A 57020-nucleotide genomic window follows, 5' to 3' on the forward strand; every position below is an offset into this window, starting at 1 on the left:
GTCTTAAGACGCGGGAGAGTAGGTCGCTGCCAGGTCTGCAAAACGCAAGATAAAAAAACCGCCGCTCCCCTTCGAGGCATAGCCGAGAAGGACAAGGCAGCGGCGAAAACAAACCGAAAATCTTCTCGACACACACCTCGGCCAAGCCGAAACGCAAGGGCCGCCTACAAGCGGCCTTTTTGCTTAGGTAAAATCAGAACGTCCCTTACGCGAGACAAATCCGTCGGATTTGCTCGGCACAGACCGTAAATCCCAAAGGGATTTACCTTATCGCGATAAACCGCACAGCGGTTTACGCACCGGATAAACCGCATAGCGGTTTACCGAGATGGCGCGGGGTGGAGCAGCCCGGTAGCTCGTCAGGCTCATAACCTGAAGGCCGCAGGTTCAAATCCTGCCCCCGCAACCAAATCAAAAAAAAAGCCCGCCAGGTAAATCCGGCGGGCTTTTTGGCGTTCTGGGGCAAAGAAACAAAACCGGCTAACCGCCAAACTCGCCCAAAACAAAGTCCAGGAAAACACGGACCTTCAAGGGCAAATGAATGCGAGACGCGTAAACCGCATACACGTGCGTCAACGGCAAAGGCTCGAACCAGCATCGTCTTGGAAGAGGGCGTCGGTTCTGACGGTTTTGACGGTCGCATCAGGCGCCGTAACATGGCGAGGATCCGGCATAGAGCATTTCTAGGAAAAGTGCGAAGCGGTTTCCGTGAGGAAATGCGTAAAAACAAAGAGATAGAGCGTTTGTGCGGTTCCGTCTAAATCGGAAGCCCCCTGGGATGTCGCTCTGATGAGCCAGGATGCGACCCGGCCTTGAAGGCGTCGGCGGCCACGCACCGGCGGCCGCACAAATCAACTCACTGTAAAATCTTGCACCGCTCAGCCTGTTGGACAGAGAAAACGCGTCAGCAGCAGGTGCAGCATCGGCGCCTCTTCCAGCGGCTTAAAACCCGGATCGACGGCGATGCGCCCGAAGATGCCGCCGATGATCGCTGCAATCCAGCGTGCGCCGCCCTCGGGATCGATGGCGGCATCGATCTGTCCGCGTTCATGCGCCGCTTTGATCACAGTGGCAAGGGCGGTGCGCAGGTCAGCGTCATTCGCCGCCACCAGTTCGCCGATGCGTTCGTCGCGCGTGGCCTCGGCGGCGATCTCCAGCGCCAGGCTGGAAAAGACCGGATCGGCCGCCAGCCGCAGGACAACGTCCATAAAACCCAGAAGGGCGGCAAAAAGATCCGACGCTTCATGGAGTTCACGGAAAAACTCCGCCGTTTCTTGACGTTCGACCTCCACGATCGCGGCGATGATGGCGTGTTTGGTCGGAAAGTAATGGAAGAGATTGCCCGGGCTCATGCCTGCCTCGGCGCAGATTTCCGCAGTCGAAGTGCCGTGGAATCCCTTACGGGCAAAACAGACGATTGCGGCGTCGAGGATGACTTGCCGCCTTGCGGCATGTTTTTCCGGGTCGATCTTGCGCATCGTGCCTGCTCCCAGTGGCCATCATTCTTTAATAGACTGATCGATCTCATATGCGATGCGGGTCTTGCAGAGTCAATAGAAGCGGTCTGGTGCCAAGAGCGCCATGTTCCCGCAATGCTTGCATGCGATCGCCTTACTATTGACGTGTTCAGCTGATGGAATTAGTAGATTGACTAATCGAAGAAATAATTCCTTCTGAACGCGATAATCAGGGACCTGTCGACGCGATGCGATCCTCAAGAGGATTGGTCGACATCCATTCCCGTCAGCGAAAGCCAACCAGAATGAGACGTTCCCCAGTTCTGAGCGCAGCAATTGCCACGTTCCTGCTTGCTGCCACTGCAGGCGAGCTGCTTGCCAACGAGGCTGCCGCATCGGTGGGCGCCGATGTCGCAGCCGCAACCCGCACCGTCTCGACGCTTGTGGCCGACAGGCAGCCACAGAAATGGATGCGGTCCTTTGCCGGCATCTTCGTCGCACGCGAAGAAATCGCCGTCGGCACGACGTTGACCGAGCAGCGGATCGCCAAGGTCGAGGTCGAGGTCGGCGATCGAGTGGTCGCCGGCCAGGTTCTTGCCCGACTGGAAACCGAGATGCTGGAAAACCTCCTGCGGGAAGCCGAAGGGCGCGTCGCCCGCACCAGTGCGGCGGTTGCTCAACAGGAAGAGACCGTTCGACAGGAAGAAAAGAAGCTCGACCGTGCACGCCAACTGCGGCACCTGAAAGCCGAGACTTTCCTTGAAGAGCGTGTTTCGGCAGTGGCCATCGCGCACGAGGCGGTCAAAGTCGCCCGCGCCGAGGACGCACAGGCTCAGGCGCTCCAGGCGGAGGCGCGGCGCAAGCTCGAACGCGCCGTGATCGTCGCCCCTTCCACCGGCATCGTTTCCGAGCGCCTTGCCCGCGCCGGTGCATTGGCCGGAACGGAACCGCTGATGCGGCTGATCCGTGACGGCGAGATCGAGCTTGCCGCTGAAATACCGGAAAGCGAGCTACCCCTGCTTGCTGTCGGTCAGCAGGTGAAGGTCAAGCTTTCCGGACGCACGGACACGATCGAGGGTCATGTCCGGGTGATCAATCCGAAGATCGATAGCGAGACACGACTTGGCACGGCCAAGATTGCGCTCATGACCGACAAGCCGCCCTATGCCGGAACGTTCGGCCGCGCGGAAATCGTTGTTGCGGAACGTCCGGCCATCATGGTCGACGATTCCGCGCTGCTTTACGGCACGCCGGACGGAATGCCCTCAGTGTTCATTGTCGAGGACGGCAAGGTCAAGCGCAAGACCGTCCAGGCCGGGATGCGCCAGAACGGCAAGGTGGAGATCGTGTCGGGGCTAAATACCGGCGAACGCGTTGTTGCCAAGGCCGGCGTCTCTCTTCGTGAGGGTGAGGCCGTTGCCACCAAAGACATTGAACCCGCTCAGGCAGGCGCGCAGAAATGACCAGCAATATATCCGCCTGGGCGATCCGAAAGCCCGTACCGACGCTCGTCCTGTTCGTTGTTCTGACCCTTGTCGGCATCGCCTCGTTCCTGCGTCTGCCCGTCAACGCCAATCCGAGCGTGTCGTTTCCCGTCGTCACCGTGACAATCACCCAGCCGAGCGCCCAGCCGGCGGAAATGGAGACGCAGGTCACGCGGCGCGTCGAGGGGGTGGCCGCCGGCTTGGTCGGCGTCAACCACATTCGCTCGACGGTTACCAACGGTGTCTCGACAACGACGGTCGAGTTCAAGATCGGCACGGACCCTGACCGTGCCGCCAACGACGTGCGCGAAGCGGTCGCCCAGATCCGCTCCGATCTGCCGCAGTCGATCCAGGAACCGGTGGTCTCGCGCCTCGACGTTGATGGCAGCGCCATCATCTACTACACCGTGCGCGCACCCAACATGTCCGCGGTCGAGCTGTCGTGGTTCGTGGACGATACCTTGAACAGCGAGCTTCTGACGCTTCCGGGCGTCCAGAAGGTTCAGCGTCTCGGTGGCGTCAGCCGCGAAGTTCGCGTTTCCTTGGATCCGGAGCGCCTGCTGGCGCTTGGCGTGACGGCCGACCAGGTCAACACCGCGATGCGCGAGCTCAATACCAATGTCCCGAGCGGGCGTGGCGAGATCGGCGGGCGCGAGCAGTCGATCCGAACGATTGGCAGCGCCACCTCCGTCGAGGAGCTTTCGCGCCTGTCGATACCGATTTCGGGCGGCCGTTGGGTCCAGCTTTCGGATGTGGCGAAAATCGAGGACACCTCGTCCGAACCACGCAATTTTGCCCGGCTCGACGGCGAGCCGGTCGTCAGCTTCTCGGTGTCGCGCAGCAAGGGCGCGAGCGACACGGTGGTTGCCGATCGCGTTGCCACGCGGCTTGTGGAAATCCAGGCGCGTACACCCGGCGTCGAGATCAAGGAGTTGATCTCGCTGGTCGAGTACACCAAGGACAGCTACGACGCGGCGGTGACGGCGCTGCTCGAAGGGGCGGCGCTGACCGTCGTGGTCGTGTTCGCGTTCCTGCGCAATTGGCGGGCAACACTGATCTCGGCGCTGGCCATGCCGCTATCGATCCTGCCGACCTTCATGGTCATGGATCTGCTCGGCTTCACCTTGAACAGCATCAGTCTGCTGGCGCTGACGCTCGTCATCGGCATTCTGGTCGATGACGCCATCGTCGAGATCGAGAATATCGAGCGGCATGTGGACATGGGCAAACGGCCGTTCCTTGCCGCGATCGATGCCGCTGATGCGATCGGGCTGGCGATCGTGGCGACGACGCTGACGATCGTGGCGGTGTTTGCGCCCGTCAGCTTCATCGGCGGCGCCGTCGGACAATATTTCAAGCAGTTCGGCCTGACGGTCGCCATCGCTGTCCTGTTCTCGCTGGCGGCCGCCCGCCTGCTGACGCCGCTGATGGCGGCCTATCTGCTTCGTCCGAAGGCGGGGCATGGCCATGAGGTCAAGCGCTCGCGCATCGCCGATACCTATGTCCGGATGCTCGGCTGGACGCTCGATCATCGCAAGACGGCGCTTTCCATCGTTGCCCTGATCTTCGTCGGTTCGATCGCGCTCCTGACCATGTTGCCGACCGGCTTCATACCGGGGAGCGACAGCAACCTCTCGACCTTGAAGGTCACTCTGCCGCCGGGCACGCGGCTCGAGGAAACGGCGCGTGTTTCGGATGAGCTGACGCGCAAGATCAAAGCGCGGCCGGAGGTCGACAGCGCGCTTGCGACTGCCGACAGCCTCAACCGGGTCGACCTGCTGATCAAGCTTCGTCCGCGCAAGGAGCGTGCGCTCGGCCGCAAGGCGTTCGAGCTTTCTTTGCGGCCGCTGCTTGCGGAGACGCCGGATATCCAGGCGACCTTTGCGTCCGACCAGGGCGCCAAGGATCTGTCGATCTATCTGACCAGTGATGACGCGGAGGCATTGACCCAGGCCGTGCGCCAGCTCGAAAACGAGATGCGGGCGATGCCGGGCCTTGTCAACGTCCAGTCGACCGAGCCCTTGCTGTCGCCTGAGCTGTTGGTGAAGCCTCGCCTCGACGAGGCTGCCCGGCTTGGCGTCTCGGTAACGTCGATCGGCACGGTCGCGCGCATTGCCACGATGGGCGATAGCGAAAGCAATTCGGCACGGTTCAATCTCGGCAACCGGCAGGTGCCAATCCGGGTGATGCTCGACGAAACCGCGCGGGCGGATTTCGACACGTTGCGAAATTTGCGCGTCGGCACCAACTCCGGCAAGCTGGTGCCGCTGACATCGGTGGCTGACATTTCCTTTGGCGCGGAGGAGGGCAGCGTCGAACGCCTCAACCGCAAACGCCTGATGGCGGTGGAGGCCAATCTGAACGGCATCACGCTTGGCACGGCATTCGAGGCAGTTTCAGCCCTGCCGGCCATGACCAAGATGCCGGCGGGGGTTTCGCAGGCCAGTTACGGCGAAGCCGAATACATGTCGGAAATGTTTCGCAATTTCGCGCTTGCTCTGCTTGCCGGCATCCTGATGGTCACCGCGGTGCTCGTGCTCCTATTCAAGGACTTCCTGCAGCCGATCACCATCCTGATTGCCCTGCCGTTGTCGATCGGCGGCGCTGCGCTGGCACTCATCCTGTTTGGGGCGGCGCTCGATCTGTCCTCGACCATCGGTATCCTGATGCTGATGGGCATCGTCTGCAAGAACTCGATCCTGCTGGTCGACCATGCGATCGTCTGCCGCAAGGAAGGGGCGGACCGGCGAACGGCCTTGCTGACGGCGGGCACGACCCGTGCACGGCCGATCATCATGACGACGATCGCCATGGTCGCCGGCATGGTGCCGGCGGCGATCGGCGTTGGTGCGGATGCAGCCTTCCGCGCGCCGATGGCGATCGCCGTGATCGGCGGCTTGATCACATCGACGATGCTGAGCCTCGTCTTCGTGCCGGTGATGTTCACGGTGATGGATGATGTCAGCGTTCGCCTGGGGCGCCGGCTGAAGCGGCTGTCATCGGTAACAGATGAGGACAAGATCGCTGATGCCGCGCGCAAAGGCCGCCCGCTCGCATCTGGCTCTTCCCATTGAGCCGACCGGCCTATTCGAAATAGTTGACGAGCCGCGTTTCGCCGACGGCGTGAACGCGGCAGTCGACGTCGAAGATCGCCTGCAGGCGCGACGGCTCGATCATCTCCTTCGGTGCGCCCTCGAAGGCGAGCTTGCCGTCGCGCATGGCGACGATGCGATCCGAATAGGCGGAGGCGAAGTTGATGTCGTGCAGCACGACGACAACGGTCTTGGCGAAATCGTCGGCCAGGCGCCGCAGCAGCTTCATCGTCTCGACGGCATGTTTCATGTCGAGATTGTTGAGCGGCTCGTCGAACAGCATGTAATCGGTATCCTGGCAGAGCACCATGGCGATGAAGGCGCGCTGGCGCTGGCCGCCCGATAGCTCGTCGAGGAACCGGTGTTCCAGGAAGTGCAGGCCAACATAGGCGATCGAGCGCTCGATATGCTCGACGTCAACCGCCGTCAGGCGACCCTTCGAATAGGGATAGCGGCCGAAGGCGACGAGATCGCGCACACTGAGGCGCGCGGTGATGTGGTTGTCCTGGCGCATGATCGACAGGCGCCGGGCGAGCACGTCGCCGGCGGTCCTGCTGACATCGAGCCCGTCGACCAGAACCTGTCCCTCATCCATTGGTATCAGCCGGCTGACGATCGACAGCAGCGTCGATTTGCCGGCGCCGTTCGGGCCGATGATCGAAGTGAGGCCGCCGGCCGGCAAGGTCATCGAGACCCGGTCGACGACCGCATTGCTGCCATAGGATTTGGTCACGTCGCGGATTTCGATCATCGGGCGGAGCCTCGAACAAGCAGGAAGATGAAGACAAGACCACCGACAAATTCGATGACGATGCTGAGCGCGGTGTTGAAAGCGAACAGCCGCTCCAGGATCACCTGGCCGCCGACGAGCGTGACGATGGCCAGGCACACGGCAATCGGCAGCACGAAGCGATGGCTGGCCGTCGGGGTGATCTGCCAGGCGAGGCTGGCGACCAGAAGACCGAAGAACGTCACCGGGCCGACAAGCGCGGTGGAGACGGAAACGAGAACGGCGATGAGCACGAGCAGGATGGTAAGGGTGCGGTGATGGTCGACACCGAGCCCGATGGCGCTTTCGCGGCCGAGTGACAGCACGTCGAAGGTTGGGAACAGCCGCCAGAGAACGAAGGTAACTGCTGCGACGGCGACGGCGGAAATGCCGAGAAGGTCGGCGTTGACCGTGTTGAAGCTGGCAAACAGCCGGTCCTGTAGCACCACGAATTCGTTGGGATCGAGGATCCGCTGCAGGAAGGACGAAAGGCTGCGAAACAGCCCGCCGAGGATGATGCCGACCAGCATCAGGAGATGCAGGCTGCGGGTGCCTCCGGAAAACAGCGCCCGGAACAGGAGTACGGAAAAACCGACCATCGCCGCGGCTTCGATGATGAACTGAAACCGCGGGTCGACGGCGGTGGCGCCGGCGGCTCCGAGGAAGAACACCATGACCGTCTGCAGCAGCGGATACATCGCATCGAAGCCGATGATCGATGGCGTCAGGATGCGGTTGCCGGAGATCGTCTGGAACAGGATGGTCGAGACGGCGATCGCATAGGCGACGAGAACCATGCCCGCAAGTTTGGTGCCGCGGAAGGAGAGGATGAAGGCCCAGCTTCCCCTGGCACCGAGTGTCATGAAGGCCAGCATCGACAGGAGCGCGAGCATAGCTGTGACGAGCAGCATGCCGGAGGGTGAAACCCTTTTAATGTCAGCCTGCATGGGCGCGCCTCGAAAGCAGCAGATAGAGGAAGACGACGCTGCCGACGACGCCCATGACCGTTCCGACCGGGATCTCGTAGGGCGCAATCACGATGCGGCCGACGATGTCGCAGGCGAGCACCAGCCCGGCCCCGGTTGCGGCGATCAACGGCAGGGTGCGCCTGAGATTGTCGCCGACCAAGAGGCTGATGATGTTCGGCACAATCAGTCCGAGGAACGGCACCATGCCGACGGTGGCAACGACCGTGGCCGTCACCATCGAAACGATGCCAAGGCCGAGCGTCACCACCTTGTTGAAGTCGAGGCCGACATTGCGGGCGATCTCCTCGCCCATGCCGATGACGGTAAAACGGGCAGCGGTGACATAGGCGATCAACGTCAGAACAAGTGCGATCCACAGCAACTCGTAACGACCGCGCAGTACGCCGGAGAAATCGCCTGACATCCACGCCCCCATCGACTGCATCATGTCGTAGCGATAGGCAACGAAGGTGGTGACGGCGCTGATGACGCCGCCGAGCATGATGCCGACCAGTGGCACCATCAGCGCCGAGCGCAACGGGATCTGGCGCAGGATTTTTAGAAACAACGCCGTACCGGCGAGCGCGGTGAGCGCCGCGACGCCCATCTTGGCGGCGACCGGCAGAGTGGGCGCAAAGATCATCGTCAGCAGCATGCCAAGGGCGGCGGATTCGGCGGTGCCTGCGGTCGATGGTTCGACGAAGCGGTTGCGGGCGAGCATCTGCATGATGGTGCCGGCGACGGCGAGACCGGTTCCGGCGAGCATCAGTGCGAGTGTGCGCGGCACCCGGCTTTCGACGATTAACAGCCAGCCCCGACCATCGCTCTCAAGTCCTGAAGCGAGGCTGCCGACGCCGGTCATGACGCTGATGACGGCAAGCACAAAGATGACGGGAACGGCAATCAGAAGTGGTTTCATCGATCGGTCTTTAGGCGCGCCGGCGTTTTGGTGATTGGCTCTTCTTTGTCGACTTGTTGCCGTTCATTCTTCCGTCGCCTCCAAGCAGCTTGGGACAGGTTTTGTTTGCGTCTTTCCCGGCACCGCTAAAAGCTTGCCCCGCCCAGCGCCGGATTGGAGCTGAGCTTCATTCATATATATGACATGGCTAGTCAAGTTTCGTCGCATCCGCTGCGGCAGTTCGCTCGACGTCGCCGATGCCAGCGCAGGCTGGCCTGTGGATCGGTCCAGGACATTTTTGGTGGCGCTCGCACACGTTCATGGGCCGCGGTTTGGCGCACGGCATTTGCAAGGACGGCAAACGGCCTTGTTGCCCTCTTTGGAAAATCGCGCTAGGACGATCGAAAAGATGAGGGAAAAAGTCATGAATATATCTCTGTTTTCTAATGGTCTTCGTAGTGTTGCAGTCGCTGCCGTCCTGGCTCTGGCGCCTGCCGCAAGCGCTGAAACGTTGAAGATCGAGCACAGCAGCGGTACGACGGATGTCGAAAAGAATCCGAAGACCGTGCTGGTTTATGACTTCGGAATGCTGGAAACGCTAGACATGCTCGGCATTCCCGTGGCGGGCGTTCCCGGCTCTGCGATCCCGCCGTCACTCGAAAAATACAAGTCCGACACCTATCCGAAGATCGGCACGCTGTTCGAGCCCGACTACGAGGCGGTCAATGCCGCCGAACCGGATTTGATCATCGTCGGTGGTCGTTCGCAGTCGAAATATGCCGAGCTTGCCAAGCTCGCGCCGACCATCGACCTCACCTCCGACGACAAGGATCTGATCGGCAGCGTCAAGAAGAACGCCGCTATTCTCGGCCTCATCTTCGGCAAGGAAGCGGAGATCAAGGCAGCTTCGGAGAAACTCGACGCCTCGATCGAAAAGCTGCAGGGTGTTGCCAAGGGTGCCGGCACCGGCCTCGTGCTGCTGACGACCGGCGGCAAGATCAGCGCCTATGGCAAGGGTTCGCGGTTCGGCGAAATCCACGACATCTTCGGTGTGGAACCGGCTGATCCGAAGCTGCAGGTCGCGACGCATGGCCAGGCCGTTTCCTACGAATATATCCTCGAGACCAATCCGGACTGGATCTTCGTCGTCGACCGCGACGCGGCGATCGGCCAGGAAGGCCAGCCGGCCGCAGCGCTGCTCGACAACGAGCTGGTGCGCCAGACCAAGGCCTGGAAGAACGAGCGGGTCGTCTATCTCGATTCCGCCAAGCTCTACCTGACGAGTTCGGGCCTGAAGTCCGAGCAGGATATCGTCGATCAGCTCACCGAAGCACTGAGCAAGAAGTAGGCTTGAGGTTCCGATAAGGGCGGTAGGAGCAATCATGGCGCCTTTTCTCTTTCATTGGCCTGCCCACCGACCCCATGCAGTGTGGAGAAGAACATGTTGAAAGCCACGAGCGGTATTACCACCGCGCGCGCGTCGCAATACCTGCAGCAGCTGTCCAAGCATTTCGCCCACAAGACGACGGTCGAATATACCGAGACGGATTCTGTGGCGACGATAGGGGCGAGCACCGCGCGCATGACGGCGCGCGGCGATCAGCTATCTTTCGTCGCGGAATCACCGGATGCCGAGGCGCTGGCGGAATGTAAGGACGTCATCGAACGCCACATCATCCGCTTCGCATTTCGCGAGGAGCTGACGTCGCTCGACTGGTCCGACACCGCCGAGTGAGCGGTCGGCCACCTCGCAATCGATATATTTAATGCTTGATCCGTGAACCTGTTTCGCCCGGCCTGTTCGATCGCGACTGCAGGTGCGCCGATATGCCTGATGGCAGGGACGGCTGAAGCAGGGGTGGCGCGGTCGGCAGGCGCACGGATGCATCAAGCGCTCGTTTCGGCGACACCAACACTCTCTGCGGCGGCGGGATCGATACCGGCGTTTGCTCCGGTTCGGGAACCTCGTCCTGCTGCGGCGTTTGCAGGGCTGCCTTCAGACGTATGACGGCTTCCTGCGCCTTGAGCTTGCAGCGCACATGATCCGGATCGTCGGAAAGGATATCCTCGAAGCTGCTGAAGATGCTGAGGGCCTCTTCGCCTCGGCCCGTCGCGCAGAGGGCGACGCCGAGCTTGTAGCGCACGAGGCTTACGAGCGGATGGCGGGCCAGCAGGGCCTCGAAGGTCTCGGCCGCTTCAGCGTAGTGCCCTTGCGCCATCTGGCTGTCGCCGAGCCGATGCTGGATCTTGCCAGCGCCCGGCATCGTTGCAAGCAGGCTTCTGTAAAGATATTCGGCCTCGTCGTGCTCGCCCTTGTCGTCGAAAAGCTGGGCGAGGCCGTAGCGAGCCCGGGTGTGTGTCGGCACGGTGTGGATGACCTGCCGGTAGCCGGGTTCCGCCTTGTCCAGTCGCCCCTGGCTGTGCAGTTCCACCGCGCGCTCGTAGACATGTTCGATGCTGCGCGGGTTGAGGCAGTTGCGCAGATTGCGGCCTGATCGCGTTTTGACACGCATGCTGCGAATGCGGCGCTCTTCAACCCCGAAGGAATATTTGTAGGCTTCGTTGCCGCGCAGGAAATCGTAGACCCGATATCCCCAGGCGATCGCATTGCGAATGGCAAAGCCGTGCAGCAGAAGCCCCGGGGAAGGGGTCGTCCACGTCTCGTCGCGGCCGGTGATGTAGAACAGGACGGTCTTCTTCTGCCGGTCGAGCAGATTGGCAAGCACGCCGAGCGGCTGGTCCTGATACCACAGAACGGGAACATCGAGCGCGCCCTGGTTAAAGGCGTCCAGCAGCATCTCACGTGTGAACGTGATTAGCCGATCGACCTTGCTGCCTTTGCGCTCTGCCCATTTGATGCGCCACAGCCGGAACAGCGTGTCGAGGTCTCTTTCGATCGTGTCTTTTGTCGCGTGGGTAATGCGGTAATCGGGTGATGCCTCGACCATCCGCATGAAGCGACGCAGCTTCTGCCGCGTCTGGGCGCTCATATGCGTGGCGAGATAGTCCTCCCAGCTTTCGGGCAGGTTCACATAGGGGCAGATCGTATTGTCGATATTGTCGGGATTGCTGCGCTCGTTGCTGGTCTGGACGAACTGGTCTTCGGGAAAGGCGCCGAGCAGACGATCGAGCCGCGAAGAGGCCGTAGAGAAATAATCGAACGTGAGGGTCGTCCAGTTCTCCTTGCCGATGTGGGCAGAAAAGGTATCGGCCGCAGCATCCTCCAGGCCGGGCCGGCACAGGAAGCCGGTATAGTCGGCGCCATAGTTGCCGGCCATCCGGATCTCGTCGCAGAAAAGCTTGGTCGTGTCGTCCTGGTAGGTCGACACTTTCAATGGCAGGAAGGCGCAATACCGCCCATCGTCTTCCTGCTTGAGGGCAAGAATGAACCAGCGGTGTCGGTGCGACAGATATTTCTGCAGCCACTCCCAGGAAAGAAATAGATGAGCTTCCGGGTCTTCTAGGTAGATCAGATCCCAATCTTCGCGAACTTTCTCAAAATATTCTAAAGTATCAATAATATCTATTTTCATAACGCCCTCTTACGCAACTGAGAAGTATTTTTAGTTTAGCGTATTTCAAGCCAGAATTTCTTCGAAACAACTTTAGCTTATAGTCAATATTTAGCCATTATATACCAAGGATATTATCCGAATGCAGGATGTCGCCTGCCGGCTGTGGCAATCTCGTCTAGATCGAACGCTCGTCGAAGTTCGGCCGTGAGCGAATGAAGGCCCAGAGGCTCTTGCTGATTTCGGTGATCTCCTGGATGGCGGCTTCGAGCCGCTCCAGTTCCCGGGCGTCCAGTTGCTCGACCTTGCCGTAGCGAATGTCCTTGTCGCCCTCGACCAGGCGCATCAGCTGTGTACTGGAGATCTCGCCCTGCTCGTCGAAGGAATAGATGCAGTGATTGTATTTGTTGCGCATCTTCGACTGCTGTTTCAGCCGGTCCATGATCGAAAGAACGCTGTCGCGCGTGTCGACCGGCGTGACCGGCAGCTTGGCCAGGCGCTCGGTCAGATCGATGCGGGCGCGCGTCGTGTTCAAGGTCAGAAAGACCACGATCGCCCGCTCCTTGTCGACATTCAACAGGTGGGCGATGATATAGATCAGCAGGCTTTCGGTATTGGTCCAGACATAGTTGAGGCGGCCGACAAGCAGAAGCACCTCGTGTATCGCTGCCATCGAACGTCTCCTCTGTGCGCCATCGATGACGCGCTGCCATTGCCGGCGCAAACCATTTTGACGGAAATGACCGAGCCTTCAAGGCGTTGGCAGATTGCTGGTGAAACAGCGAAAGCTGCCGCCCCATTCTGCTTAGCCCCTTCGTCATCCCCACCCCCCGTACTTCGCCTCAGGTTTCCTTGAAGGCGCGTGACATGCTGTCGGTGATCGGCTTTGTCAGATACTCGAAGAACGTGCGCTCCGACGTCGTGATCAACACTTCCGCCGGCATGCCCGGCACCGGATGGAAGCCGTGGATGCGGTGGATCTCGCTGACGGGAACCTCGACGCGGACGATATAGACATCGCGCTGCTGGCCGCCGCTCACTTCTTCAACCGAGTCCGCCGAGACGTAGAAGACCTTGCCGCTCAGCACCGGAGTCGTGCGGCGGTTGAGCGCCGAGAGACGGATGGTCGCATCCTCGCCCACCCGCAACTGATCGATCGAGGTTCGCAGCACCTGCGCTTCGATGATCAGCGGCACATTGGCCGGCAGGATTTCCATGATCGGCTTGCCGGTCGCGATCACCCCTCCGGCGGTATGGAAATAGCTGCGCACCACTGTGCCGTCGACGGGCGAACGGATGGTGGCGCGGCCGAGAACTTCGCTTGCCTCGCGCAACTGCTCGCGCACGCCATCGAGATCGGCTTCTGCGGCCTCAAGCCCATCGAGCGCCGCCTGCTTGTTGGCGTTGACGGCAATGACCGCCTCCTGGCGATAGCGGTCGATCTGCGACAGGCTCTCCTTGACCTCGGCGTCGAGCCTGCCGATCTCGCCCATCGCATCGGCCGCGGCGCGGTCGAGCGCCATCAGTTCGGATTTCTTGGTCAGTCCACCTTGGACAAGCTTGCTCTTGGCGTCCCGCTCCTCGTTGAGGATATCCAGCTGCTTGTTGAACGATTCCTGCTGGCGCTGGTAGCCCTGGGCTCGGAACTCCAGCGACCTGATGTTCTGGTCGATGAGGTTCAGCTGGTCGTCGAGCTTGATCTTCTTGCTGTGAAAATTGACGTTCTGGCTCTCGATGATCGCGTGGATATCCGGATCGCTGGCCTCGTTCTTGACGATGTCGGGGATCTTGAATGTATCGCTGCCCATGGCTTCGGCACGCAGCCGTGCGACCACCGCCTCGAGACGCAGGCGTTTGAGGTTGAGGGCGCGCTCGTTGGCGCGCGACGGCGTCTGGTCGAGCTTGACCAGGATATCGCCGGTCTTGACCTTGTCGCCTTCGGCCACCAGCATCTGCTCGATGATGCCGCCTTCGAGGTGCTGAATGATCTTGTTGTTGCCGTTGGCGACGAAACTGCCCTGGGCGATAATTGCCGCTGCCAGAGGGGCTGCGAAGGCCCAGTAGCCGAAGCCGCCGAATGAAGCGACGATCAACGCGAGGCCGACCATGCTGTGCAGCTTGATCGATCGCGGCACCTCCGAGTACCACTCGACGGCATGTTCTTCGGCGGCATTCTTCTTCTCGCGGCTCATGGTCATTCTCCGGCGATACGGGGTGCGGACTTTTCGTCCTTCGGCTTGGCGCCGATGGCTGCAAGCACGTCATTGCGCGCACCGAACATGGCAACGGTTCCCTCGTTCAGAAGCATGATCTTGTCGACGCATTGCAGCAAGGAGGGACGCTGGGTGATGGTCACGGTGGTGATGCCCTGCTTCTTGGCATGCACCAGTGCGCGGGCAAGCGCTGCCTCACCATTGGTGTCGAGATTGGAATTGGGCTCGTCCAGCACCACGAATTTTGGGTTGCCGAAGAAGGCGCGTGCCAGCGCAATGCGTTGCTTCTGGCCCCCCGAGAGCGGCGCACCGTCCGCAGCGACGATCGTCTCGTAGCCCTGCGGGAACGACGCGATCAACTCGTGCACGTCGGCGAGTACGGCCGCTTCGAAGATCGCGCTGTCTTCGACATCGTCGCGCATGCGCGAGATGTTGGCCTTGATCGTGCCGGGAAACAGCTGCACGTCCTGCGGCAGATAGCCGATGCTTTCGCCGAACTGCCGCTGGTCCCAGTTTCTCAAATCCATGAGATCGAGGCGGACATTGCCTGAGGTCGGCACGATCGAACCGACGAGCATCTTGCCGAGCGTCGTCTTGCCGGAGCCGGAATTACCGATAACCGCAAGCGACTCCCCCTTGTTGAGCGAGAAGGAGATGCCGTTGAGGATCACGCGCTTCTGCGGCGGCGGCACGAAGAGGATGCGTTCAACATCGAGCCGGCCCTCCGGGTTCGGCAGTCGCAGGCGCGGAAAGTTCAAGGGCGAGTTGACCAGCAACTGCTTGATCCGGCCATAGGCGGCACGTGAATGATTGAGCTGGTTCCAACCCTCGATTGCCCCTTCGACCGGCGCAAGCGCCCGCCCCGAGATGATCGAGGCAGCAATGACCATGCCGCCGGTGAGGTGCCCGTCCATCGACAGATGCGCGCCCCAGCCAAGCAGGGCGACCTGGGTGAACATGCGCACCGCCTTTGATGCCCCGGTAAAGATGATGCTGCGGTCCTGGGCATAGACTTGCGATTTCAGCGAACCGGCAGTCTCGCGGCCCCACATCTTTACTGCTTCCGGGATCATCGCCAGTGCGTTGATGATCTGTGAGTTGCGCGACATCGAATCCAGGTGGAAATTGGCGCGGCTGAGGAAGGCGTTGGCCTCGCTGAAGGGCTGCGACGTCGCCTTCTGATTGAGATACGCGATCACGAACAGCACCACGCAGCACATGATGACGATCAACCCGAGCTGCGGCTGGATCATATAGACGACCACCACGAAGAACGGCATCAGCGGCGCGTCGAGGAACGAGATCAGGGTGCCGGAGACGATGAAGGAGCGCAGTTGCTGGAGGTCGCTCAACACCTGATAGTCGCGACCGTTGCCGTGCAGTGACGCTCTCGCGGCCGCACTCAAGATAGGCGCGCCGAGCTGGACCTCCATTTCGACGGCAGTGCGCATCAGGATGAAGCGGCGGATGGAATCGAGGATGACCTGCAGGACGATGGCACCGAGCACGGCGATCGTCAGCATCACCAGCGTATCCTGCGAGCGGCTGGTCAGCACCCGATCGGAGATCTGGAAGAGGTAGATCGGAATGGCAAGGACCAGAACGTTGATCGCGATGGTAAACGCGATGACGATCATCATGTTGCGGCGGACGACGGCCATACCGTTGCGCAGGCTGGCGGCAAAATTGACCGGTCCCATGCGCTTGTGGAAGGTGTGCTTGTCGCCACCACCACCACCGCCGCCATCGGTCGGGGCGCCGCCGCCGTCGCGGACGGCCGGACGGCGGTCATTCTCTTTCAGCGGGCCTGGATCGTTGTCGATCGTCTGCGGGAGAGCGCGACCCGGTCGGCCCTTCAATTCATCGGCCGGGTCGCTGTCGTTGCCACGACGATGTGCTTGCTGCTGCGCAGTCGAGCTGTTTTCCGGCAGTTCCGCCGGCGCCGCCTTTGCGATCGGCATCTCGGCGATTGCCGCGACGACCGGCGCTGCCTGACGCTCAACTTCCTCCAGCGGTGCGCTTTCGCGGTCTTGCCACCGGGCGCCGTCGCGCCTTGGGCCGAAGTGATAACTGGCCTGCTTCTTCTCGGTATGGCGGATGGGGTTTGCCATCGAGCGGGCGAGGGCGAGAAACTCTGCGTCGGAATCGTCTTGGTCGCGGGGGGCGGGGGCATCGGCGAGTTTCGCGGGTTCCGACATCGCTTTCGGTGCCGGCGCGTGCCCTTTCCGTGTCGTGCGGATATCCAGGCCGACCTTTCGCAGGCCTTCAACGGCCTCGTTGATCGCGGCGATGCATCGGTTGGTCAACGCTGCTTCGAGTTCGTCGACGACCTCCGGAGCCGGCTCTTCCCGTGCAGGCGCCTTGCTGCCGCTGCCACGCCACTTAGAAAGATCGTTCATGCCTTCCCCCGTTCGTGTTCTTGTTAGGTCAGCACCGTGTGCATGACGTCGTTCCATTGGCCGTTGGACCAGGACAAGTCATTGCCGGCGTCGATCACTGTTTCGGTCGGATGTGACGGTGCGTCGTCGTCGCCGATGAAGGCGATGACTTCGTTGGCGAGCCGGTCGCCCTTGGGCGTCACGTCATGGGTATCGGTGTCGTGGTCGACAAGGCCGGCCTGGATCAGGATCGCATCGGAATAGACCTGGCCGCCGACATAGGTCGTGTGGCCGAAACTGTCGTAGTCGATGATCTGAGCGCTGTTGACGACGGCGTTTGCACCAGTGTGGATGGTAATGTCAGCATCCGGATTGTCGCTGAGGATCTTGCTGGCGACGTAACTGACGGAATCGGCGTCGCCGAGAATGCTGATCTGCTTGATGACATTGACGTCATACAGGTTGCCGGTGATGTAAAGAATGTTCAGGCCTTCATAGCCCTGGAAATTGAGGTCATGCGAAAAGCCTGAGGGCAGTTCGTCAATGCGGTCGTTGATGTTGTCGACGGCCTTCTGGATATAGTCCGGGATCGCTTCGAAGCGGTCATTCGCGCCGATGTTCTGGATCGACGCCTGGTTCCAGATCAGGTTGCCGCTCTCGTTTACGGTCATGCCGTTGCCGGCGGCAATGCCACTGATGTGGTCGTTGTCGTAGAAGACGGCGACCTGGGTGATCATGTTGAGGTCCAGGACCTTGCCGCCGACGATCACCAGGTCGTACTGGTCGCCCAAACCGAGGAAGGAAGCGAGGTTGACCGCCACGTTGCCACCGGTCAGGGCCGTTGTCTGGACGCCGGTGGTGGTCACGGTCACCGTGTCGTTGTCGTTTACGAAGTTGTACTGCTCGACCCAATGGACGAAGGAAACGTCGCCCTCCACCATGCTGACGCGCCAGGCGTTCGGGAAGATCGACGATTGAGCCGTATCGCCGTCCTGCTCGGAAGACGATGAATGATAGGCATCACGGCCGAAATTGGCGATGTTCATCGCAACCGTGCGTGACGTAGATTCGGCCGAGTTTTCACTCAGAACCCTATCCAGCCTGTCACTGTCGGCATAGGCGTAGGATTGCGAGATGATGTCGATCTGATGGTATCCGCCCATCACCGCCGTTACGGGGGCGATGACGCCGGTCTCGACGATGCTGACGATATTGGCGACGATGTTGGCGCCGGCTTCGACGTAAACGGAATTGCCGCTCTTGTCGTCTTCCTCCTGCAGCGGGCCGTCGGTGCCTTCCGGATCGGCAACCGGTTGCGCCAGTCCACGATCAGGCATGAAGTCCGCAAGAACCGGGGCTTCGTCGACGCGGCAGCCGTTGACGTAGACGCCCTCGATGCTGTCGGCGGCCAAGGCGAAATTGCCGTTGTCATCCCTTGGCAATTCGTCCGGAGAGACGGTCGTGGGAAGGTCGATTTCGTCGTCGAGCGGATCCGTAGTGGCGGGTTGCTCGGTGAGTACAATGGTTGTGCCAGCATCGGCGCCTGCGTTGAGGGCGGGCTCGCTGCTTGAGGCTGGCGGTTCCGGCAGTCGGTTTGCCGCGGCGTAGTCCGACAGATCGTCGGCGATTTTCGAGAGACCTTCAAAGGTGTCGACGCGGGTGTAGTGCGCGAATGGAGTGGCTTCGGCTGCCTCGGCGCTGAATTCGGCAAGTTTGTAGCTGACGTAGGTCGTGTCGCGCGGGGCGACCTCGGAATCCGTCATGTTCAGGGCGTCGTCGTCGCGCACCATATTGGCCTGGACCACATGGGCGATGACCGAGCCGGGGCCGTCGTGGACAATCAACTTGTCTTCGACAGGTGCCCCGTCGGGTTGGCCGAGGTTGGCGAACAGCTTCACCGGTACGGTATTGCCGTATTGGGCGACAGCATCGGCAAAATGATCGCCGAAGCCGCGGATCCGGCCGAACAGGTCCACATCGGCAATGTCATGGGAGGGCGCTCGATAAAGCACTTCAGGATCATAGTCGACCAGCTGGTATGAGGATGTAAAGTCGGACGGCTTTGCTTCGCCGTCTTCGAGCTGCTGCGCAACTTCCTTCAGATCACCGCCTTCGAGCTGCTTCTGCCTCAGCCGTGCTTCATCGGTATCGGCTTCGAACAGGCCGATGAAATGTGCAATGATTTCATTCACTCTTTCCGTATGCATTGTCCCGATCCTTCCCTTTTTTCCGCATCAAAGGGAGACTTCGGTGGGCCTAGACAGGAATGCCCCGGTAAAAAAGAAACGAACCGATCCGAAATCAAATCTGCGCGACTGCACCGGCCGCGCGGGGGGCCGGTGCAGTCTTCTCTTGTGAAACGGATCGATCAGCTGTCGGTGTCGTGACCGACATCCGTAGTTTGCGAATTGCCACCGATGACGCTGGAGTCGACGGTGTTGCTGACAAGGTTCGCGCCCTGGACGATTTCCTGATGGAAGCCGGAATTTGCCAGGATCGCCGACGAGTCGGAGGTCGTGCTGCCGTTGATGCCGTCACCGGCCTTGAGGTCCCAATCCGACTTGGTGTCGAAGTTCAGACCATCGCCGCCATCCGAGTGCCCGCCGTCGGCGCGCAGGTCGTTGTTGGCGTCCGAGTTGTTCATCCTGACGTCGTAGGCCTGGTCCTGATCGGCAAGGTTGTTGGCCTGTACCACGCTGAAACCGGTATCGTTGCCGGCGCCTTCGAGCGAGTTGTTGAGGATGTGGTCGACGTTCAGATTAAACGAGAAGTCGTCGCCGAGATTGAAGGTGAGGTCCCCACCGGCGATGCCGAGATTGTCGAAGTCCTTGACGTCCTTCAGCGTTGCAAAGTCGTCGTCCGATTTGGTGATGATGTCGTTGTCGGATGACGAGTAGTTGTTGCGATTGTCGCCGTTGTCGTTGGCTTCCGTCTTGATGTCGGTATCGATGTCTGTCTTGGTGGTAACCTTGCTGTCATAATCCCATTCATAGGAATTGTCGCGGTTGTCACCGTTGGCCTTCTGGTCGATATCTGTTTCGACCCTGCTGTTGTCCTTGTAATCGTAGTCGTAATTGTAGTCGGTCGAGCTGTCGGAGTAGTTGTTGCGGTTGTCGCCGTTTTCATTGGCCTCGGTCTTGATGTCGGTGTCGACATCCGTCTTGATGTGGGTGTCGTTGTCCTGCGAACTGTCGCTGTAGTTATTGCGGTCATTGCCGTTGGCGATGCCAACGTTGCTCGTTGACCCGTCGTCAACGTTCAGATCATTGGCAGCACTGGTTGCCAGTCCATCGGCGAGAGCGCCGACTTTCAGATCATCATCGGCCTTGATGCTATCGTCGAGAAGTGCGGACATGTGGTTCTCCTCCTGAGAAGGAGCCAGCACCGAAACCCCTACATCTTTATGAGGTTTTTATCCGGAGCTGGCTCTTTTTTGAATTTCAGATGATGCTCCCGCGGGATATTCATCTGTGGGGTCTCAATATATTTCAATGTTGTTTTAAGTATCGAATTGCGGCAGGTTAGTTCCTGCACTCAATCATTACGTGTGATTATGTCTTTGGTTTAATACTGATTTACGCTTCACTACGCTTACACATTCACACGGGCCGCGAGCCAGAACGCACACACAGGTACCGGGCTCGGATCACACGAAACTCAAGTGCGATGAGAGGAGTGTGGCTCTGAATACGACGGGACGATAGACATCAATTGGAGCTAGCATGCCATTTTTGGGCGAATTATCGGCGTTTTTTCGGGATGTTTTGGGGTTTTAGGGATCGCAAGGGTTTGTTAATCTTTGCAAAAATCGACCTGGCGCAACCTCTGGTGCTCGCGGGCAAGTTGCGCTTTAGAGCGCAGAGAGGTCTTGTCAGCCATCACGGGGAGTGCAATGCTCACCCCGAGAGATAGCTCCTAGGAAGTATTATTAGGTATATGCCTAAGGTTCTCTCTGGAGAGAAGCTATTTCTGGTGGCGAGAGCCGGCGCACGGACGGTGTGCGGCCGACGCTGCGGATGGAAATGGATGATATGGATGGCTGAGTAGCCTAGGCTGAAAGCCCATTCAGACGCTTCGGATACGATCTTGTTATACTTTTGGTTAAGAATTAGCCCAAAGATGGTTCTAATTAGAACGATTTAAGGGGCTTTCTGGAGGGCATCTAATCCTTTTGGGTTGTTTCACCCCTCCTACCTTTACGATACATTAGCTAGTGCGAATTTTCCGTCTGTGGAGAGGGTTCGCGCTATCCACTGGTCACGAATCAATTTGCTGAGATGGGCGTAACTCCGAGTCAGGCTGGCGCACCCATAAGAATAAATGGGAAAACCCGAGGAGGGCGTAATGCATCCTGAAGGCCATAACGTGGGCGATTTTGAAGATAACAACAAGGCTTTGTCGCAAAAGAAAAAGATTGTCATGCTTGCCAAGATCGACCTGTTTGCCGAGTGCTTGATGCAGGCGGTCGGCTCCCGGTTTTCTGGACATGACGTCGTTAGTCTTTCCGACCCCGACAATTTGCTCGACGGCAATCTCGTCGATGTTTCTTTGATCATGCTATACCGCATGTCTGCCAAGACATTTCCGACAATCCTGCGGACCATTCACGAGTTCCATCCCAAGGCCTCGATCGGACTGGTGGTGGACAATGCCGAAGAACTCGATCCGTCGATCGCCGGTTTTGTTGAAGAGCGGTTGATCCATGGTGTCCTTCCTCTCAACCTGCACCTTGATGTCTGCCTTGCGGCGATCGATCTGCTGATGAAGGGGGGCGAGCATTTCCCGGCTGCACTGTTGCGGCGGCTGTCGGTAGACCCCTTTAACTCGGCCAAGCTCTATGGTCGGCAGGCGGAAGCGTCCGATGCTGCTGTCTATGCGAATGCCGGAAAGCGGCGGCGGGAGGCAAGTCTGGGTGGGTTAACAACCCGCGAAGTGCAGATTCTCGATTTGATCTGCATGGGAACCCAGAACAAGATTATCGCCGATCGCCTTGGGTTGTCGGAAAACACCGTGAAGGTTCACGTCCGCAACATCTACAAGAAGATGAATGTGCGAAACCGGACGGAAGCAGCATCGCGCTATTTTACCACCGATGCGGATTCCGAGCACGCGGCGGGACCGTTTTCTTCGCGCTGGAAGAACTGACGCCGTGAGACGTCGGGGATGATGCTTCCGTTGCTCATCGCCAATTGGCGACTTTGAGGGACGGTTTGCGTTGGGCGCGGTTTAACCCAAGTACTCTCACGTCGTCTGTGATGTTTGTTGCGGTGGCCCAGGCGGGCATCGCATGCTTTGTCGTGGCGGCGAGTATCGCGTGTCGCAGACAGAGGTGCGAGGAAGCGTGGCCGTATGGCGTAGATCCGATATGTCGTTGATGCCGGATGGTTGAGTAATTATTCTTCAGTTATGTAGTTATACGAAGATATTTCGATGGATGTAATTATATCTTCTCGCTATCTGTTTATAATTTGTGATGTCTGCTGATTTTTTGTTCAAATTAGGTACATGTTTTGTGATTGTAACTTTATTGTGTATGGCATCATATATTGTTATTTTAGTTCCGTGTTGACTATGTATTAATTATTTGCTAATCATCTAACATAATAAATTACTGAAGAAGGATTCGTGGTCCTTCTGGATATTATTTTTATATTGTCGGGTCGTGTTTTGAATTCTTGATAAAGAATATTTCCTTATTGTAGCTTTCAGTCACGTCTCGTCTCCAATCACCAGGTGCAATGGTGTGTATAATAATTGGAGGTGTGTAATGCGTCAGGTCGGTCGTGGTCAGCTGCCGGTTGTCGGCGGGCAGGATTTTCTGAAGAAGGTAGCAGGCATACCCAAGCGAATACTGGTGACCGGAGGCGGCGGATTTCTCGGGTCTCATCTTTGCGAAAGACTTCTTTGTCTGGGGCACAGCGTTGTCTGCCTCGACAACTTCTCGACCGGTCGGCGAGAAAACCTCTCTCATCTCAGCGAGACAAGCCGCTTCCAGATCGTCGAGCACGACGTCCGCAAACCTTTCCTTTTTGACGTGGACGTCATCTTCAACTTTGCTTCACCGGCATCTCCGCCGGACTATCAGGCCGACCCGGTGGGAACGTTGATGACCAACGTGCTCGGCGCCATGAATGCGCTGGAAAACGCCCGCGCCACCGGGGCCACGGTCGTGCAATCCTCCACATCGGAGGTCTACGGCGATCCGCTGCACAGCCCGCAGCGCGAAAGCTACTTCGGCAACGTCAACCCGATCGGGCCGCGCGCCTGCTATGATGAGGGCAAGCGATCGGCCGAGACATTGTTCTTCGACTATCACCGCACCTACGGAGTAAAGACGAAGGTCGCGCGGATCTTCAACACCTATGGGCCGCGGATGCGCCCCGACGATGGACGCGTCATCTCGAATTTCGTGGTGCAGGCGCTGCTCGGCAAGGACCTCACAATCTATGGCGATGGCCATCAGACGCGGTCGTTCTGCTATGTCGACGATCTCATCGAGGGCTTCATACGGTTATCGATCTCGGATGACGGCTGCATCGGCCCGATCAACCTTGGAAACCCAGGCGAGTTCACGGTTCTCGAACTTGCCGAGATGATCCGCACGATGACCGGCTCACGCTCGCGCATCGTGCACCGTGCGGCAGCCGTCGACGATCCGCGTCAGCGCCGGCCGGATATTTCCCAGGCCATGGCGGAGCTCGGCTGGGAGCCCAAGGTCGCGCTACGCGAAGGGCTTCAACGCGCCATTGCCTATTTCGATCGCCGCCTGGGCGCGTCAGATCTCGCCGTGGCGGGAGAGGCGGTATGATATGTCGCGCGTCGTTCTTGTCACCGGCGGAGCCGGCTTCATAGGCAGCCATACCTGCAAACGCCTCGATGAGGCCGGCTTCCTGCCTGTTGTCTACGACAATCTGTCGACGGGGCACCGGACCAATGTCCGCTGGGGACCATTGGTCGAAGGAGGGCTCGAAGACACGGATCGGATCGTCGAGGCTATACGGACCTTCAAACCCGAATGCCTGATCCACTTCGCGGCCTCCGCCTACGTCGGAGAATCGGTCGAGGATCCCGGAAAGTATTATCGCAACAATGTCGCCGGCAGCGTTTCGCTGCTCGAGGCCTGCCGTCAAGCGGGGCTGGCGCGCGTCGTCTTTTCCAGCACCTGCGCGACCTATGGCGTGCCGCCGCGTTTGCCGATCACCGAGGACACGATCCAGCTTCCGGTCAATCCTTACGGTCGCACGAAGCTGATGATCGAATTGATGCTCGGCGACTATGCCCGGGCCTACGGGTTCCGGTCGGTTGCATTGCGTTATTTCAATGCCGCCGGCGCCGATCCCGATGGGCAGCTGACCGAGCGGCACGATCCCGAGACCCACCTGATCCCGCGGGCATTGATGGCCGCAGCCGGCCGCCTCGATAGGCTCGATGTCTTCGGCGACGACTACGATACGCCCGACGGCACCTGCATCCGCGACTACATTCACGTCATGGACCTGGCCGAGGCGCATGTTGCCGCCGTTGACTACCTGCGCAACGGCGGCGAGCCGCTCAAGGCCAATCTCGGTTCGGGCCACGGCACATCGGTCCGGCAGGTGATCGACGCCATCCATCAGGTGACCCGCAGACGGGTTCCCGTGCAGCTTCTGGCGCGTCGCGCCGGCGACCCGCCGGTGCTGTATGCCGACACCACCTGGGCACGCCGGACGCTCGGCTTCCGGCCGTCGCTGTCCAATATCGAAACCATCATCCGAACGGCTGCCCCCGGTTTCGGGCTGGAGGTACGGTCATGACAGGCAAGATGTCATTCGCCCCATCCGCCAGGTCCGCTGCCTTGACGGCGGCGCCGGCCGGCGATGCTTCGGCGATGCTCGTGGCGCTTTTTTCGACACGCATGCGGATTGCGAACGGCTTCGGCATCGCAGCCTGGATTGTCGCATTCCTGTTCTTCTGGGCGTGGTGGCTTGATCCCGCCCATGTCACCCATTGGCCATCCTACGTCATGATTACGATCGTGGTCGGCTGGATCACACTACTGCCTGCCTATTTCATCTTCATCTTCGCAGGCGCCAAGGTCGCGGGAAAGAACGGCCGGGCCGTCCCGAACGGCCGGATCGCCATGGTCGTGACCAAGGCGCCGTCAGAACCTTTCACTGTTGTCCGCAAGACGCTGCTGGCAATGCTCGATCAGATCGGCTGCGATTACGACGTATGGCTGGCGGACGAGGATCCGTCGCCTGAGACGATCGATTGGTGCGCGCGGCAGGGTGTGCTCGTTTCGACGCGCAAGGGGGTTGCTGACTACCACCGCGCCACCTGGCCGCGGCGCACCCGCTGCAAGGAGGGAAACCTCGCCTATTTCTACGATCATTATGGCTATGAACGCTATGATTTCGTCGCCCAGTTCGATGCCGATCACGTGCCGGAGCCGACCTATCTCGTCGAGGTGCTGCGCCCGTTCAACGACCCGAAGGTCGGCTACGTCTCGGCGCCAAGCATCTGCGATGCCAATGCGGCGCGCAGCTGGTCGGCGCGCGGTCGCCTTCACGCCGAAGCGAGCCTGCACGGCTCGTTGCAGGCGGGCTACAACAACGGCTGGGCGCCGCTTTGCATCGGCTCGCATTATGCCGTTCGCACCAAGGCGCTGAGAGAGGTCGGCGGTCTCGGGCCAGAGCTTGCCGAAGATCATTCGACCACGCTCCTGATGAACGCCGGCGGCTGGAAGGGCGTGCATGCCCTGCATGCGATCGCCCATGGGGATGGGCCCGCGACCTTTGCCGATCTCGTTATCCAGGAATTCCAGTGGTCGCGCAGCCTGGTAACGATCCTGCTCAAATATTCGCCGGTCTATGTGCCCAGGCTGCCGATGCGGCTGAAGTTCCAGTTCGTCTTCTCGCAGCTCTGGTACCCGCTGTTTTCCCTGTTCATGGCGTTGATGTTCGTCATGCCGATCATGGCGCTGGTCATGGGGCGGAGCTTCGTCGCCGCCACCTATCCCGACTTCCTGCTGCACTTCGCGCCGCTGTCGCTGGTTCTGATCGGGCTTGCCTATTTCTGGCGCTCGACCGGCACGTTCCGTCCTTTTGATGCGCGGGTTCTCAGCTGGGAAGGCATGCTGTTTCTCTTTGCCCGCTGGCCTTGGTCGCTGCTCGGCTGCGCCGCGGCTGTGCGCGATCACGTCAGCGGCTCCTTTGTCGATTTCCGCATCACGCCCAAGGGCGCAGGACCGGCAGCCCCCCTGCCGCTGCGCGTCATGATGCCCTACCTCCTGCTATCGCTCGGCTCAGCGCTTGCGCTTTGGCTCGTCTCCGACGCCGGCACGGCGCGCGGCTTCTACATCTTTACCGGCATCAATGCCCTTGTTTACGCCGGGCTGGCTGCCACCATCCACGCCCAGCATGCGCGGGAGAACCGCCTTGCCCTCGTTCCCCGTACGGCCATGACGGCGCTGACCGCTGGCTGTCTCGTGGTCATTTCGGTGCTGTCGGGACAGTCGGCCATCCGCCATGGCGCGGAGGCCACCGAGGCGCTCTCGCAGGGACTCGGTTTCGTCGGGCTCACCGAAGCGAAGTTTTCGGTCGCCGGTGCCGGGCAGGGTGGATCGGACCTCAGGGTCGTTCGTTTTCGCCTGAAATGGAAAGGGTTTTCGTCGTCCGCGACAGACGGGCTGCGGAAAGGCTCCGGCTTGCCGGAGGTGCGTGAGACGAGGGTGACAGGCAAGGTCGGGCGGCTTCAGGCATCGCTGTAGCGCAGCGTGCCGCAGGCCTCTCGCACCGCAAAAGGCCCTCAAGCGAGGAGAAAAAATGATGAAACGGTCCATGAATGTATTGCTTTTGCCGCTTCTGCTGCCTCTCGCAGCCTTTGCGGTCTATACCGGCGCGCAACCCGCCAGGGCGAAGACGGAGATCAAGCCGATCCCCTTGAGCGCCTACGAGGTCTATTCTCTCTACCGGAACAAGACCTGGCAATGGCCGACGGGCGGCGCCCGCTTCACCGCGCATGACAGGAAGCTGGTCGCCTTCGTGAACGACAAGGGCAAACGCTCGTTTGCGGAAGGCAACTGGTACGTCAGTGATCTCGGTATGATGTGCATGCAGGCGAAATGGACGGCGCTCGATGGCTCCGGTCCGGCCCGCACCTGTTTCGGGCACAGCAAGATTGGCGACACGATTTATCAGCGGCGCGTGCCGAATGGCGAGTGGTACGTCTTCAAACATGCCAAGCCCAAGCCCGGCGACGAATACAGGAAACTCGTTGCTTCCGACGCAATCACGGAAAAGGCGTTACGCCTGAAGGACCAATACCTGGTCAAGAAGAGCGGTCGAACCGCCACAGGAGGATGACATGAAACGCAAATTGGCATTCGCCCTATGCACTGCGCTCGCCTTCAATCTGGGGTCCGGCGCGGGCCTGGTATCAGCGTTGGCACAGGAGAAGGCCGATCTTGCCGCCAATGGTAATGCAGGTCAGACACAGACAATGGCCGACAAGCGCCCCGTCATCCACCCCGGCGGAACGCGGCTCGGTGCCTATGATCCGCATGGCGATTTCGGCGACCAGACCGATGTCTCGACAGAGCATCTGTTCCTGCCATGGGAAGACGTGGATCTGGAATCGTTGCGCCTGGCTGACGCCTACGCGCTTCAGCGCAAGCGCAAGCTGCTGGTTACCATCGAGCCGTGGTCATGGTCGCTCGACTGGAAGCTGACGCCTGACCAGTTGCGCGACCGGACACTCAGGGGCGACTACGACGCCAACATGGAAGCGATCGCCAGCATGCTTGCCGAGCTGAAGAGCCCGGTCATCGTGCGCTGGGGGCAGGAGATGGAGGACACATCGGGACGGTTCTCCTGGGCCGGATGGGCGCCGCAGGACTACGTCAAAGCCTACAAGCACGCGATGGATATCGTGCGCAAACGAGTACCCAATGTCCAGCTGATGTGGTCGCCCAAGGGCATGCCGAACCTCGGCGAGTACTATCCGGGCGACGACTATGTCGATCTCGTCGGTCTTTCGGTGTTCGGTCTCGAACAGTTCGACGCGATCGAATACGGCGGGCCTCACACCTTCAAGCAGGCGCTGAAACCCGGCTACGGTCTTGTCGCCAAATACAACAAGCCGATCTGGGTCGCCGAGCTCGGTTGGCAGGGCGGCGCGCCCTACATGCAGTCCTGGATCGACACCGCCACACAGCCCGACCCGGATTTCCCAAACCTAGCCGAGGTCGTCTATTTCAACGATCGGGACGTGCATGAATGGCCGCATGAACTCGGTCGGCCGAACTGGCGCGTGGTCAACGACGCCACGAACTGAGTGCGGCGACAGTGCCGGAACCAAAAAAGCCCCTCGCCAGCGGGCGAGAGGCTTTTGTAAGACTCGAGAATAGCGCCACCACAAGAGAATGGAGGCGCTGTCCGTGCTACTCGGCCGCCTGCGGCCCGAGTTCGCCACGGCGGATCTGGTCGGCCTCGATCGATTCGAACAGGGCACGGAAATTGCCCTCGCCGAAACCTTCGTCACCCTTACGCTGGATGAACTCGAAGAAGATCGGTCCGATGACGGTCTTCGAGAAGATCTGCAGCAGGATCTTCGTCATGCCGCCGTTCACCACGCCTTCGCCATCGATCAGGATACCGTGCTTCTTCATCCGGTCGATCGGTTCGTCATGGCCGTGTACACGGTCATGCGACATGTCGTAGTAGGTTTCCGGCGGGCCTGGCATGAACTTCAGGCCATTGTCCGCCAGCTTGTCGGTGGCGTCGTAGATGCCTTCGGTGCCGACGGCGATGTGCTGGATGCCTTCGCCCTTGTATTTGCGCAGATATTCCTCGATCTGGCTGGTATCGTCCTTGGACTCGTTCAGCGGAATGCGAATCTTGCCGCAGGGCGAGGTGATCGCCCGGCTGACGAGGCCGGTGATGCGGCCGTCGATGTCGAAGAAATGGATCTGGGTGAAGTTGAACAGCTCGCGGTAGAAGGCCCACCACTTGTCCATGTTGCCGCGATAGACGTTGTGCGTCAGGTGGTCGAGATAATAGAAGCCGACGCCTTCCGGCTTCGGATTGCGCTCGCCGGTCCATTCGAATTCGGCCTCATAGGCCGAGCCCTTGGCGCCGTAGGTATCGACGAAATAGAGCAGCGACCCGCCGATGCCGACGATCGCAGGAACATCGAGACATTTGTCGGTGCCTTCGTAGGGGATGGCTCCCTTGGAGACCGCGTGGTCGAAGGTGTGCTTGGCGTCGACGACGCGCCAGGCCATCGACGGGGCGCAGGGGCCGTGCTCGTCGACGAAGCGCATGGCATGCGAGCCCGGCTCGGCATTCAGGATGTAATTGATATCGCCCTGTCGCCAGACGGTAATGTTCTTGCTCTTGTGTCTCGCGACAGGGCTGTAGCCCATGCGGGTAAAGAGCTCGGCGAGCTTCTCCGGCTCCGGATGGGCGAATTCGACGAATTCGAAGCCATCCGTACCAGCCGGGTTCTCCGCGGTAATCGTTGCGGGCGGGGCGTCATGCGGGAACGGGCCCATCGGAAGTCTCCTCTTTAAGTTCTCCAGATTTCTCTGGCCTCCAAACTTTGCTGGAGTATGACGCAAATTCGATGCATGATGCTTGTATTCTTGTGCGTTTTGAGCAGGATGCCGCACAAAACGTGCGAAATACTGTATAAGGATGCATGAATGGAGCAGCTTGACGGGTTCGATCTCAAGATCCTCAGCGAACTGCAGCGCGACGGACATCTCACCAACAACGAGCTATCGGAGCGCATCGCCCTTTCGCCCTCGCAATGCTCGCGCCGCCGCACCCGCCTGGAGGCGGAAGGCTTCATCACGGGCTATCAGGCGCAGATCGACCGGCAGAAGCTCGGACTCGATCTGATGGTGGTGATTTCGGTGACGCTCGCCACCCACAACCGCGACAACGCCAAGCGCTTCGGCAAGCTGATCTCGGCTCTGCCCGAGGTTCTGGAGGCTTACGCGCTGACCGGCGAAATGGATTATCACCTGCGGGTGGTGACGCCGGACCTCGCCGGCCTCTCGCGCTTCGTCAACGATGTGCTGCTGCCGCATGACAGCGTGCAGCACGTCAAGACGTCGATCGTGCTCGACACCTTGAAGAGTTTCCAGGGCGTGCCGATCCCGGAACGCATGAAAGGCTGATATCAGCGCCGGCTGGTACAAGGCTCATTTGCGGGAAGGGCGCTTCTCGGCCCTGTCGATCGCCCGTTCGATCGCTTCAAGGCCGGCGCATAGCGCCTTCAAGCCGCCGGCGCCGATCAGTTCGTTGAGGTGCGCCTGGTAGACGCTCGCAAGTCCTGTGAGTTCGCCATAGGCCAGCCGGCCGGCCCTGGTCAGTTCCAGATGTTCCAACCGGCGGTCGTCTTCGTCCTCGCTGCGCTTCAGCCAGCGCCGCTCCTCAAGCGCCGAGACGGCGCGGCTGACCTTGGTCTTGTGCATGGCCGAATGGGTGCCGACTTCCGTCGCCGTCATCGCACGGGCCGAGCTTCCAAGCGCCGCCAGCGTGCGCCACTCGGGGCGCGTCAACTGATAGCGCGCCTTGTATTCGGCTGCGAAGCGCACGGCGACGAACTCGGCGGCGCGGTTCAGTCGGTAGGGCAGGAATGCGTTGAGCTCGAAGCCATCGGCCGCCATCTGTGGCATCCTTGATAGTTACAAAATCGATAGTTACGATTGCAACTAATAGGGCGGCAGCGCGCCACCGTCCATTCGGATTTGGGGCGGCGCCCATATGTATAGAACGTGCCGTGGACTTCCGGGATCAGCCGTGATCCTCGATGGGCAGGCACCAGAGGAGGAGGTTGAGGTCATGTTGGACAAGGCACAGAAGCAGGCGGGCGCCGGGTCGACTGCTGATCAGTCGCTTGATTACATGCCGGGGTTCGGCAACGATTTCGAGACCGAAAGCCTGCCGGGCGCCTTGCCGCAGGGCCAGAACAGTCCGCAGAAATGCGCCTACGGTCTTTATGCCGAACAGCTCTCCGGTTCGCCCTTCACCGCGCCGCGCGGCACCAATGAGCGCTCCTGGCTCTACCGTATTCGCCCGAGCGTGCGTCACACCGGGCGGTTCCAGAAAATCGACTATCCGTACTGGAAGACCGGGCCGCATGTGGCCGATCATTCGCTGGCTCTTGGCCAGTTGCGCTGGGGGCCGCTGCCGGCGCCGTCGGAAAAATTGAACTTCCTCGAAGGCATCCGCACCATGACGACGGCCGGCGACGCGCTGACGCAGGGCGGCATGGCAGCCCACGCCTATGCCTTCAACGCCGATATGGTCGACGACTATTTCTTCAACGCCGACGGCGAGCTTTTGATCGTGCCGGAATGCGGCGCCATCCAGGTGTTCACCGAACTCGGCAAGATGGATGTCGAGCCTTCGGAGATCTGCCTGGTGCCGCGCGGCACCATGTTCAAGGTGACCAGGCTTGGCGACGAAAAGGTCTGGCGCGGTTACATCTGCGAAAACTACGGCGCCAAGTTCACACTGCCGGATCGCGGTCCGATCGGCGCCAACTGCCTTGCCAATCCGCGCGACTTCAAGACGCCGGTAGCTGCATATGAAGAAAAGGAAACGCCCTGCCGCGTGCATGTGAAGTGGTGCGGCGCCTTCCACGTCACCGAGATCGGCCATTCGCCACTCGACGTCATCGCCTGGCATGGCAATTACGCGCCCTATAAATACGATCTCAGGACCTTTTCGCCTGTTGGAGCGATCCTGTTCGATCATCCTGATCCGTCGATCTTCACCGTGCTCACCGCGCCGTCGGGCGAGGAGGGAACGGCGAATGTCGATTTCGTCATCTTCCCGCCGCGCTGGCTGGTGGCCGAACACACCTTCCGGCCGCCCTGGTATCACCGCAACATCATGAGCGAGTTCATGGGCCTGATCTATGGTCGCTATGATGCCAAGGAGGAGGGCTTCGTGCCCGGCGGCATGAGCCTGCACAACATGATGCTGGCCCACGGGCCGGACGCATCAGGTTACGACAAGGCGACAAACAGCGAGTTGAAACCGGTGAAGCTCGATCATACGATGGCCTTCATGTTCGAAACCCGCTTTCCGCAGCAATTGACCCGCTTCGCCGCCGAACTGGAGACGTTGCAGGACAACTACATCGATTGCTGGACCGATCTGAAAAAGCGCTTCAACGGCACGCCGGAAGGCGACTGGTCTTGAGAGCACGCCTGGTTCTGCTCGGCAGCAAGGGTGGCCCGGCAATCCGTCCGGGCGGCCCTTCGCCGACCTCGTCCTTGCTTGAAATCGGCGGCCGCACTGTGGTTGTCGACTGCGGCCTCGGCGTCACCCGCGGCCTCACCGATGCCGGCGTCAGCCTCAAAGCGCTGGATTTGATCTTCATCACCCATCTGCATTCCGATCACGTGCTCGAGCTCGGGCCCTTGATCCACACCGCTTGGACCGCCGGTCTCGCAACGACCGTGCGCGTCTTCGGCCCGCCGGGAACCCGCGACTACTGGCACGGCTTTCTGCAGGCGATGAAATTCGACATCGTTATCCGCGTCATCGACGAGGGCCGGCCCGATCTGCGCCAACTCGTCGACATCGTCGAATTTGCCGAGGGCCCGGTCCTGGCCGAAGGCGACCTGGCGGTGTCGGCGCTGCGCGTCGATCATCCGCCGGTGACCGATTGCTTCGCGCTGCGGTTCGACCATGCGGAGGCGAGCGTGGTATTTTCGGCCGACACGGCCTATTTCCCGCCGCTCGCCGATTTCGCTGATCGTGCCGACATTCTGGTGCATGAGGCAATGCTGACAGAGGGCGTCGATCGGCTGGTGGCGCGCACCGGCAACGGCGCGCGGCTGAAGGAGCACCTGCTGGCAAGCCACAGTTTTGCCGGAGAGGCCGGTGCGATTGCCACGGCGGCCGGCGTCGGGCGGTTGGTGCTGCATCATCTCATCCCGGCCGACGATCCTGAAATCACGCACGCTCATTGGACGGCTGCCACGCGCAAAAGCTGGACCGGTGCCTTGACGATCGCGTCTGACGGCCTTGTTGTGGAACTTGCGGACGAATCGTCTGCGTAGAGGGAGGATTGCATGAAACTGGCGACACTCAAGGATGGCTCGCGTGACGGAAAACTCGCGGTCGTCTCCCGCGATCTCACCCGCTGCTCGGAGGTCGGGCACATTGCCCGCACGCTGCAGGCCGCACTCGACGACTGGGCACATACAGGGCCGCGGCTCGAGCGCGTTGCCGAAGGCATCGAAACCGGTGCGCAGCCAACGGTCCGCTTCCACGAGCACGATGCGCTTTCGCCGTTGCCGCGCGCCTATCAGTGGGCGGACGGTTCAGCCTACGTCAATCACGTCGAGCTGGTGCGAAAAGCCCGCAACGCCGAGATGCCGGCGAGCTTCTGGACCGATCCGCTGATCTACCAGGGCGGCTCGGACAGCTTCATTGCGCCGCGCGATCCGATCCTGATGGCGGATGAAAGCTGGGGCGTCGACATGGAAGGCGAGATCGCCGTCGTCGTCGACGACGTGGCGATGGGTGCCTCGATCGAAGAGGCGCGCGCCGCCATTCGGCTGGTGATGCTGGTCAACGACGTGTCGCTGCGCGGTCTTATCCCGGCCGAACTCGCCAAGGGTTTCGGTTTCTATCAGTCGAAGCCGTCGTCTGCCTTCTCGCCGGTCGCCGTCACGCCGGATGAATTGGGCGACGCCTGGGATGGCGGCAAGCTGCATCTGCCGCTTCATGTCGACCTCAACGGCAAGCCTTTCGGCCGCGCGGACGCCGGCGTCGACATGACCTTCGATTTCGGCCAACTGATTGCGCACGCGGCCAAGACGCGGCCGCTTGCATCGGGCACGATCATCGGTTCGGGCACCGTCTCCAACAAGCTCGACCGTGGTCCCGGAAAACCGGTCTCCGAAGGTGGCGCCGGCTACTCCTGCATTGCCGAGCTGCGCATGATCGAGACCATCGTTGGCGGCGCGCCCAAGACGCACTTCCTGCGCTTCGGCGACATCGTGCGCATCGAGATGAAGGACAAGGCGGGCCATTCGATCTTCGGTGCGATCGAGCAGTCGGTCGGGCCTTACGAAAAGGCCTGATTGTGGGCAGCGCACGCGACGAGGATAGCAGCATGGCCGAGACCGATCTCTATGACTATTGGCGGTCCTCGGCGAGCTACCGTGTCCGCATCGCGCTGAACAGTCTCGGCGAGACCTATCGATCGGTGCCGGTGGACCTGCTTGCCAGGGGCCATCGGCAAGCGGAACATCTCGACCGCAATCCGCAGGGGCTCTTGCCCGTGCTCGACATCGATGGCGAGCGGTTCACGCAATCGCTCGCCATCATCGAGTATCTGGCGGAAACGCGGGAAGCGGCCGGCTTCCTGCCTGATGATGCGGTGGGGCGGCAGCGCGTGCGCGCGCTGTCCTACGCGATCGCGATGGACATCCATCCCGTCTGCAATCTCGGCGTCGTATCCTTCGTCATGGCCAATGCTGCAGACGGCGAGGCCGCGCGCCGCGACTGGATGCGCAAGTTCATCGGCGAGGGCTTGGCGGCGTTCGAGCGCCTGCTCGACCACCCGTCAACCGGGAGCTTCTGCCACGGCGACAGCCCCGGCATGGCCGATTTCTGCCTGGTGCCGCAGGTCTACAATGCCCGTCGCTGGGACGTCGATCTTTCCGCCTGCCCGAAACTTGTCGCCATCGACCAGCGCTGCGCCGAGATCGACGCGTTTGCCCGCGCCCATCCCGATCGCACCCCGCGCTAGCCAATCCAGGCGCCATTCACAAAGCCGCACCGGTGCCGGCTGGCCGGTTCCGTCCAGCCGATGTCGCGAATGGATCGACAGCCGGGCGAAGGCCGCGCTAGTTTTCGCGGTGACTGGCCGTATAAGGGGGGCCGGAAAAACCTCTGGAGCGAGAGACAGATACCGATGAAAAGCTATGTGCTGACCGTCACCTGCAAGTCCACCCGCGGCATCGTTGCCGCCATTACCGGTTATCTCGCGGAAAAAGGCTGTTATATCACCGACAGTTCGCAGTTCGACGACCTGCAGACGGGCCTGTTCTTCATGCGCCTGACCTTCATCAGCCAGGACGGCGTCAAGCTCGACGAGCTGAAGGAAGGCTTTGCGCCTGTTGTCAAGCGGTTCGACATGACCTGCGAGATCCGCGACAGCGAAGAGCGCATGAAAGTGCTGCTGATGGTGTCGCGTTTCGGCCATTGCCTCAACGACCTGCTCTACCGCTGGAAGATCGGCGCCTTGCCGATCGATATCGTCGGCGTCATCTCCAACCACTTCGATTACCAGAAGGTGGTCGTCAACCACGACATCCCCTTCCACCACATCAAGGTGACCAAGGAGAACAAGCCGCAGGCCGAAGCACGCATGCTGGAGATCGTCGAGCAGACGGACGCCGATCTGGTCGTGCTCGCCCGCTACATGCAGGTTCTGTCCGACCAACTCTGCAAGAAGATGTCCGGCCGGATCATCAATATCCACCATTCCTTCCTGCCGTCGTTCAAGGGCGCGAACCCCTACAAGCAGGCCTATGAGCGCGGCGTGAAGCTGATCGGTGCGACGGCGCACTATGTCACCGCGGATCTCGACGAGGGTCCGATCATCGAGCAGGACATCGCCCGCATCACCCATGCCCAGAGCGCCGAGGACTATGTCTCGATCGGCCGCGACGTCGAAAGTCAGGTGCTGGCGCGCGCCGTACACGCCCATATCCATCATCGCTGCTTCATCAACGGCAACCGCGTCGTCGTCTTCCCGGCGAGCCCCGGCAGCTATGCTTCCGAGCGCATGGGCTGATTGCCGGCCGGCAGCCCGACCTGCCATCGCCGGGCGTTGTCCCGGCGGTGGAACACGTGAAAATCCGATCCGGTCGCTGGCGCCAACAAGTCGCGTTGCACTGCACAATCGCTGCGCTATAGTCGCTTCCAACCGCGAGAGAGGCGGTGCAGGAGGAAGACATGGACAAGCTTGACCCGGTCGTCATCGTTTCGGCGGCACGCACACCGATGGGCGCCTTTCAGGGCGGCCTCAAGGATTTGACGGCGCCGGAGATCGGCGCCATCGCGCTGAAGGCGGCGCTTGCGCGCGCCGGCCTCGATGCCGTCGACGAAGTGCTGATGGGCAATGTACTGCCCGCGGGCGTCGGCCAGAACCCGGCGCGCCAGGCGGCACTCGGCGCCGGCCTCGGCATGGAAACGCCGTCGACCACGATTTCGAAAGTTTGCGGTTCGGGCATGAAGGCGCTGATGCTCGGCCATGACACGCTGCTTTCCGGCGGCGCCACGGCGCTTGCGGTCGGCGGCATGGAGTCGATGACCAATGCGCCCTATCTACTGCCCAAGGCACGCGGCGGTTTTCGCCTCGGCCACGGCGAAGTCAAGGATCACATGTTCCTCGACGGTCTCGAGGATGCCTATTCCGGTCGGCTGATGGGCACCTATGCCGAAGATACGGCCGAGCACTACCAGTTCTCCCGCGAGGATCAGGATGCCTTTGCCCTGCGTTCGCTGGAACGCGCCGTGAAGGCATTGGAGGATGGTTCGTTTGCCGAGGAGACGGTTGCGATCAACGGCGCCGGCAAGCGACAGACCGTAACGCTTGACCACGATGAGCAGCCCGGAAAGGCGGACCCGGCAAAAATCCCGAAGCTGAAGCCGGCGTTCCGTGAAAACGGCAGCGTGACGGCCGCCAACTCCTCCTCGATCTCAGACGGTGCGGCAGCGCTCATCCTGATGCGCGCAAGCGAGGCGGAGAAGCGTGGGCTGACGCCGCTTGCGATCGTTGCCGGCCATGCCGGTCATGCGCAGGAGCCAGCCTGGTTCACCACCGCGCCGATCGGAGCCATTGAGAAGCTGCTGTCAAAGCTCGATTGGGAAAAGAACAGCGTCGGGCTCTATGAAATCAACGAAGCCTTCGCCGTGGTTGCCATGGCTGCGGTCCGCGACCTCGGCCTTTCCGATGACATCGTCAACATCCACGGCGGCGCCTGCGCGCTCGGCCACCCGATCGGCGCTTCCGGCGCCCGGATCATCGTGACGCTTCTGCACGCGATGCGCGCCAAGGGCGTCAGGCGCGGCATCGCCTCCCTCTGCATCGGCGGCGGCGAGGCGACGGCGGTGGGGCTGGAGTTGTTGCAGTAAGGGGGGCATTGTCGCCGCCCTCATTCCTGTGCTTGTCACAGGAATCCAGCAGCGCCGCGTCTGCGGCGCTGAAGGGCTTCTTTCCTCCGAAGAGCTGAATGCGCGATGACGATTCATTCACGGCGCCGACGCGCCGTAGCTGGATTCCTGTGACAAGCACAGGGATGAGGTGAGAGGAGATCGTCTCTCGCCGTTCAGATATGCAGCGCGTGGCCCAAAGCCTTGAGGGCCGCCTCCTGGAACGCTTCCGATTGCGTTGGGTGAGCATGGATCGTGCCGGCGATGTCTTCTAGGCGCGCGCCCATCTCAATCGCAAGTCCGAAGCTTGCCGAAAGCTCGGACACGCCGTGGCCAACGGCCTGGATGCCGAGGACCAGATGGTTGTCGGCGCGCGCGACGACGCGCACGAAACCGTCCTCCGACAGCGTCGTCATGGCGCGGCCGTTCGCCTGGAAGGGAAACTGGCCGATCTTGATCTCGATGCCGCTGGCACGGGCTTCTTCCGGCGATAGTCCTGATGTCACGATCTCCGGGTCGGTGAAGCAGACGGCGGGAATGCAGCGCTTGTCCCAGGCGCGTTTGTTGCCGGCGACGATCTCCGCGACCATTTCCCCTTGCGCCATGGCGCGGTGGGCCAGCATCGGCTCGCCGGTGACGTCGCCGATCGCATAGATGCCGCGCATCGACGTGCGGCACTGGTCGTCGATGCGGATGAATTTTCCGGCGCGGTCGAGATCGATTTCTTCAAGCCCAAAACCTTCGGTCACGGGTTTGCGGCCGACCGTCACCAGAACCTTTTCCGCCGGTACCTCGATCGGCCGACCATTGTGCTCGGCAAGCAGGCTCTTGCCGTCGGCGGAGAGCCCCTTGGCAACTGTCTGGGTGAACACTTCGATGCCGAGTTCGCCGAGCCGCTTGGCAATCGGCTTCGACAGATCGGCGTCATATTGCGGCAGGATGCGCGTCTGCGCCTCGAGCACGGTGACGTGAGCGCCGAGCTTGGCAAAGGCGGTGCCGAGTTCCAGTCCGATGTAACCGCCACCGATGACGGCAACGCTGGCCGGCACGCTTTTCAACGACAGCGCCTCGGTCGACGAAATGATCGAGCCGCCGAACGGCATGTCGGGAAGCTCGATCGGCGCCGAGCCGGTGGCAATCACGATCGCGTCGGCGCGAATGCGCTGCAGGCCGATCTCGGTCTCGACATCGACCGTCTTGCCGTCGACGAAACGGGCGACGCCGATGACGGCCTTAACGCCTGCCTTCTTCAGAAGGCCGGTGACACCGCCGTTCAGCCGGCCGACGATGCCGTCCTTCCAGGCAACGGTGCGGGCGAGATCGATCGTCGGGTTGGCGAGCGACAGGCCGAGCGGACTGCGGCCGGAGGCAGCCGAGCGCAACTTATGGAATTCGTCGGCGGCGTGGATGAGCGCCTTGGACGGGATGCAGCCGACATTGAGGCAGGTACCGCCGGCCTTCGCCTTCTCGACGATGACGGTGTCGACGCCGAGCTGGCCAGCGCGGATGGCGCAGATGTAGCCGCCGGGGCCGGCACCGATGACGAGCAGCTTGCAGGAAATTTCCTTCATGATCGCCTCATGCCTCCACGAAAATCAGCGCTGGCGTTTCGAGCAGAGCCTTCAGCCGCTGCACGAAGGTGGCCGCATCCCAGCCATCGATGACGCGATGGTCGAAGCTCGACGACAGGTTCATGATCTTGCGCGGTACGAATTGCGCACCGTCCCAGACCGGGCGAACCGCCAGCTTGTTGACGCCAACGATCGCGACCTCGGGGTGGTTGATAACAGGGGTCGTGACGATGCCGCCGAGTGCGCCGAGCGAGGAGATGGTGATGGTCGAGCCGGTGAGCTCGTCGCGGGTCGCGGTGCCAGTACGGGCCGCTTCCGCCAGCCGGTTGAGCTCGACGGCGCAATCCCAGATGCCGCGCGCTTCGGCGTGGCGCACGACCGGCACGGTCAGGCCCGCCGGCGTCTGCGTGGCGATGCCGATATGTACCGCGTGGTGACGGTTGATGATGCCGGCGCCATCGTCGAAGGTGGAGTTCACACCCGGCAGATCGGCGATCGCCCGCACAAGCGCGCGCATCAGATAGGGCAGGATCGTCAGCTTCGGCTGATCCGGCTTGCGATCGCGGTTCATCATGGTGCGCAGGTCTTCGAGTGCTGTCATGTCGACCTCCTCCACATAGGTGATGTGGGGGATGCGCGAGGTCGACAGCGTCATCTTCTCGGCAATGCGGCGGCGTAGACCGGTCACCTTGATCTCGTCGATGGCGGTCTTGCGCACGAGCCCGGCAGGGACTGCCACCGGCTGCGCGCCACGGGCAAGAAACTGGTCGAGATCATCATGGGTGATGCGCCCGGCAGGCCCGGTGCCGGTCACCTGGCGCAGGTCGACTCCGCTTTCGCGGGCGCGCAGGCGCACGGCGGGGGAGGCCAGTGCCTTCTCCAGGCGCTCGGATGAAACATGCACGCCGTTCTTGGCCGGGGCCGCCGTCTTCGCCTCGACCTTTGCCGGTTGGCTCGGTGTTGCGGCCGGGGCTTCGGTCTTCGGCACCGGTTTTTCCTCCGCCTTGGCCGCTGGCTTTTCTTCGGCCGCAAGAGCCTCCGTGCCTTCGCCGGCGATTTCGATGCGAACGAGAGGGGCCTTGACCGCCACCGTGTCGCCGATCTCGGCACCGAGCCAGAGCACCGTGCCGTTGACCGGTGAGGGGATCTCGACCGTCGCCTTGTCGGTCATGACGGCGGCGAGGATCATGTCCTCGCGCACGGGATCACCGGGTTTCACATGCCATTCGACCAGTTCGGCCTCGGCCACGCCTTCGCCGACATCCGGCATCTTGATTACGAATTCGCCCATGCTCAGGCCTCCATCACTTCGACGAGCGCGCGTCCGACGCGCGCCGGGCCGGGGAAATAGTCCCACTCCTGGGCATGCGGGTAGGGTGTGTCCCAGCCGGCGACGCGCACGACGGGGGCTTCCAGATGGTAGAAGCAATACTCCTGGACGAGGGAGGCGATTTCGCCGCCGAAGCCCGATGTCAGCGTCGCCTCATGCACGACGACGCAGCGGCCGGTCTTTTCGACCGACTGGACGATGGCGTCGAGATCGAGCGGCAGCAGGCTGCGCAGGTCGATCACCTCGGCGTCGATGCCGGTTTCTTCCACTGCTGCCAGCGCCACATGCACCATGGTGCCATAGGCGACGACGGTGACGGCCGAGCCCTTGCGACGCACTTCCGCCTTGCCGATCGGGATCGTGTAATGCCCCTCCGGCACCTCGCCGAGATCGTGTTTCGACCAGGGGATGACGGGCCGGTCGTGATGGCCGTCGAAGGGACCGTTATAGAGCCGCTTCGGCTCCAGGAACATCACCGGATCGGGGTCTTCGATCGAGGCGATCAGCAGGCCCTTGGCGTCATAGGGATTGGACGGCACCACGACCTTGAGGCCGCAGACATGGGTGAACAGCGCTTCCGGGCTCTGGCTGTGCGTCTGGCCGCCGAAGATGCCGCCGCCGGTCGGCATGCGCAGCACGATCGGGCAGGTGAAGTCGCCGTTGGAGCGATAGCGGATGCGGGCTGCTTCCTGGGTGATCTGGTCGTAGGCGGGGTACATGTAGTCGGCAAACTGGATCTCGACGCAGGGTTTCAGCCCGTAGGCCGCCATGCCGATTGCCGTGCCGACGATGCCGCTTTCGCTGATCGGCGCGTCGAAGCAGCGGGTCTTGCCATATTTCGCCTGAAGCCCTTGCGTGCAGCGGAAGACGCCGCCGAAGTAACCGACGTCCTCGCCGAAGACGACGACATTGTCATCGCGCCCCATGGAGACGTCCATGGCGCTGCGCACGGCCTCGATCATTGTCATTCTGGCCATATCAGTATCCTGCCTTCTGGCGCTGGCGGCGAATATGTGGCGGCATCTCGGCGTAGACGCCTTCGAAGATGTCGCGCACCGATGGCTTGCCGCCGGCATGCAAGGTGCCGTGGCCTTCTGCCTGCTTTTGCGCCTGGATCACCGCGTCGACGATCTCGGCTTCCGCCTGGGTGTGGCGCTCTTCCGACCAGGCGCCACGCAGGATCAGGTGCTTTTTCAGCCGGAGGACCGGGTCGCCGAGTGGCCAGGCTTCCGATTCCGTCTTCGGCCGGTAGGCGCTCGGATCGTCGGAGGTGGAATGTGCTCCGACCCGGTAGGTGACATATTCGATCACCGTCGGGCCGAGGTTGCGCCGGGCGCGCTCCGCCGCCCATTTGGCGACCGCATAGACGGCGAGATAGTCGTTGCCGTCGACGCGCAGTGCCGGGATGCCGAAGCCGAGGCCGCGGGCGGCAAAGGTGCCGGAGCCGCCGCGGGCGATGCCCTGGAAGGTCGAGATCGCCCACTGATTGTTGACGATGTTGAGGATAACAGGCGCCTTGTAGGTGGAGGCGAAGACGAGCGCTGAGTGGAAGTCGGATTCCGCCGTCGAGCCGTCGCCGATCCAAGCGGCCGCGATCTTGGTGTCGTTCTTGATCGCCGAGGCCATGGCCCAGCCGACAGCCTGGACATATTGCGTGGCGAGGTTGCCGGAGATGGTGAAGAAGCCATGTTCCTTGGAGGAATACATGATCGGCAACTGGCGGCCGCGCAACGGATCGCTCTCGTTCGAGAAGATCTGGTTCATCATCTCGACCATCGGGTATTCGTCGGCGATCAATAGGCCCGCCTGGCGATAGGTCGGGAAGTTCATGTCGCCCTTGTTCAGCGCCTTGCGGAAGGCGCAGCTGACCGCCTCTTCGCCCAGATGCTGCATGTAGAACGAGGTCTTGCCCTGCCGCTGCGCCATGACCATGCGCGCATCGAAGGCGCGCAGCGTCATCATGTGCTTGAGGCCGGCCAAGAGTTCGTCGTCCGACAACAGCCCGGCCCAGGGGCCGACCGCCTCACCGTCGCGGTTGAGTACGCGGATGATCGAATAGGCGAGGTCGCGGATCTCTTCCGGGGCGACATCGATTTCCGGCCTCGGAACGGAGCCCGCCTTCGGAATCTTGACGTTGGAAAAGTCCGGCTCGCCACCCGGCCGGACGGCCGGTTCGGGGACATGCAGGCTAAGTCGATCGGGATCGCTCATGCGGTTTCCGGCCTCCCTCCGGAGTGCGCGACGCGCACCAGTCAGCATCGGGGAAAACGGGATGTCGCCGCATGGCAAAAGTGGGCGGGACCACCTGCGGGCTCCTCCGCCCCAGATCGTCACGCCTTCCTCCTCAGCCCGTTCTCCCGACGGGAATGCACACAGACTGCCATGAGTTCAGGGGCTTATGAAGGCCTTTCGGCCGCCCGGGCTGCTTGCAGCAGAAGAAAGACAGATTCCTGCCATCGCCATGCCAGCGGCAGATGCGGCTGCGATTCCAGGTCCGGCTCACGCGTAATTTTCTTGCGCGACCACTTGCCGTTCGGATGATCAAACCGGCGGAGCGATGGTGATCGGGGTGCCGTCGGAGAAACGTGAGAGGCGAAAAGGTGTGGGGTCGACGATCGGTTTTTGACCGGTAACGAGGTCGGCGACCAGATGTCCGGCCCCTGGGCCGATGCCGAAGCCATGGCCGGAAAATCCTGCGGCGACGACCAGGCCGGGCAGGCTTTCGACCGTAGAAATCACCGGCACGGCGTCGGGCGTGACGTCGATCAGGCCGGCCCAGACCTGCTGTACGCGAGCGTCGCGGAGGGACGGCAATGCCTTTTTTGCTTCATCGAATGCGCGCAGCGCGGAATGCTGATCGGGTTGCGGATCCAGCACCCGGTGCCGCTCGAAGGCGCCTGGGCGGTTGAGTGGAACGGAACCGATCTCGAAGAGTTCGCGCCAGCTCTGGGCACTGAGGCCGACCTGGACGGAATCGCCCTCGGCCTTCCGCGCCGGTTGGAAATCGCGGAAAAAGGCGACACTATCAGGCACAACGGGGTGCAGATTGGCGCCACCGTCGGCAATCGTGTAGCCGCCGTCGAGGCGTTTGCGATAGGCGTAGCTGCCCGTCGCGCCCGCGCCCTCGGGGCCGCCCGATACCGCACTGGTCCGGAGCACTGTGTTGCGCACTTTCAGTTGCGGCAGCCGGATGCCGAGCCCCTTGAGGAAGAGGCGTGACCAGGCGCCCCCGGCCACGACCACGGTCGCGGTTTCGATCCGGCCCTTCTCGGTGACGACGGCACTGATCCGGCCGGCCGTCCTCTCGACACCGCGGACGGCACAGCCGGACAGAACGCGGGCGCCGGCGCGCCTGGCTCCGGCAACGATTGCCGGTACCGCCTTTTGCGGTTCGGCCCTGCCGTCGCTCGGCGTGTGCAGCGCGCCCCAGTAGCGGATGCCTGCGCCCGGCATCAGGTCTTGTGTTTCTTCGGCCCCGATCTGCCGGCTGTCGACGCCATAGGGTCTTGCCATGGCAAGCCACGCATCGCGGTTGGCGATATCGGCATCGTTTTCGGAGATGTAGAGGATGCCGCTGCGGCGAAAGCCGGTTTCGCCTGCAACGCGGGCATCGAGCGTATCCCAGATCTTCAGCGCTTCGATCGCCAGCGGTATCTCCCGTTCGTCACGGCCCATGACGCGCACCCAACCCCAGTTGCGGCTCGACTGTTCCGCTCCGGGCACACCCTTTTCGCAGAGCACAACATCGATGCCGCGTTCGGCGAGAAACAGTGCGGTGCTGGCACCGATGATGCCGCCACCGACGATGACGACATCGGCTTTCGCCGGTTGGATCTGATCGGTTTCGACGGCATCGAGAGGGGGACCGGGCATGAGGGCAAGCTTTCAGGCGGGGTTTTGCGGACGCGCCATCGGTACATGCCGGCATCGCCAGATCAAGGCCCGGATTCTAGCCTTTCTGCACCCTTGATGTTTTGCCCGGTTCGGCCGATGTGGAATCGGCCGGGCCTGGCTTCAGACCGACTTTCGATTTGGCGCGCAAACTTCTATGTTTCGCGCATGAGTGACCGACCCGACGACCTTCGCCCTATTCTGCGCATCGACTTTCCGCCAGGGGACCGACTTGGGCGCGGCAAGATCATGCTTTTGGAACTCATCCGCGAGACCGGATCGATCTCGGCTGCCGGCCGCGCTATGGACATGTCCTACCGCCGGGCGTGGCTTTTGGTCGATGCGCTGAACCGGATGTTCCGGGAACCGTCGGTCGAAAGCCAGCGTGGCGGCAAACAGGGTGGTGGTGCGATGCTGACACCGTTCGGCGAAACGCTGATCCGCCGTTATCGCGAAATGGAGGCGAAGGCGAAGGCCGCCATCGCCGATGATCTCGCCTGGCTGGAGGCAGTCCGCGATCGGGAGCAGGCGAGTGCGCCTGTCAGTGATCGATCGCCACGGACTTGATGATCGCGTGGACCGGCTTGCCCTGATAAAGCTGGAGCGCATCGCGTGAAAAGGTGGTGATGCGGGCGGCGATCGTCGCGCTTCCGCAGTCCACCCGCACATCGACACTGCCGTTTTCGCCCACTGTCAGGTCGACGATCGTTCCCTCCAGCACGTTTAGAGCGCTGATGCCTTCAGGACGAACCGTCGCCAGCATGACGTCGCGTGCGGCAATATGCAGGCGCAGCGCGTGCCCCGGCGCCACGTCGATCCTTTGCACCCGGATCAGCCGGTCGCCGACCCGGACGGTTGTCAGATCGTGGGTGGCGTCGTGCATCTCGACCACGCCTTCGAGCAACACGCCCGCTTCGCGCCGGCCGGTTGCCAGTGCCGCCGCCGGCGCGCTCAACACTTCGGCGGCGGCGCCCGATGCCTTTACGCGGCCGTTCTCCAGCACGACGACCCGTTGCGCCAGGCGCGCGACCTCACTCACGGAGTGGCTGACATAGACGATCGGCACGCCCGCATCGTCGCGCAATCGCTCGAGATAAGGCAGGATCTCGGCCTTACGCGCATCGTCGAGCGCGGCAAGCGGCTCGTCCATGAGCAGCAGGCGGGGGGCGGCAAGCAAAGCGCGGCCGATGGCGACGCGCTGCCGCTCGCCGCCCGAGAGCGCCGAGGGGTTGCGCTCGAGCAGATGGCCGATGCCGAGCATGTCGACGACACGCGCCATGTCGGCCGCCTTTCCTGACCTGCCGGCAAACCAGCGGCCATAGGCAAGGTTGCTGCCGACGCTTAAGTGCGGGAACAGCCGAGCTTCCTGGAAGACATAGCCGAAGCGGCGGCGATGCACCGGCGTGAAGATCCGTCGTTCGCTGTCGGCGATGATGTCGCCGTCCAGCACCACGCGGCCGCTTTCCGGCTTCATCAGTCCGGCGATGATGTTGATCAGCGAGGTCTTGCCCGAGCCCGAGCGGCCGAACAGCGCGGTGACGCCGCCGTCGGAGGTGAAGGTGGCGTCGACGGAGAAATCCCCGAGCCGATGGCGGGCTTCAACGAGAAGGCTCATGCGGCAACCGTTCGCTTGGCGGCGGCGTTTGCCAGCAGCTCCGAGAGCATCAGCGCCGCCATGGAGATGATCACCGAGATGATCGTCAGGCGCATGGCGCCGGCATCGCCGCCCGGCACCTGGGTGAAGGTGTAGATCGCAGACGACAGCGTCTGCGTTTCGCCGGGGATGTTGGAGACGAAGGTGATGGTCGCGCCGAATTCGCCCATCGCCTTGGCGAAAGCGAGGATCATGCCGGCGATGATGCCTGGCAGGATCAAGGGCAGCGTGATGGTGAAGAACACCCAGACCGGCCCGGCGCCGAGCGTGGTTGCGGCATCCTCGAGCTTGCGGTCGACCGCCTCGATCGACAGCCGGATACTGCGAACCATCAAGGGGAAGGCCATGACGGCGCAGGCGAGTGCCGCGCCGGTCCAGCGGAAGGAAAAGACGAGGCCGAAATTCTCGGCGAGAAAGGCGCCGATCGGTCCGCGACGGCCGAACAGCAGCAGCAGCAGGAAGCCGGTGACGACGGGGGGCAGGATCAGGGGCATGTGAACGAGGCCGTTTAGCGCCGTCTTGCCCCAGAAGCGTCCGCGGGCAAGCAGCATGGCGACCCCAAGCGCAAACGGCAGGCTGCAGACCATCGCAACCGTCGCCACGCGCAGGCTCAGCAGGATCGCCGTCCATTCCGCCTCGCTCAACTCCAACCAATCCAAAGTCATCCCACTCCCGGTCGAAATGCCCAGCGCCGCGCGATGTCCGCGCGGCGCTGGAGAAAGATAGATGCTTCGCCCGTTTCTGGACAGGCGCCGCACGCGCTATTTCAGGATAGTAAAGCCCTGCTTTTCGAAGAGCGGCGCTGCCTTGTCGGACTTGATGAAGTCGACATAGGCGGTCGCGTCGGCGTTCTTGCTGTCCGTGGTGACTGCGATCGGATAGATGATCGGCGGATGGCTGTCCTCGGGGAAGGTTCCGACGATCTTGACGCCCGGATCGGCTGCAGCGTCGGTCTGGTAGACAATGCCATAGGGCGCTTCCCCGCGCGAAACGAGCAGCAGTGCGGCGCGCACGCTCTCGGCGCCCGCAACCTTCTGTTCGACGCTCGACCAGACGCCGAGCTTTTCAAGCGCTGCCTTGCCGTATTTGCCGGCCGGCACGGAATCGACTGCACCCATCGCCAGGCGACCGTCACCGAGTAGCGTTGCCAGATCGAAGCCCTGCTTGATGTCGACCGGCTGCGCGTCTGTCTTGCCCGAGATGAGAACGATGCTGTTGCCGAGCAGGTTGGCACGGGTGTCGTCCTTGATCAGCTTCTTCTCGGCCAGATAGTCCATCCAGGCGAGGTCGGCGGAGATGAAGACGTCAGCCGGTGCGCCCTGTTCCACCTGCTTGGCGAGCGCGGAGCTGGCCGCATAGGAGACGGTCGTTTCCTTGCCGCTTTCTTTCTGCCATTCGGCATTGATCGCATCGAGCGCGTTCTTCAGGCTCGCGGCAGCAAAAACGGTTACCTTGTCCTCGGCCATGGCGGCGCTTGGCGCGAAGGTCGCGCCGGCCCAGGCGACGCCAAGGGCGAGCACCAGCCCCTTCAGCCATTGTCTGCGTTGCATCATCAGTCTTGCCTCCATCAAGTTCGTGATATTTTTCAGGATATAACGATATCTCATCCTGATTAGCGTTGTATCCATTGAAATACAATGCTGCTCGAAAGCGCTAGTAAAAGCCGTGAAACAAGCGGCTCGTCGCGCGGTTAGCGCTTGCGGCTGCGGGTGATCGCTCTAAATTCCGGGGCGGCAAGCGGATGAAACGGACCGGAGGCGTGATGGAAACGGCAGTGAAGCTCGAAGAAAGCTGGAAGGCGGCGTTGGAGCCCGAATTTTCCAGCGCGTATATGGGCGAACTCAAGCAGTTCCTGGTCGGCGCGCGCAGCGAAGGACGGCAGATCTTTCCGCGGGGACCTGAATATTTTCGGGCGCTCGATCTGACGCCGCTCGACAAGGTGCGCGTCGTCATCCTGGGGCAAGACCCGTACCACGGTGACGGCCAGGCGCACGGGCTCTGCTTCAGCGTGCGTCCGGGCGTCAGAACGCCACCTTCGCTCGTCAACATCTACAAGGAACTGAACGCCGACCTCGGTATTCCACCGGCTCGTCACGGCTTTCTCGAAAGTTGGGCGAAACAAGGCGTGTTGCTGCTCAACAGCGTGCTGACGGTCGAGCGCGGGCAGGCGGCTTCACATCAAGGGCGGGGCTGGGAGCGCTTCACCGACGCGATCATCCGCGCCGTCAACGAGGCCGATCACCCGGTGGTGTTTCTGCTGTGGGGTTCCTACGCGCAGAAGAAAGCCGCCTTCGTCGACCGCTCGCGCCATCTCGTTTTGCGGGCGCCGCATCCCTCGCCGCTCTCGGCGCATTCCGGCTTTCTCGGTTGCCGGCACTTTTCCCAGGCCAATGCCTTCCTCGCCTCGAAAGGCTTTGAGCCGATCGACTGGACGCTGCCGGAAAATCCGGAGGCACCTTAAGCGCGCGCGCCAAGCAATGACGCCGACGGCTGGGAGCGTGTCGCGGGCGGGTCTTGTGTCTCAATCGGCAATCCGCCAAAGACACTGCAACACTTTGATCTGCTGCAGATAACAAAGGCGAGGACCGCGTGCGAAAACTTCTGATCATCGGCATCGGCTCCGGCAACCCCGAGCATATGACTGTACAGGCGATCAATGCGCTCAACCGCGCCGACGTGCTGTTCATCCCGACCAAGGGTGAGAAAAAGACCGAGCTTGCGGAGGTGCGCCGCGAGATCTGCGCGCGCTACGTCACGCGCGCCGACAGCCGCACGGTCGAATTCGCTGTGCCGGTCCGCCGCACCGAGGGCGTCAGCTATGATGGCAGCGTCGACGACTGGCATGCCCGCATCGCCGAAATCTACGAGCGCCTGATCGATGGCGAACTGACCGAAGACGGAACCGGCGCCTTTCTCGTCTGGGGCGACCCAATGCTCTATGACAGCACCATCCGCATCGTCGAACGGGTGAAGGCGCGTGGCAAGGTCGCGTTCGACTATGACGTTCTTCCCGGCATCACCAGCCTGCAGGCGCTTTGCGCCAGCCACCGCATTCCGCTGAACCTTGTCGGCAAACCGGTCGAGATCACCACCGGGCGCCGCCTGTCCGAAAGTTTTCCGAAGCGCAGCCAGACGTCGGTCGTCATGCTCGATGGCGAGCAGGCATTCCAGCGGATCGACGATCCGGACGCCGAGATCTACTGGGGCGCCTATCTCGGAACGCCAGACGAAATCGTCATCTCCGGCCGCTTGGCCGACGTCAAGGACGAGATCCTGGCGACCCGCGCAAGGGAACGCCAGCGCATGGGGTGGATCATGGATATCTACCTCTTGCGCAAGGGTGCCGATTTCGAGGAATAGCCGCTGTTGTGCCTGCTTTCTCCAGGCTTTTCCCGTCGTCTTTGATCTCTCTCAACGTCGGTGGCTGTGCTATAGCGTCTGGTGAAAAAAAAAGCCCAACGAGAGGGCGACCGCTGGGAGCGACCGAGACAAGACTATGAGCAGTTGCGCCGTGCCGACATCGCAAACAATGGATGCCGCCGCCTCTATGCGCCGGGGTGCGTGCCCGTCGCTTGCAGCACCGATGCCGACCGGCGATGGCCTGCTGGTGCGGCTGCGGCCGCTCGACGGCAGCCTGACGCTTTCCCAGTTCTCTGATGTCGCTGAGGCCGCCCGGCAGTTCGGCAATGGCATCCTGGAAATTACCGCGCGCGGCAATCTGCAGGTCCGCAGGCTGACGGCATCGACCGTTCCCGGCCTTGCCCAAGCGATCGGCGAAGCGGCGATCGTGGTCCCCGATGGAGTTGCCATCGAGACGCCACCGCTTGCCGGCATCGATCCGGAAGAGATCATCGACCCACGGATCCTCGCTGCCGTGCTGCGCAAAGAGATCGCCGCACGAGGCGCTGCACTGCGGCTGGCGCCGAAGCTCGCCATCATCGTCGATGGCGGCGGCCGGTTCCACCTCGGCGATACGGTTGCCGATCTCCGTCTGCAGGCTGTCGGGCGCGGCGGGGACGTCTGGTGGAACCTATCGCTTGCGGGAACCGCTGCAACGGCGAAGCCCATTTGCGCGCTTCGAACCGAGGCGGTCGTGCCGATCGTTATCCGGATTCTTGCAGCGCTGACCGACATCGGGCCGGCTGCGCGTGGCCGGGATCTCGAGATCGATGCGGTGCAGATGCTCTGTCCGGTGGGCGCCGACTTTGTCGAGATCGTTCCGGCTCCGATGTCGGTGTCTCCGGTCGTCGGTATCCACGATCTCGGCTCGACTGGTGCTGTCCTTGGCCTTGGGCTCGCCTTCGCCCAAATCGACGCTATCAGCCTCATCGCCCTTCTGCGGCAAGCCGCGGAGCTTGGGGCGCGAGAAATCCGGCTTGCGCCCGGCCACAGTTTCTTCATGCTGGGTCTGGAGCCGGAAGCGGCCGAAATCGTCCAGCGGCTGGCGCTGGCGCAGGGCTTTCGTATTGCAGCGGATGACCCGCGAAACCACATTGCCACCTGCGCCGGCAGCACCGGCTGCGCTTCCGCATGGATGGACACCAAGGCGATGGCGCGGCTATGGGTGGAAACGGCGCCGGATCTGCTCGACGGCTCGCTGACGGTGCACCTCTCCGGTTGCGTCAAGGGCTGCGCCCGTCCGAAGGCGTCGGCGTTGACGCTGGTGGGTGCGCCATCAGGATATGCGCTTGTCGTAAATGGGGCGGCGAAGGATGGCGCGAATGCCTACACCGATGAAAATGGAATGAAATCCGCGCTGGAACGGCTGGCTGGCCTGGTGCGGGAAAACAAAGACGCTGGCGAATCGGCGCGGTCCTGTCTTACACGGCTGGGTGCCGCGCGCGTCTCGGCTGCGTTCGAACAGGGATAGAAATGCCTGAGTATGATTACATCCGGGATGGCAACGCCATCTATGAGCGTTCCTTCGCCATCATTCGGGCAGAAGCCGACCTTTCCGCCTTCTCCGAGGAGGAAGCCGATCTCGCGGTGCGCATGGTTCATGCCTGCGGCCTCGTCGAGGCGTCGAAGCAATTCGTGTTCTCTCCCGATTTCGTCACCGCTGCCCGCGGCGCCCTGAAGAACGGCGCGCCGATCCTCTGCGACGCCGAGATGGTGGCGCGGGGCGTAACGCGGGCGCGCCTGCCTGCAGGCAACGAGGTGATCTGTACGCTTCGCGATCCGCGCACCGCGGAACTGGCAGCCGAGATCGGCAATACCCGGTCGGCTGCGGCACTGAAGCTCTGGGGTGAGCACATGGCTGGTGCGGTCGTCGCGATCGGCAACGCGCCGACGGCGCTCTTCTATCTGCTCGAAATGCTGCGCGATGGCGCGCCGAAGCCGGCTGCGATCATCGGCATGCCGGTCGGTTTCGTAGGTGCTGCGGAATCGAAGGATGCGCTTGCCGAGAATTCCTATGGCGTGCCCTTCGCCATCGTGCGCGGTCGCCTCGGCGGCAGCGCCATGACGGCTGCAGCACTCAATTCGCTAGCGAGGCCGGGCCTGTGAGCGGGGCAGGCATGGGCCGGTTGATCGGCGTCGGCACAGGCCCCGGCGATCCGGAGCTGCTGACGGTCAAGGCCGTCAAGGCGCTGGGCGAGGCGGATGTGCTTGCCTATTTCGCCAAGGCAGGCCGCAGCGGCAATGGCCGCGCTGTTGTCGAGGGGCTGTTGAAGCCCGGTCTCATCGAATTGCCGCTCTACTATCCCGTGACCACCGAGATCGACAAGGACGACGGCGCCTACAAGAGCCAGATCACCGATTTCTACAACGCTTCTGCTGACGCAGTCGCCAGGCATCTCGAGGTCGGGCGGACCGTTGCGGTGCTGAGCGAGGGCGATCCGCTGTTCTATGGTTCCTACATGCATCTGCATGTGCGGCTTGCCGGGCGCTTCCCGGTCGAAGTCATCCCCGGTATCACCGCCATGTCCGGCTGCTGGTCGCTTGCCGGCTTGCCGCTGGTCCAGGGCGACGACGTCCTGTCGGTCCTGCCGGGCACGATGGCGGAAGGTGAGCTTGGACGACGCCTTGCCGATACCGAGGCCGCCGTCATCATGAAGGTCGGGCGCAACCTGCCGAAAATCCGCCGGGCGCTTGCCGCCTCCGGCCGGCTCGACCAGGCCGTCTATGTCGAGCGTGGCACGATGAAGAACGCGGCGATGACGGCACTTGCCGAAAAGCCCGATGACGAGGCGCCATACTTCTCGCTCGTGCTCGTTCCCGGGTGGAAGGACAGGCCATGACCGGCACGCTCTATGTCGTCGGCACGGGCCCCGGCAATGCCGAGCAGATGACGCCGGAGACGGCGCAGGCGGTCTCAAACGCGCAGGAATTCTTCGGCTACATCCCCTATCTCGATCGCCTCAACCTCAGGCCCGACCAGATGCGCATCGCGTCGGACAATCGCGAGGAGCTTGATCGCGCACAGGCGGCACTGACGCGCGCTGCTGCCGGCGCCAAGGTCTGCATGGTATCGGGCGGCGACCCCGGCGTCTTTGCCATGGCGGCTGCTGTCTGCGAAGCGATTGACAAGGGACCGGCGGAATGGAAGTCCGTCGATCTCGTGGTGACGCCCGGCGTCACCGCGATGCTGGCGGTTGCCGCGCGCATCGGCGCGCCGCTTGGCCATGATTTCTGCGCCATCTCGCTGTCCGACAACCTGAAGCCCTGGGAGGTCATCACCAAGCGGCTGAAGCTCACGGCGGAAGCCGGGCTGGTGATCGCGCTCTACAATCCGATCAGCAAGGCACGGCCCTGGCAGCTCGGCGAGGCCTTCGAAATCCTGCGCGGCGTGCTGCCGGCAACAGTGCCGGTGATCTTCGGTCGCGCCGCCGGCCGGCCGGATGAGCGCATCGCCGTCATGCCGCTCGGCGAGGCCGACGCCAGCCGCGCCGACATGGCGACATGCGTCATCATCGGTTCGTCGGAAACGCGCATCGTTGCGCGCGAAGGCAAGCCGGATCTGGTCTATACGCCGCGTTTCTATGCGGGAGACAGCCATTGATCGATGCGTTCGAGCGCGGCATCGCAGTCGCTCACCGACAGCACGTCGGTGGGCTTGCGGCGCTCGACCATGATCACCGCGATCCCCAGCCTGCGCGCAGCCGCGATCTTTCCATAAGTTGCGGCTCCGCCACTGTTCTTGGCGACGATGACGTCGATGCGATGAGCCCTAAGCAGATCGATCTCGTCCGTTTCGGCAAATGGGCCGGTGGCAAGGATCGCCGTCGCGTCCGGCAGTTTCAGGGGCGGGGTCACCGGGTCGACGCTGCGGATGACGTAGCTGTGCTGCGGCGCAGTCTCGAAATGAAAGGCCTCCTGCCGGCCGATGGCGAGAAAGACACGGCGCGGGGCGTCGCCAAGGGCCACGACCGCCTCCGCAACGGTGCCGACGCCGGTCCAGTTGTCGCCGGCTTCCGCTTGCCACTGCGGGCGCTGCAGGGCGAGCAGGCGCACCCGCGCAGCCTTTACCGCCGCGGCGGCGTTTTGGGAAATCCGGGCGGCGAAGGGGTGTGTCGCGTCGACGACCAGCGCGATCTGTTCGGCGTTGAGGAAGGCTGCGAGCCCCTCGGCGCCGCCAAAACCGCCGATGCGGGTCTTGACTGGCTGCGGGCGCGGATCGGCCGTACGGCCGGCAAGCGAGATCATGGTGTTGTAACGCATGTCACCGGCAAGGCGGGATGCCAGTTCGCGGGCCTCGGTCGTCCCGCCAAGAATGAGAATGCGAGGTTTTTCCATGGCTGAGGTGTCGAACAGCGATCCGGCCATCGTCTCCCCCTGGTTGACCATCATCGGCATAGGCGAGGATGGTGTAGCCGGTCTCGGCGACGAGGCCAAGCGGCTGATTGCCGCTGCGCCGGTCGTCTATGGCGGTGCCCGCCACATGGAGCTGACGCACTCGCTGATAAAGGGCGAGGGCCGCGTCTGGCAAAGCCCGTTCGGCCGCTCGGTCGAGGAGATCGTTGCGCGTCGCGGCAGCCCGGTGGTCGTGCTCGCCTCAGGTGATCCCTTCTTCTTCGGCGTCGGCGCCACGCTTGCGCGCCGCGTCGCCGCGCCTGAGATCCGCACGCTTCCGGCACCGTCCTCCTTCAGCCTTGCCGCCTCACGTCTCGGCTGGGCACTGCAGGAGGCAACGCTCGTTTCGCTGCACGGCCGGCCGATCGATCTAGTGCGGCCACACCTGCAGCCCGGCAACAGGGTGCTCGCTCTGACCTCGGATGGGGCGGGACCGAAGGCGCTCGCCGAGCTGCTCGCAACAAGCGGTTTCGGTCAGTCCAGGCTTACGGTTCTGGAGGCCCTTGGCGGCGCCGGCGAACGCGTGACGACGCAGATTGCCTCGCGCTTCATGCTGGGTCTGGTCCATCCGCTCAACGTCTGCGCCATCGAGGTGGCCGCTGATCAGGGCGGACGGGTGCTGCCGCTTTCGGCCGGGCGCGACGACACGCTGTTCGAACATGACGGCCAGATCACCAAGCGGGAGGTGCGGGCGCTGACCCTTTCGGCGCTGGCGCCGCGCAAGGGCGAGCTGCTCTGGGATATCGGCGCCGGTTCCGGCTCGATCGGCATCGAATGGATGCTGGCCGATCCGGCCATGCGGGCGATCGCCATCGAGGCCTCGCCGGAGCGCGCGGCGCGTGTCGGCCGCAATGCCGAGGCATTCGGCGTGCCCGGCCTTACCGTCGTCGAAGGCAAGGCGCCGGCGGCTCTCTCAGGCCTGTCGCGTCCCGATGCAATCTTTATCGGCGGTGGCGGCAGCGAGCCTGGCGTCATGGACGCAGCCGTTGCGGCGCTTGGCAGCGGCGGCCGGCTTGTCGCCAACGCGGTTACGACGGAAATGGAAGCGGTGCTGCTTCAACGCCACGCGCGGCTCGGCGGATCGCTGATCCGCATCGACATCGCCCGCGCCTCGCCGGTCGGCGGCATGACGGGATGGCGCCCGGCGATGCCGGTGACGCAATGGTCCTGGACCAAGGCCTAGAGCATGTCGCGCAAAAGTGTACCGCGGTTTTGCGACAACGGCACGCGAAAGAACATTCGCGCAAAAGGGCGGAGCGTTTTACGTCCGACTTGCGCAATTATGAGATGGCGTGGATCCACGATGCTGTGTGCAAAGGGGACGCTCCAAAACATTCGGAGAGACACATGACGGTACACTTCATCGGCGCCGGTCCGGGAGCGGCGGACCTGATCACGGTTCGCGGCCGCGATCTGATCGGGCGCTGCCCGGTCTGCCTTTATGCCGGCTCGATCGTCTCGCCGGAACTGCTGCAATATTGTCCGCCCGGCGCCCGCATCGTCGATACCGCGCCGATGTCGCTCGACGAGATCGAGGCGGAATATGTGCGCGCGGCGGAAGTCGGCGAGGATGTCGCCCGGCTTCATTCCGGGGACCTCTCGGTCTGGAGCGCGGTTGCCGAGCAGATCCGCCGGCTGGAAAAGCACGGCATCGGCTATACCATGACCCCCGGCGTGCCGGCCTTTGCCGCCGCGGCCGCGACGCTCGGTCGCGAGCTGACCATTCCGGCGGTCGCCCAGAGCCTGGTGCTGACGCGGGTTTCCGGTCGTGCCTCGCCGATGCCCAACACCGAGACGCTTGCCGGCTTCGGCGCCACCGGCTCGACCCTTGCCATCCATCTCGCCATCCATGCGCTCGACCAGGTCGTTGCGGAACTGACACCGCTCTATGGCGCCGAATGCCCGGTGGCGATCGTCGTCAAGGCGTCGTGGCCGGATGAACGGGTGGTGCGTGGCACGCTTGGCACCATCGCCGCCAAGGTGGCCGAGGAGCCGATCGAGCGCACCGCGCTGATCTTCGTCGGTCTGGGACTGGAAGCGTCGGATTTCCGCGAAAGCTCGCTCTACGATCCCGCCTATCAGCGCCGCTTCCGCGGGCGCGAGTAGGCCTACTCTGCGCTCTCTTCGGGCAGCGGCTTCTGTTTCAACGGAACGCCGCGGCGTTGCTCGACGCGGTCGCGATAAAGTGCTGCCTGGCCGAGCAGCATCAGCGTCACCGGCGTGGTCATGATGACGAAGACGATGATCAGCACTTCGTGGAACACCCAGCGGCTCTGCAGCACGGCAAAACAGATGATCGAGGCGGTGCAGATGAGGATGACGCCGCCGCTGGTGGCAAGGGTCGGCGCATGCAGGCGGGTGTAGAAATCCGGCAACCTCAGCAGGCCGAGCGAGCCGATCAGCGCAATCGCCGCGCCGAGAAGAACGAGCCCGCAGACGACAATGGCGGCCCAGGTCGGAAGGTCGGTCAGATGGCTCATTCGATCAACTCCCCGCGCATCAGGAACTTGCCGAAGGCGATCGACGAGACGAAGCCGATCAGCGCGACGATCAGCGCCGATTCGAAATAAAGGCTGTTGGCGGTGCGGATGCCGAAGGATAGCAGCATCAGCATGGCGTTGATGTAGAGCGTATCGAGGCCGAGGATGCGATCCTGCGCCCGCGGTCCCTTGACCATGCGGTAGAGCGCGAAGGCCATGGCAAGCCCGATCATGATCTGCGCGATCAGGATCGACCAGATGATTGCAAGCTCAGTCATCCGAACATCTCCTTCAAACCTGCCTCATAGCGCTTCACCGTCTGCAGCCAGATCTCCTCGTTTTCCATGTCGAGCACGTGGAAGAGCAGCGACTCCCGGCGGCGGTCGTATTCGAGCCACGCGGTGCCCGGCGTCGCCGTCATGATGCAGGCGAGCAGAGCAAGCGCGTTTTCGTCTTCGAGATCGAGGTCGACCGTCAGGAAGCCCGAGTTCGGCGCCCGCCGTCCGGCGCGCAGGATCACTAGCATGACGGCAATGTTGGAGCGGATGACGTCGACGACGACGCTGGCGCCGAAGCGCAGCGTGCGCAGGATCCGGCGCGGATGCGAGTGGGCGGGATTGAGCTTCAGCGTCACCCAGCCGAGCGCGACGCTCAATATCGTGCCCATGACGATCGTGCCGGGGGCGACCGACTGGTTGAGAAGCAGCCAGATGATGAGCAGGCCGACAGACAGCAGCGGGTAGGGGAACCAGGTGCGCATCGGTTACTGCCCTCCCGCACGTGGCGCCCTGAGGACGCGCTGGGTGTAGCCCGACGGGTCGAGCAGGGAATCGGCCGTTGCCTGCATGTAGTGCATCGTCGGCCCGGCCTGCAGGCTCAGGAAGATGCAGGCGCCGAGCAGCACGACGACGGGGGCAATCTCGATGACGAAGACGCGCGGCACGGTGTTTTCGATCGAGGCCCAGAAGGTGCGGATGCCGACGCGGTTCATGGCGATCATGGCGGAGAGGCCGGACAGGATCAGCAATGTGACGTAAGTCCAGTCGGCGGCAGAAATCGCCGGCGCGGCCTCGGGGCCGGAAAGGCCGAAGAGGCCGCTCAGGATCGCGAATTTGGCGACGAAACCCGAGAGCGGCGGCAGGCCGGCGAGCAGCAGCGCGCAGAGGCAGAAGCAGAGGCCGAGCACGGCCATGGTGCCGGGAATGGCGGCACCCGCTTCATCGACTTCCTCGTCCTCGTCGGCATCGCCATAGGCTTCCATCGTCACCGCCAGAACGTCGGCGCCGGCATCGCGGCCGCGCTCCACCAGTTCGATCAACAGGAAGAAGGCCGAGATCGTCAGCGTCGAACTGACGAGG

51 protein-coding genes and 1 tRNA gene (1 of these 52 running past the window's edge) are annotated in these 57020 nt (G+C 62.2%); 27 read left to right on the forward strand and 25 right to left on the reverse strand.

The window, feature by feature from the left end:
* The first annotated feature begins 332 nt into the window (after positions 1-332).
* A tRNA-Met gene (locus C6558_RS34055) sits at positions 333-409 on the forward strand.
* Positions 410-878: 469 nt separating this feature from the next.
* Here C6558_RS34055 and C6558_RS34060 read toward each other — a convergent pair.
* On the reverse strand, positions 879-1478 hold the full coding sequence (locus C6558_RS34060) for a TetR/AcrR family transcriptional regulator (RefSeq protein ID WP_107028388.1): 600 nt from the start codon (positions 1476-1478) through the stop codon (positions 879-881).
* A gap of 284 nt (positions 1479-1762) precedes the next feature.
* Here C6558_RS34060 and C6558_RS34065 point away from each other — a divergent pair, with 284 nt between their 5' ends.
* A complete protein-coding gene (locus tag C6558_RS34065; RefSeq protein WP_025424975.1) occupies positions 1763-2920 on the forward strand; it encodes an efflux RND transporter periplasmic adaptor subunit in 1158 nt (385 codons plus the stop codon).
* Complete coding sequence (locus tag C6558_RS34070; protein ID WP_025424974.1) at positions 2917-6015, forward strand: efflux RND transporter permease subunit; 3099 nt, start codon at positions 2917-2919, stop codon at positions 6013-6015. The genes C6558_RS34065 and C6558_RS34070 overlap by 4 nt, the downstream gene beginning before the upstream one ends.
* 10 nt (positions 6016-6025) lie before the next feature.
* Here the strand turns inward: C6558_RS34070 and C6558_RS34075 are convergent, their stop codons facing one another.
* From C6558_RS34075 to C6558_RS34085, 3 genes are read right to left on the reverse strand one after another with little or no spacing between them, the layout of a single operon-like run.
* Complete coding sequence (locus C6558_RS34075) at positions 6026-6784, reverse strand: ABC transporter ATP-binding protein (protein ID WP_025424973.1); 759 nt, start codon at positions 6782-6784, stop codon at positions 6026-6028.
* Positions 6781-7749 carry an iron chelate uptake ABC transporter family permease subunit gene (locus C6558_RS34080; RefSeq protein WP_107028389.1) on the reverse strand — a complete coding sequence of 323 codons (969 nt, stop codon included), beginning with the start codon at positions 7747-7749 and terminating at the stop codon, positions 6781-6783. The genes C6558_RS34075 and C6558_RS34080 overlap by 4 nt, the downstream gene beginning before the upstream one ends.
* On the reverse strand, positions 7739-8689 hold the full coding sequence (locus tag C6558_RS34085; protein ID WP_025424971.1) for an ABC transporter permease: 951 nt from the start codon (positions 8687-8689) through the stop codon (positions 7739-7741). The genes C6558_RS34080 and C6558_RS34085 overlap by 11 nt, the downstream gene beginning before the upstream one ends.
* 388 nt (positions 8690-9077) lie before the next feature.
* On the opposite strand from C6558_RS34085, the gene C6558_RS34090 reads away from it, so the two are divergent.
* Positions 9078-10016, forward strand: coding sequence for a siderophore ABC transporter substrate-binding protein (locus C6558_RS34090; RefSeq protein ID WP_038575727.1), 939 nt, complete (start codon positions 9078-9080; stop codon positions 10014-10016).
* A 96-nt stretch (positions 10017-10112) separates the two neighbouring features.
* Entirely contained in the window at positions 10113-10403 is a 291-nt protein-coding gene (locus tag C6558_RS34095) for a DUF2218 domain-containing protein (RefSeq protein ID WP_025424969.1), read from the forward strand.
* Between the two features lie 28 nt (positions 10404-10431).
* Here the strand turns inward: C6558_RS34095 and C6558_RS34100 are convergent, their stop codons facing one another.
* The 6 genes from C6558_RS34100 to C6558_RS34125 form a co-directional block, all read right to left on the reverse strand.
* A complete protein-coding gene (locus C6558_RS34100; RefSeq protein WP_025424968.1) occupies positions 10432-12201 on the reverse strand; it encodes a GNAT family N-acetyltransferase in 1770 nt (589 codons plus the stop codon).
* A 157-nt stretch (positions 12202-12358) separates the two neighbouring features.
* Positions 12359-12853 (reverse strand): hypothetical protein, encoded by a 495-nt coding sequence (locus C6558_RS34105; protein ID WP_025424967.1) that lies wholly within the window; start codon positions 12851-12853, stop codon positions 12359-12361.
* A 169-nt stretch (positions 12854-13022) separates the two neighbouring features.
* Entirely contained in the window at positions 13023-14372 is a 1350-nt protein-coding gene (locus tag C6558_RS34110; RefSeq protein WP_025424966.1) for an HlyD family type I secretion periplasmic adaptor subunit, read from the reverse strand.
* A gap of 2 nt (positions 14373-14374) precedes the next feature.
* A complete protein-coding gene (locus tag C6558_RS34115) occupies positions 14375-16792 on the reverse strand; it encodes a type I secretion system permease/ATPase (protein ID WP_025424965.1) in 2418 nt (805 codons plus the stop codon).
* A 23-nt stretch (positions 16793-16815) separates the two neighbouring features.
* Positions 16816-18978, reverse strand: coding sequence for a hypothetical protein (locus C6558_RS34120; RefSeq protein ID WP_025424964.1), 2163 nt, complete (start codon positions 18976-18978; stop codon positions 16816-16818).
* A 161-nt stretch (positions 18979-19139) separates the two neighbouring features.
* Positions 19140-20126 (reverse strand): hypothetical protein, encoded by a 987-nt coding sequence (locus tag C6558_RS34125; RefSeq protein ID WP_025424963.1) that lies wholly within the window; start codon positions 20124-20126, stop codon positions 19140-19142.
* Between the two features lie 989 nt (positions 20127-21115).
* Between C6558_RS34125 and C6558_RS34130 the strand changes: the two genes are divergently transcribed.
* The 6 genes from C6558_RS34130 (at position 21116) to C6558_RS34155 (ending at position 28084) form a co-directional block, all read left to right on the forward strand.
* Positions 21116-21916 carry a response regulator transcription factor gene (locus tag C6558_RS34130; RefSeq protein ID WP_025424962.1) on the forward strand — a complete coding sequence of 267 codons (801 nt, stop codon included), beginning with the start codon at positions 21116-21118 and terminating at the stop codon, positions 21914-21916.
* Positions 21917-22538: 622 nt separating this feature from the next.
* Complete coding sequence (locus C6558_RS34135; protein ID WP_025424961.1) at positions 22539-23579, forward strand: UDP-glucuronic acid decarboxylase family protein; 1041 nt, start codon at positions 22539-22541, stop codon at positions 23577-23579.
* A 1-nt stretch (position 23580) separates the two neighbouring features.
* Positions 23581-24564: a UDP-glucose 4-epimerase GalE gene (gene galE / locus C6558_RS34140; RefSeq protein WP_025424960.1), complete on the forward strand. Its 984-nt coding sequence runs from the start codon at positions 23581-23583 to the stop codon at positions 24562-24564.
* A complete protein-coding gene (locus tag C6558_RS34145) occupies positions 24561-26519 on the forward strand; it encodes a glycosyltransferase family 2 protein (RefSeq protein WP_063997087.1) in 1959 nt (652 codons plus the stop codon). Before galE ends, C6558_RS34145 begins: the two co-directional genes overlap by 4 nt.
* Before the next feature lie 58 nt (positions 26520-26577).
* Positions 26578-27114 carry a DUF995 domain-containing protein gene (locus C6558_RS34150; RefSeq protein ID WP_225906473.1) on the forward strand — a complete coding sequence of 179 codons (537 nt, stop codon included), beginning with the start codon at positions 26578-26580 and terminating at the stop codon, positions 27112-27114.
* Between the two features lies 1 nt (position 27115).
* A complete protein-coding gene (locus C6558_RS34155) occupies positions 27116-28084 on the forward strand; it encodes a glycoside hydrolase family 26 protein (protein ID WP_025424957.1) in 969 nt (322 codons plus the stop codon).
* Positions 28085-28190: 106 nt separating this feature from the next.
* Here the strand turns inward: C6558_RS34155 and hppD are convergent, their stop codons facing one another.
* Positions 28191-29303, reverse strand: coding sequence for a 4-hydroxyphenylpyruvate dioxygenase (gene hppD / locus C6558_RS34160; protein ID WP_025424956.1), 1113 nt, complete (start codon positions 29301-29303; stop codon positions 28191-28193).
* Between the two features lie 150 nt (positions 29304-29453).
* Between hppD and C6558_RS34165 the strand changes: the two genes are divergently transcribed.
* Positions 29454-29933 (forward strand): Lrp/AsnC family transcriptional regulator, encoded by a 480-nt coding sequence (locus C6558_RS34165; protein ID WP_025424955.1) that lies wholly within the window; start codon positions 29454-29456, stop codon positions 29931-29933.
* Between the two features lie 24 nt (positions 29934-29957).
* On the opposite strand, the gene C6558_RS34170 is transcribed toward C6558_RS34165, so the two are convergent.
* On the reverse strand, positions 29958-30425 hold the full coding sequence (locus C6558_RS34170) for a MarR family winged helix-turn-helix transcriptional regulator (RefSeq protein WP_025424954.1): 468 nt from the start codon (positions 30423-30425) through the stop codon (positions 29958-29960).
* 175 nt (positions 30426-30600) lie between these two features.
* Here C6558_RS34170 and hmgA point away from each other — a divergent pair, with 175 nt between their 5' ends.
* The 6 genes from hmgA (at position 30601) to C6558_RS34200 (ending at position 36927) form a co-directional block, all read left to right on the forward strand.
* A complete protein-coding gene (gene hmgA / locus C6558_RS34175; RefSeq protein WP_025424953.1) occupies positions 30601-31968 on the forward strand; it encodes a homogentisate 1,2-dioxygenase in 1368 nt (455 codons plus the stop codon).
* Positions 31965-32834 (forward strand): MBL fold metallo-hydrolase, encoded by an 870-nt coding sequence (locus C6558_RS34180; protein WP_025424952.1) that lies wholly within the window; start codon positions 31965-31967, stop codon positions 32832-32834. Before hmgA ends, C6558_RS34180 begins: the two co-directional genes overlap by 4 nt.
* 12 nt (positions 32835-32846) lie before the next feature.
* On the forward strand, positions 32847-33863 hold the full coding sequence (locus tag C6558_RS34185) for a fumarylacetoacetate hydrolase family protein (protein ID WP_025424951.1): 1017 nt from the start codon (positions 32847-32849) through the stop codon (positions 33861-33863).
* 32 nt (positions 33864-33895) lie between these two features.
* Positions 33896-34534 (forward strand): maleylacetoacetate isomerase, encoded by a 639-nt coding sequence (gene maiA, locus C6558_RS34190; RefSeq protein WP_025424950.1) that lies wholly within the window; start codon positions 33896-33898, stop codon positions 34532-34534.
* A gap of 165 nt (positions 34535-34699) precedes the next feature.
* Entirely contained in the window at positions 34700-35584 is an 885-nt protein-coding gene (gene purU / locus C6558_RS34195) for a formyltetrahydrofolate deformylase (protein ID WP_025424949.1), read from the forward strand.
* A 161-nt stretch (positions 35585-35745) separates the two neighbouring features.
* Complete coding sequence (locus tag C6558_RS34200) at positions 35746-36927, forward strand: acetyl-CoA C-acyltransferase (protein ID WP_025424948.1); 1182 nt, start codon at positions 35746-35748, stop codon at positions 36925-36927.
* 194 nt (positions 36928-37121) lie between these two features.
* Here C6558_RS34200 and lpdA read toward each other — a convergent pair whose 3' ends face one another.
* From lpdA to C6558_RS34230, 5 genes are all read right to left on the reverse strand, one after another.
* Positions 37122-38516, reverse strand: coding sequence for a dihydrolipoyl dehydrogenase (gene lpdA / locus C6558_RS34210; protein ID WP_025424947.1), 1395 nt, complete (start codon positions 38514-38516; stop codon positions 37122-37124).
* Positions 38517-38523: 7 nt separating this feature from the next.
* Positions 38524-39807, reverse strand: a complete 1284-nt coding sequence (locus tag C6558_RS34215) for a dihydrolipoamide acetyltransferase family protein (RefSeq protein WP_025424946.1) — start codon at positions 39805-39807, stop codon at positions 38524-38526.
* A gap of 2 nt (positions 39808-39809) precedes the next feature.
* Entirely contained in the window at positions 39810-40823 is a 1014-nt protein-coding gene (locus tag C6558_RS34220; RefSeq protein WP_025424945.1) for an alpha-ketoacid dehydrogenase subunit beta, read from the reverse strand.
* Between the two features lies 1 nt (position 40824).
* Complete coding sequence (locus C6558_RS34225; protein ID WP_025424944.1) at positions 40825-42057, reverse strand: 3-methyl-2-oxobutanoate dehydrogenase (2-methylpropanoyl-transferring) subunit alpha; 1233 nt, start codon at positions 42055-42057, stop codon at positions 40825-40827.
* A gap of 330 nt (positions 42058-42387) precedes the next feature.
* The gene (locus C6558_RS34230; RefSeq protein WP_025424943.1) at positions 42388-43719 is read right to left on the reverse strand and encodes an FAD-binding oxidoreductase; all 1332 of its coding nucleotides are present in this window, start codon (positions 43717-43719) and stop codon (positions 42388-42390) included.
* Positions 43720-43905: 186 nt separating this feature from the next.
* Between C6558_RS34230 and C6558_RS34235 the strand changes: the two genes are divergently transcribed.
* Positions 43906-44304: a winged helix-turn-helix domain-containing protein gene (locus C6558_RS34235; RefSeq protein ID WP_025424942.1), complete on the forward strand. Its 399-nt coding sequence runs from the start codon at positions 43906-43908 to the stop codon at positions 44302-44304.
* Here C6558_RS34235 and modC read toward each other — a convergent pair.
* From modC to modA, 3 genes are all read right to left on the reverse strand, one after another.
* Entirely contained in the window at positions 44279-45352 is a 1074-nt protein-coding gene (modC, locus tag C6558_RS34240; protein WP_025424941.1) for a molybdenum ABC transporter ATP-binding protein, read from the reverse strand. The genes C6558_RS34235 and modC overlap by 26 nt on opposite strands.
* Positions 45349-46050, reverse strand: coding sequence for a molybdate ABC transporter permease subunit (gene modB, locus C6558_RS34245; RefSeq protein ID WP_025424940.1), 702 nt, complete (start codon positions 46048-46050; stop codon positions 45349-45351). Before modB ends, modC begins: the two co-directional genes overlap by 4 nt.
* A gap of 102 nt (positions 46051-46152) precedes the next feature.
* On the reverse strand, positions 46153-46944 hold the full coding sequence (gene modA, locus C6558_RS34250; protein ID WP_025424939.1) for a molybdate ABC transporter substrate-binding protein: 792 nt from the start codon (positions 46942-46944) through the stop codon (positions 46153-46155).
* A gap of 209 nt (positions 46945-47153) precedes the next feature.
* Here modA and ung point away from each other — a divergent pair, with 209 nt between their 5' ends.
* From ung to C6558_RS34280, 6 genes are all read left to right on the forward strand, one after another.
* On the forward strand, positions 47154-47852 hold the full coding sequence (ung, locus tag C6558_RS34255; protein WP_025424938.1) for a uracil-DNA glycosylase: 699 nt from the start codon (positions 47154-47156) through the stop codon (positions 47850-47852).
* 128 nt (positions 47853-47980) lie between these two features.
* Positions 47981-48751 carry a precorrin-6A synthase (deacetylating) gene (gene cobF / locus C6558_RS34260; protein ID WP_025424937.1) on the forward strand — a complete coding sequence of 257 codons (771 nt, stop codon included), beginning with the start codon at positions 47981-47983 and terminating at the stop codon, positions 48749-48751.
* Positions 48752-48887: 136 nt separating this feature from the next.
* Entirely contained in the window at positions 48888-50261 is a 1374-nt protein-coding gene (gene cobG / locus C6558_RS34265; protein WP_025424936.1) for a precorrin-3B synthase, read from the forward strand.
* A gap of 2 nt (positions 50262-50263) precedes the next feature.
* Positions 50264-50896, forward strand: a complete 633-nt coding sequence (locus C6558_RS34270) for a precorrin-8X methylmutase (RefSeq protein WP_025424935.1) — start codon at positions 50264-50266, stop codon at positions 50894-50896.
* The gene (locus C6558_RS34275; protein WP_025424934.1) at positions 50893-51630 is read left to right on the forward strand and encodes a precorrin-2 C(20)-methyltransferase; all 738 of its coding nucleotides are present in this window, start codon (positions 50893-50895) and stop codon (positions 51628-51630) included. Before C6558_RS34270 ends, C6558_RS34275 begins: the two co-directional genes overlap by 4 nt.
* The gene (locus C6558_RS34280) at positions 51627-52391 is read left to right on the forward strand and encodes a precorrin-3B C(17)-methyltransferase (RefSeq protein WP_025424933.1); all 765 of its coding nucleotides are present in this window, start codon (positions 51627-51629) and stop codon (positions 52389-52391) included. Before C6558_RS34275 ends, C6558_RS34280 begins: the two co-directional genes overlap by 4 nt.
* Here the strand turns inward: C6558_RS34280 and C6558_RS34285 are convergent.
* A complete protein-coding gene (locus tag C6558_RS34285; protein ID WP_038576517.1) occupies positions 52370-53155 on the reverse strand; it encodes a cobalt-precorrin-6A reductase in 786 nt (261 codons plus the stop codon). The genes C6558_RS34280 and C6558_RS34285 overlap by 22 nt on opposite strands.
* Here C6558_RS34285 and cbiE point away from each other — a divergent pair.
* A complete protein-coding gene (cbiE, locus tag C6558_RS34290; protein ID WP_107028392.1) occupies positions 53124-54365 on the forward strand; it encodes a precorrin-6y C5,15-methyltransferase (decarboxylating) subunit CbiE in 1242 nt (413 codons plus the stop codon). The two genes, C6558_RS34285 and cbiE, sit on opposite strands and share 32 nt — an antisense overlap.
* Before the next feature lie 164 nt (positions 54366-54529).
* The gene (cobM, locus tag C6558_RS34295; RefSeq protein WP_025424931.1) at positions 54530-55288 is read left to right on the forward strand and encodes a precorrin-4 C(11)-methyltransferase; all 759 of its coding nucleotides are present in this window, start codon (positions 54530-54532) and stop codon (positions 55286-55288) included.
* A gap of 2 nt (positions 55289-55290) precedes the next feature.
* Here cobM and mnhG read toward each other — a convergent pair whose 3' ends face one another.
* The 4 genes in view from mnhG to C6558_RS34315 are tightly spaced (at most 3 nt apart) and all read right to left on the reverse strand, a layout consistent with a single transcriptional unit that may run on beyond the window.
* The gene (mnhG, locus tag C6558_RS34300; protein WP_025424930.1) at positions 55291-55662 is read right to left on the reverse strand and encodes a monovalent cation/H(+) antiporter subunit G; all 372 of its coding nucleotides are present in this window, start codon (positions 55660-55662) and stop codon (positions 55291-55293) included.
* Positions 55659-55940, reverse strand: a complete 282-nt coding sequence (locus tag C6558_RS34305) for a K+/H+ antiporter subunit F (protein WP_025424929.1) — start codon at positions 55938-55940, stop codon at positions 55659-55661. The genes mnhG and C6558_RS34305 overlap by 4 nt, the downstream gene beginning before the upstream one ends.
* The gene (locus tag C6558_RS34310; RefSeq protein ID WP_107028393.1) at positions 55937-56422 is read right to left on the reverse strand and encodes a Na+/H+ antiporter subunit E; all 486 of its coding nucleotides are present in this window, start codon (positions 56420-56422) and stop codon (positions 55937-55939) included. The genes C6558_RS34305 and C6558_RS34310 overlap by 4 nt, the downstream gene beginning before the upstream one ends.
* 3 nt (positions 56423-56425) lie before the next feature.
* A protein-coding gene (locus C6558_RS34315; protein WP_025424927.1) for a monovalent cation/H+ antiporter subunit D crosses the window boundary here: on the reverse strand, positions 56426-57020 show its 3' end. The gene runs 1049 nt beyond the window's last position; only the last 595 of its 1644 coding nucleotides appear in the window; its start codon lies beyond the right edge, outside the window — the gene reads right to left on this strand; its stop codon occupies positions 56426-56428.

Origin of the sequence: Ensifer sp. NM-2 (assembly GCF_003024455.1) — a bacterium.
GTDB classification, from domain to species: Bacteria; Pseudomonadota; Alphaproteobacteria; order Rhizobiales; family Rhizobiaceae; genus Ensifer; species Ensifer canadensis.

Bases quoted from the DNA above. Each gene is read 5' to 3' on its own strand.
- C6558_RS34060 (WP_107028388.1), bottom strand. From the start codon at position 1,478: ATGCGCAAGATCGACCCGGAAAAACATGCCGCAAGGCGGCAAGTCATC.
- C6558_RS34065 (WP_025424975.1), top strand. From the start codon at position 1,763: ATGAGACGTTCCCCAGTTCTGAGCGCAGCAATTGCCACGTTCCTGCTT.
- C6558_RS34070 (WP_025424974.1), top strand. From the start codon at position 2,917: ATGACCAGCAATATATCCGCCTGGGCGATCCGAAAGCCCGTACCGACG.
- C6558_RS34075 (WP_025424973.1), bottom strand. From the start codon at position 6,784: ATGATCGAAATCCGCGACGTGACCAAATCCTATGGCAGCAATGCGGTC.
- C6558_RS34080 (WP_107028389.1), bottom strand. From the start codon at position 7,749: ATGCAGGCTGACATTAAAAGGGTTTCACCCTCCGGCATGCTGCTCGTC.
- C6558_RS34085 (WP_025424971.1), bottom strand. From the start codon at position 8,689: ATGAAACCACTTCTGATTGCCGTTCCCGTCATCTTTGTGCTTGCCGTC.
- C6558_RS34090 (WP_038575727.1), top strand. From the start codon at position 9,078: ATGAGGGAAAAAGTCATGAATATATCTCTGTTTTCTAATGGTCTTCGT.
- C6558_RS34100 (WP_025424968.1), bottom strand. From the start codon at position 12,201: ATGAAAATAGATATTATTGATACTTTAGAATATTTTGAGAAAGTTCGC.
- C6558_RS34105 (WP_025424967.1), bottom strand. From the start codon at position 12,853: ATGGCAGCGATACACGAGGTGCTTCTGCTTGTCGGCCGCCTCAACTAT.
- C6558_RS34110 (WP_025424966.1), bottom strand. From the start codon at position 14,372: ATGAGCCGCGAGAAGAAGAATGCCGCCGAAGAACATGCCGTCGAGTGG.
- C6558_RS34115 (WP_025424965.1), bottom strand. From the start codon at position 16,792: ATGAACGATCTTTCTAAGTGGCGTGGCAGCGGCAGCAAGGCGCCTGCA.
- C6558_RS34120 (WP_025424964.1), bottom strand. From the start codon at position 18,978: ATGCATACGGAAAGAGTGAATGAAATCATTGCACATTTCATCGGCCTG.
- C6558_RS34125 (WP_025424963.1), bottom strand. From the start codon at position 20,126: ATGTCCGCACTTCTCGACGATAGCATCAAGGCCGATGATGATCTGAAA.
- C6558_RS34130 (WP_025424962.1), top strand. From the start codon at position 21,116: ATGCATCCTGAAGGCCATAACGTGGGCGATTTTGAAGATAACAACAAG.
- C6558_RS34135 (WP_025424961.1), top strand. From the start codon at position 22,539: ATGCGTCAGGTCGGTCGTGGTCAGCTGCCGGTTGTCGGCGGGCAGGAT.
- galE (WP_025424960.1), top strand. From the start codon at position 23,581: ATGTCGCGCGTCGTTCTTGTCACCGGCGGAGCCGGCTTCATAGGCAGC.
- C6558_RS34145 (WP_063997087.1), top strand. From the start codon at position 24,561: ATGACAGGCAAGATGTCATTCGCCCCATCCGCCAGGTCCGCTGCCTTG.
- C6558_RS34150 (WP_225906473.1), top strand. From the start codon at position 26,578: ATGAAACGGTCCATGAATGTATTGCTTTTGCCGCTTCTGCTGCCTCTC.
- C6558_RS34155 (WP_025424957.1), top strand. From the start codon at position 27,116: ATGAAACGCAAATTGGCATTCGCCCTATGCACTGCGCTCGCCTTCAAT.
- hppD (WP_025424956.1), bottom strand. From the start codon at position 29,303: ATGGGCCCGTTCCCGCATGACGCCCCGCCCGCAACGATTACCGCGGAG.
- C6558_RS34165 (WP_025424955.1), top strand. From the start codon at position 29,454: ATGGAGCAGCTTGACGGGTTCGATCTCAAGATCCTCAGCGAACTGCAG.
- C6558_RS34170 (WP_025424954.1), bottom strand. From the start codon at position 30,425: ATGGCGGCCGATGGCTTCGAGCTCAACGCATTCCTGCCCTACCGACTG.
- hmgA (WP_025424953.1), top strand. From the start codon at position 30,601: ATGTTGGACAAGGCACAGAAGCAGGCGGGCGCCGGGTCGACTGCTGAT.
- C6558_RS34185 (WP_025424951.1), top strand. From the start codon at position 32,847: ATGAAACTGGCGACACTCAAGGATGGCTCGCGTGACGGAAAACTCGCG.
- maiA (WP_025424950.1), top strand. From the start codon at position 33,896: ATGGCCGAGACCGATCTCTATGACTATTGGCGGTCCTCGGCGAGCTAC.
- purU (WP_025424949.1), top strand. From the start codon at position 34,700: ATGAAAAGCTATGTGCTGACCGTCACCTGCAAGTCCACCCGCGGCATC.
- C6558_RS34200 (WP_025424948.1), top strand. From the start codon at position 35,746: ATGGACAAGCTTGACCCGGTCGTCATCGTTTCGGCGGCACGCACACCG.
- lpdA (WP_025424947.1), bottom strand. From the start codon at position 38,516: ATGAAGGAAATTTCCTGCAAGCTGCTCGTCATCGGTGCCGGCCCCGGC.
- C6558_RS34215 (WP_025424946.1), bottom strand. From the start codon at position 39,807: ATGGGCGAATTCGTAATCAAGATGCCGGATGTCGGCGAAGGCGTGGCC.
- C6558_RS34220 (WP_025424945.1), bottom strand. From the start codon at position 40,823: ATGGCCAGAATGACAATGATCGAGGCCGTGCGCAGCGCCATGGACGTC.
- C6558_RS34225 (WP_025424944.1), bottom strand. From the start codon at position 42,057: ATGAGCGATCCCGATCGACTTAGCCTGCATGTCCCCGAACCGGCCGTC.
- C6558_RS34230 (WP_025424943.1), bottom strand. From the start codon at position 43,719: ATGCCCGGTCCCCCTCTCGATGCCGTCGAAACCGATCAGATCCAACCG.
- C6558_RS34235 (WP_025424942.1), top strand. From the start codon at position 43,906: ATGAGTGACCGACCCGACGACCTTCGCCCTATTCTGCGCATCGACTTT.
- modC (WP_025424941.1), bottom strand. From the start codon at position 45,352: ATGAGCCTTCTCGTTGAAGCCCGCCATCGGCTCGGGGATTTCTCCGTC.
- modA (WP_025424939.1), bottom strand. From the start codon at position 46,944: ATGATGCAACGCAGACAATGGCTGAAGGGGCTGGTGCTCGCCCTTGGC.
- ung (WP_025424938.1), top strand. From the start codon at position 47,154: ATGGAAACGGCAGTGAAGCTCGAAGAAAGCTGGAAGGCGGCGTTGGAG.
- cobG (WP_025424936.1), top strand. From the start codon at position 48,888: ATGAGCAGTTGCGCCGTGCCGACATCGCAAACAATGGATGCCGCCGCC.
- C6558_RS34270 (WP_025424935.1), top strand. From the start codon at position 50,264: ATGCCTGAGTATGATTACATCCGGGATGGCAACGCCATCTATGAGCGT.
- C6558_RS34280 (WP_025424933.1), top strand. From the start codon at position 51,627: ATGACCGGCACGCTCTATGTCGTCGGCACGGGCCCCGGCAATGCCGAG.
- cbiE (WP_107028392.1), top strand. From the start codon at position 53,124: ATGGCTGAGGTGTCGAACAGCGATCCGGCCATCGTCTCCCCCTGGTTG.
- C6558_RS34285 (WP_038576517.1), bottom strand. From the start codon at position 53,155: ATGGCCGGATCGCTGTTCGACACCTCAGCCATGGAAAAACCTCGCATT.
- cobM (WP_025424931.1), top strand. From the start codon at position 54,530: ATGACGGTACACTTCATCGGCGCCGGTCCGGGAGCGGCGGACCTGATC.
- mnhG (WP_025424930.1), bottom strand. From the start codon at position 55,662: ATGAGCCATCTGACCGACCTTCCGACCTGGGCCGCCATTGTCGTCTGC.
- C6558_RS34305 (WP_025424929.1), bottom strand. From the start codon at position 55,940: ATGACTGAGCTTGCAATCATCTGGTCGATCCTGATCGCGCAGATCATG.
- C6558_RS34310 (WP_107028393.1), bottom strand. From the start codon at position 56,422: ATGCGCACCTGGTTCCCCTACCCGCTGCTGTCTGTCGGCCTGCTCATC.